49 protein-coding genes and 1 tRNA gene (1 of these 50 running past the window's edge) are annotated in these 57,671 nt (G+C 39.7%); 25 read left to right on the top strand and 25 right to left on the bottom strand.

What is annotated here, in order from left to right:
- From ACWICE_RS17255 to ACWICE_RS17205, 11 genes are all read left to right on the top strand, one after another.
- On the top strand, positions 1 to 287 hold the end of the coding sequence (locus ACWICE_RS17255; protein WP_185214320.1) for an MlaD family protein. It extends 661 nt beyond the left edge of the window; only the last 287 of its 948 coding nucleotides appear in the window; its start codon lies beyond the left edge, outside the window; its stop codon occupies positions 285 to 287.
- Positions 288 to 578: 291 nt separating this feature from the next.
- The gene (locus ACWICE_RS17250) at positions 579 to 1,145 is read left to right on the top strand and encodes an RNA polymerase sigma-70 factor (protein ID WP_454292252.1); all 567 of its coding nucleotides are present in this window, start codon (positions 579 to 581) and stop codon (positions 1,143 to 1,145) included.
- A gap of 96 nt (positions 1,146 to 1,241) precedes the next feature.
- Positions 1,242 to 2,384, top strand: coding sequence for a FecR family protein (locus tag ACWICE_RS17245; protein ID WP_454298873.1), 1,143 nt, complete (start codon positions 1,242 to 1,244; stop codon positions 2,382 to 2,384).
- A gap of 43 nt (positions 2,385 to 2,427) precedes the next feature.
- The gene (locus ACWICE_RS17240; RefSeq protein ID WP_454298872.1) at positions 2,428 to 6,528 is read left to right on the top strand and encodes a hypothetical protein; all 4,101 of its coding nucleotides are present in this window, start codon (positions 2,428 to 2,430) and stop codon (positions 6,526 to 6,528) included.
- Between the two features lie 10 nt (positions 6,529 to 6,538).
- On the top strand, positions 6,539 to 7,912 hold the full coding sequence (locus tag ACWICE_RS17235) for a RagB/SusD family nutrient uptake outer membrane protein (protein WP_313261134.1): 1,374 nt from the start codon (positions 6,539 to 6,541) through the stop codon (positions 7,910 to 7,912).
- 38 nt (positions 7,913 to 7,950) lie between these two features.
- Positions 7,951 to 9,462 carry a discoidin domain-containing protein gene (locus tag ACWICE_RS17230; RefSeq protein WP_454298871.1) on the top strand — a complete coding sequence of 504 codons (1,512 nt, stop codon included), beginning with the start codon at positions 7,951 to 7,953 and terminating at the stop codon, positions 9,460 to 9,462.
- 11 nt (positions 9,463 to 9,473) lie between these two features.
- Positions 9,474 to 10,586, top strand: coding sequence for a redoxin domain-containing protein (locus tag ACWICE_RS17225; RefSeq protein ID WP_454298870.1), 1,113 nt, complete (start codon positions 9,474 to 9,476; stop codon positions 10,584 to 10,586).
- Between the two features lie 23 nt (positions 10,587 to 10,609).
- On the top strand, positions 10,610 to 11,314 hold the full coding sequence (locus ACWICE_RS17220; protein ID WP_454298869.1) for a DUF4369 domain-containing protein: 705 nt from the start codon (positions 10,610 to 10,612) through the stop codon (positions 11,312 to 11,314).
- Positions 11,315 to 11,344: 30 nt separating this feature from the next.
- A complete protein-coding gene (locus ACWICE_RS17215; RefSeq protein ID WP_454298868.1) occupies positions 11,345 to 12,442 on the top strand; it encodes a redoxin domain-containing protein in 1,098 nt (365 codons plus the stop codon).
- A gap of 2 nt (positions 12,443 to 12,444) precedes the next feature.
- Positions 12,445 to 13,383, top strand: a complete 939-nt coding sequence (locus ACWICE_RS17210; protein ID WP_454298867.1) for a S1 family peptidase — start codon at positions 12,445 to 12,447, stop codon at positions 13,381 to 13,383.
- 3 nt (positions 13,384 to 13,386) lie between these two features.
- On the top strand, positions 13,387 to 14,631 hold the full coding sequence (locus ACWICE_RS17205; protein WP_454298866.1) for a thioredoxin family protein: 1,245 nt from the start codon (positions 13,387 to 13,389) through the stop codon (positions 14,629 to 14,631).
- Positions 14,632 to 14,743: 112 nt separating this feature from the next.
- Here ACWICE_RS17205 and ACWICE_RS17200 read toward each other — a convergent pair whose 3' ends face one another.
- The 5 genes from ACWICE_RS17200 to ACWICE_RS17180 all read right to left on the bottom strand — a co-directional run bounded on the left by ACWICE_RS17200 (position 14,744) and on the right by ACWICE_RS17180 (position 19,961).
- Entirely contained in the window at positions 14,744 to 16,852 is a 2,109-nt protein-coding gene (locus tag ACWICE_RS17200) for a S9 family peptidase (protein ID WP_454298865.1), read from the bottom strand.
- 138 nt (positions 16,853 to 16,990) lie between these two features.
- Positions 16,991 to 18,484, bottom strand: coding sequence for a cell envelope integrity protein CreD (gene creD / locus ACWICE_RS17195; protein ID WP_185214308.1), 1,494 nt, complete (start codon positions 18,482 to 18,484; stop codon positions 16,991 to 16,993).
- On the bottom strand, positions 18,474 to 18,986 hold the full coding sequence (locus tag ACWICE_RS17190; RefSeq protein ID WP_313261126.1) for a Coq4 family protein: 513 nt from the start codon (positions 18,984 to 18,986) through the stop codon (positions 18,474 to 18,476). Before ACWICE_RS17190 ends, creD begins: the two co-directional genes overlap by 11 nt.
- A gap of 52 nt (positions 18,987 to 19,038) precedes the next feature.
- Positions 19,039 to 19,341 carry a winged helix-turn-helix domain-containing protein gene (locus ACWICE_RS17185; protein ID WP_254530191.1) on the bottom strand — a complete coding sequence of 101 codons (303 nt, stop codon included), beginning with the start codon at positions 19,339 to 19,341 and terminating at the stop codon, positions 19,039 to 19,041.
- Positions 19,338 to 19,961: a hypothetical protein gene (locus ACWICE_RS17180; RefSeq protein ID WP_313261125.1), complete on the bottom strand. Its 624-nt coding sequence runs from the start codon at positions 19,959 to 19,961 to the stop codon at positions 19,338 to 19,340. The genes ACWICE_RS17185 and ACWICE_RS17180 overlap by 4 nt, the downstream gene beginning before the upstream one ends.
- Positions 19,962 to 20,532: 571 nt before the next feature.
- Here ACWICE_RS17180 and ACWICE_RS17175 point away from each other — a divergent pair.
- A tRNA-Leu gene (locus ACWICE_RS17175) sits at positions 20,533 to 20,614 on the top strand.
- A gap of 72 nt (positions 20,615 to 20,686) precedes the next feature.
- Entirely contained in the window at positions 20,687 to 22,021 is a 1,335-nt protein-coding gene (locus ACWICE_RS17170) for a trigger factor (protein WP_454298864.1), read from the top strand.
- Positions 22,022 to 22,960: 939 nt separating this feature from the next.
- Here the strand turns inward: ACWICE_RS17170 and ACWICE_RS17165 are convergent.
- From ACWICE_RS17165 to ACWICE_RS17155, 3 genes are all read right to left on the bottom strand, one after another.
- Positions 22,961 to 23,617 carry a hypothetical protein gene (locus ACWICE_RS17165; RefSeq protein ID WP_454298863.1) on the bottom strand — a complete coding sequence of 219 codons (657 nt, stop codon included), beginning with the start codon at positions 23,615 to 23,617 and terminating at the stop codon, positions 22,961 to 22,963.
- 42 nt (positions 23,618 to 23,659) lie between these two features.
- Positions 23,660 to 24,328 (bottom strand): hypothetical protein, encoded by a 669-nt coding sequence (locus ACWICE_RS17160; RefSeq protein ID WP_454298862.1) that lies wholly within the window; start codon positions 24,326 to 24,328, stop codon positions 23,660 to 23,662.
- Between the two features lie 98 nt (positions 24,329 to 24,426).
- Entirely contained in the window at positions 24,427 to 25,896 is a 1,470-nt protein-coding gene (locus ACWICE_RS17155; protein ID WP_454298861.1) for a DUF3943 domain-containing protein, read from the bottom strand.
- Positions 25,897 to 26,062: 166 nt separating this feature from the next.
- Between ACWICE_RS17155 and ACWICE_RS17150 the strand changes: the two genes are divergently transcribed.
- Entirely contained in the window at positions 26,063 to 26,752 is a 690-nt protein-coding gene (locus tag ACWICE_RS17150; protein WP_454298860.1) for a hypothetical protein, read from the top strand.
- A gap of 64 nt (positions 26,753 to 26,816) precedes the next feature.
- On the opposite strand, the gene cysM is transcribed toward ACWICE_RS17150, so the two are convergent.
- From cysM to ACWICE_RS17125, 5 genes are read right to left on the bottom strand one after another with little or no spacing between them, the layout of a single operon-like run.
- On the bottom strand, positions 26,817 to 27,689 hold the full coding sequence (gene cysM, locus ACWICE_RS17145; protein WP_454298859.1) for a cysteine synthase CysM: 873 nt from the start codon (positions 27,687 to 27,689) through the stop codon (positions 26,817 to 26,819).
- Positions 27,689 to 28,504, bottom strand: a complete 816-nt coding sequence (locus tag ACWICE_RS17140; RefSeq protein WP_454298858.1) for a serine O-acetyltransferase — start codon at positions 28,502 to 28,504, stop codon at positions 27,689 to 27,691. Before ACWICE_RS17140 ends, cysM begins: the two co-directional genes overlap by 1 nt.
- A gap of 26 nt (positions 28,505 to 28,530) precedes the next feature.
- On the bottom strand, positions 28,531 to 28,914 hold the full coding sequence (locus ACWICE_RS17135; protein ID WP_454292268.1) for a DUF3037 domain-containing protein: 384 nt from the start codon (positions 28,912 to 28,914) through the stop codon (positions 28,531 to 28,533).
- A complete protein-coding gene (locus ACWICE_RS17130; RefSeq protein ID WP_454298857.1) occupies positions 28,904 to 29,692 on the bottom strand; it encodes a HipA family kinase in 789 nt (262 codons plus the stop codon). Before ACWICE_RS17130 ends, ACWICE_RS17135 begins: the two co-directional genes overlap by 11 nt.
- Complete coding sequence (locus ACWICE_RS17125; protein ID WP_454298856.1) at positions 29,693 to 30,226, bottom strand: DUF4269 domain-containing protein; 534 nt, start codon at positions 30,224 to 30,226, stop codon at positions 29,693 to 29,695.
- Positions 30,227 to 30,353: 127 nt separating this feature from the next.
- Here ACWICE_RS17125 and ACWICE_RS17120 point away from each other — a divergent pair, with 127 nt between their 5' ends.
- The 5 genes from ACWICE_RS17120 (at position 30,354) to ACWICE_RS17100 (ending at position 34,323) form a co-directional block, all read left to right on the top strand.
- Positions 30,354 to 30,893: a DUF1599 domain-containing protein gene (locus ACWICE_RS17120; protein ID WP_185214296.1), complete on the top strand. Its 540-nt coding sequence runs from the start codon at positions 30,354 to 30,356 to the stop codon at positions 30,891 to 30,893.
- 8 nt (positions 30,894 to 30,901) lie between these two features.
- Positions 30,902 to 32,107, top strand: coding sequence for a BT_3928 family protein (locus ACWICE_RS17115; protein ID WP_313261119.1), 1,206 nt, complete (start codon positions 30,902 to 30,904; stop codon positions 32,105 to 32,107).
- Positions 32,104 to 32,634: a shikimate kinase gene (locus ACWICE_RS17110; RefSeq protein WP_254530209.1), complete on the top strand. Its 531-nt coding sequence runs from the start codon at positions 32,104 to 32,106 to the stop codon at positions 32,632 to 32,634. Before ACWICE_RS17115 ends, ACWICE_RS17110 begins: the two co-directional genes overlap by 4 nt.
- Entirely contained in the window at positions 32,624 to 33,577 is a 954-nt protein-coding gene (locus ACWICE_RS17105) for a glycerophosphodiester phosphodiesterase family protein (RefSeq protein WP_454298855.1), read from the top strand. Before ACWICE_RS17110 ends, ACWICE_RS17105 begins: the two co-directional genes overlap by 11 nt.
- Positions 33,578 to 33,735: 158 nt before the next feature.
- Positions 33,736 to 34,323 (top strand): porin family protein, encoded by a 588-nt coding sequence (locus ACWICE_RS17100; protein WP_093098522.1) that lies wholly within the window; start codon positions 33,736 to 33,738, stop codon positions 34,321 to 34,323.
- 121 nt (positions 34,324 to 34,444) lie between these two features.
- On the opposite strand, the gene ACWICE_RS17095 is transcribed toward ACWICE_RS17100, so the two are convergent.
- Positions 34,445 to 35,932, bottom strand: coding sequence for a succinate CoA transferase (locus ACWICE_RS17095; protein WP_185214293.1), 1,488 nt, complete (start codon positions 35,930 to 35,932; stop codon positions 34,445 to 34,447).
- Positions 35,933 to 36,318: 386 nt separating this feature from the next.
- On the opposite strand from ACWICE_RS17095, the gene ACWICE_RS17090 reads away from it, so the two are divergent.
- Positions 36,319 to 37,098: an AraC family transcriptional regulator gene (locus tag ACWICE_RS17090; protein ID WP_237219568.1), complete on the top strand. Its 780-nt coding sequence runs from the start codon at positions 36,319 to 36,321 to the stop codon at positions 37,096 to 37,098.
- Positions 37,099 to 37,108: 10 nt separating this feature from the next.
- Positions 37,109 to 37,966: a 3-keto-disaccharide hydrolase gene (locus ACWICE_RS17085; protein WP_454298854.1), complete on the top strand. Its 858-nt coding sequence runs from the start codon at positions 37,109 to 37,111 to the stop codon at positions 37,964 to 37,966.
- A gap of 169 nt (positions 37,967 to 38,135) precedes the next feature.
- Here the strand turns inward: ACWICE_RS17085 and rpsT are convergent, their stop codons facing one another.
- Positions 38,136 to 38,390 carry a 30S ribosomal protein S20 gene (gene rpsT, locus ACWICE_RS17080; protein ID WP_093098462.1) on the bottom strand — a complete coding sequence of 85 codons (255 nt, stop codon included), beginning with the start codon at positions 38,388 to 38,390 and terminating at the stop codon, positions 38,136 to 38,138.
- Positions 38,391 to 38,508: 118 nt separating this feature from the next.
- On the opposite strand from rpsT, the gene ACWICE_RS17075 reads away from it, so the two are divergent.
- Entirely contained in the window at positions 38,509 to 39,048 is a 540-nt protein-coding gene (locus tag ACWICE_RS17075) for an RNA methyltransferase (protein ID WP_185214291.1), read from the top strand.
- Positions 39,049 to 39,121: 73 nt separating this feature from the next.
- Positions 39,122 to 39,994, top strand: coding sequence for a succinate--CoA ligase subunit alpha (gene sucD, locus ACWICE_RS17070; RefSeq protein ID WP_093098465.1), 873 nt, complete (start codon positions 39,122 to 39,124; stop codon positions 39,992 to 39,994).
- Between the two features lie 73 nt (positions 39,995 to 40,067).
- On the opposite strand, the gene ACWICE_RS17065 is transcribed toward sucD, so the two are convergent.
- From ACWICE_RS17065 to ACWICE_RS17045, 5 genes are all read right to left on the bottom strand, one after another.
- Entirely contained in the window at positions 40,068 to 40,619 is a 552-nt protein-coding gene (locus ACWICE_RS17065; protein ID WP_185214290.1) for a DUF4252 domain-containing protein, read from the bottom strand.
- 19 nt (positions 40,620 to 40,638) lie between these two features.
- Positions 40,639 to 41,115 (bottom strand): DUF4252 domain-containing protein, encoded by a 477-nt coding sequence (locus ACWICE_RS17060; RefSeq protein ID WP_185214289.1) that lies wholly within the window; start codon positions 41,113 to 41,115, stop codon positions 40,639 to 40,641.
- A gap of 13 nt (positions 41,116 to 41,128) precedes the next feature.
- Positions 41,129 to 41,788 carry a hypothetical protein gene (locus ACWICE_RS17055; RefSeq protein ID WP_454298853.1) on the bottom strand — a complete coding sequence of 220 codons (660 nt, stop codon included), beginning with the start codon at positions 41,786 to 41,788 and terminating at the stop codon, positions 41,129 to 41,131.
- Positions 41,766 to 42,272, bottom strand: coding sequence for an RNA polymerase sigma factor (locus ACWICE_RS17050; protein ID WP_454298852.1), 507 nt, complete (start codon positions 42,270 to 42,272; stop codon positions 41,766 to 41,768). The genes ACWICE_RS17055 and ACWICE_RS17050 overlap by 23 nt, the downstream gene beginning before the upstream one ends.
- A gap of 152 nt (positions 42,273 to 42,424) precedes the next feature.
- Positions 42,425 to 42,919 carry a DinB family protein gene (locus ACWICE_RS17045; protein WP_254530219.1) on the bottom strand — a complete coding sequence of 165 codons (495 nt, stop codon included), beginning with the start codon at positions 42,917 to 42,919 and terminating at the stop codon, positions 42,425 to 42,427.
- 84 nt (positions 42,920 to 43,003) lie between these two features.
- On the opposite strand from ACWICE_RS17045, the gene ACWICE_RS17040 reads away from it, so the two are divergent.
- The gene (locus tag ACWICE_RS17040; RefSeq protein ID WP_454298851.1) at positions 43,004 to 44,881 is read left to right on the top strand and encodes a CocE/NonD family hydrolase; all 1,878 of its coding nucleotides are present in this window, start codon (positions 43,004 to 43,006) and stop codon (positions 44,879 to 44,881) included.
- Between the two features lie 140 nt (positions 44,882 to 45,021).
- Positions 45,022 to 45,870, top strand: coding sequence for a TraB/GumN family protein (locus ACWICE_RS17035; protein WP_185218517.1), 849 nt, complete (start codon positions 45,022 to 45,024; stop codon positions 45,868 to 45,870).
- 75 nt (positions 45,871 to 45,945) lie between these two features.
- Here the strand turns inward: ACWICE_RS17035 and putP are convergent, their stop codons facing one another.
- The 5 genes from putP to ACWICE_RS17010 all read right to left on the bottom strand — a co-directional run bounded on the left by putP (position 45,946) and on the right by ACWICE_RS17010 (position 56,685).
- The gene (putP, locus tag ACWICE_RS17030; protein ID WP_313261111.1) at positions 45,946 to 47,442 is read right to left on the bottom strand and encodes a sodium/proline symporter PutP; all 1,497 of its coding nucleotides are present in this window, start codon (positions 47,440 to 47,442) and stop codon (positions 45,946 to 45,948) included.
- A 25-nt stretch (positions 47,443 to 47,467) separates the two neighbouring features.
- A complete protein-coding gene (locus ACWICE_RS17025; RefSeq protein WP_454298850.1) occupies positions 47,468 to 50,341 on the bottom strand; it encodes a tetratricopeptide repeat protein in 2,874 nt (957 codons plus the stop codon).
- A gap of 63 nt (positions 50,342 to 50,404) precedes the next feature.
- Positions 50,405 to 51,877: a S10 family peptidase gene (locus ACWICE_RS17020; RefSeq protein WP_313261109.1), complete on the bottom strand. Its 1,473-nt coding sequence runs from the start codon at positions 51,875 to 51,877 to the stop codon at positions 50,405 to 50,407.
- Positions 51,878 to 51,921: 44 nt separating this feature from the next.
- Positions 51,922 to 53,445, bottom strand: coding sequence for a SusD/RagB family nutrient-binding outer membrane lipoprotein (locus tag ACWICE_RS17015; RefSeq protein WP_254530229.1), 1,524 nt, complete (start codon positions 53,443 to 53,445; stop codon positions 51,922 to 51,924).
- A gap of 12 nt (positions 53,446 to 53,457) precedes the next feature.
- The gene (locus tag ACWICE_RS17010) at positions 53,458 to 56,685 is read right to left on the bottom strand and encodes a SusC/RagA family TonB-linked outer membrane protein (RefSeq protein WP_454298849.1); all 3,228 of its coding nucleotides are present in this window, start codon (positions 56,683 to 56,685) and stop codon (positions 53,458 to 53,460) included.
- Positions 56,686 to 57,671: the final 986 nt, after the last annotated feature.

Here is a 57,671-nt window from a genome sequence, read left to right as displayed (position 1 = left end):
AGATCAATTCCATTTTAGCGAATCTGGATAACCTTTCAGATGATCTATCAAAAACGGAAATCAAGGCGACCGTTGACAATGCCAACCAAGCCATGAAGGACGTGATGGAAATAACCAATAAGATCAATACTGGAGATGGATCACTAAGTCAATTGATCCATGATGAAAAGCTATACAATAACTTAACAAATGCTTCCGAAAATCTGGACCAATTGGTGAAAGACCTGAAAGAAAATCCAGGTAAATACCTGAAGATTTCAATCTTCGGAAAGAAAGACACAAAATAGATTCAACGAATCAATTTTACAAAGAGCTCTAATTTTAACCGATTAGAGCTTTTTTATTGAATTATTTCAAACCACTTAAATTGCTTAAACAACTATCAATTAACTACTTACCTAATCGACTACTAATTATAACCAATAATACATTAAAACAATAAAATATTATTTTAATAATTTTATACTTAAAATAATCAAAGTTTAATTAATTCTATTTGATGTAGCGATAAATATTACTATCCGTTTAAATCATATTGAAGTTATTTTAACACTGAGGATTGATATTTAAGCACTAAAATGTCCCATTTTGATAAATATTCTGATGAAAAGTTATTGGTCCTATTGAAAGACAGCGACCCTAAAGCATTTACAGAGATATATAAAAGGTATTGGGACAAGCTTTTGGTTATAGCCAGCAATAAACTTTCCGACATCCTAGTAGCTGAAGAGATAGTCCAGGATATATTCTTGGATATCTGGAAACGCAGGCAGAGCATCAGACTCAGTGACCAAATAGAAAGATACCTTGCAGCAGCTCTAAAATATAAGATCATTAATTATAGACATAGACTGGCAGTAGAACAAAAGTTTGTTGACTACAGCAAAAGATCTGAGGATGAGAAGTTCTATTCTATGGAAAACTACCTCCAATTTGAAGAACTCAAGACCAAATTGGAAAAATTGGTTACCCAGCTTCCCGAAAAATGCCAACTGGTCTACAAGCTGAGCCGTGAAGAAGGGCTATCCCAAAAAGAAATTGCAAAACGGCTATTAATTGCGGAAAAGACCGTGGAAGCCCATTTAACCCGGGCTCTCAAGAAAATAAAATCAGGCCTCAATTATATCATCTGCTTGTTTTATTAAGACATCATTAAAAAAATATTACTTTTTTTCATTTTCTATATAGGGATATGGGCCCTCACCTTGATTATAGTTATATAGACCTATAATTAAATTACGATGACGGAACAAAATCGCTTAGCCGAACTGGAGCAGAAATGGCTCAATGGTTCGATTTCTGACGATGAGGCAAAGGAATATGCTGCTTGGTACAATAGTGCCCAGAATGACCCTATTAATATCCCTGAGCATATTGCAAGTAGCAAAGAAGAACATAAAACCAGAATCCTAGAAGGTCTATTGGCAAAACTTGAGGTTTCTAATGGCAAAATTCTAGAGCCGAAACCAATGTGGTACAGAAATAAAACCTACCTAGGTATTGCAGCAAGCCTTCTGATGATCCTAGGCATCGCGTCTTATTGGTTTGTTACAGATAATAAAACCCCAGAAAACACTATAACATCTCAAGATAAAAAAGCCGGTACAGAAGGATTGGTCCTTTCTCTAGAAAATGGTGAAACCGTTGAAATCGACTCATTAGCAGACGGACTCATAGCGAGTCAGGATGGCGTTGAGATCTATAAAAAAGATGGGGCCATTTATTATAAAGGCGAGGCCGGAAAGACCTCTTTCAACACCGCCCACACGCCCAAAGGAAGGAAGTTCGAGATCCAACTGCCAGACGGTTCCAATGTCTGGTTGAATGCCGAGTCTACCATTAAATACCCAATTGAATTTGCAGAAAACCAACGCAAGGTCCATGTGACTGGAGAAGCCTATTTTGAGGTCACAAGAAATGAAAATGCACCATTCATCGTTGAAACCGAAGACCAGACCATTCAGGTTTTGGGAACTCAATTCAACATAAATAGTTATTCAAACGAAAATTCTAGCAGAACCACCCTCTTGGAAGGAAGGGTAAAGATCTCCTGTCAAGGTGAAGACCATTTCTTAACACCTAACGAACAAATTACTTATGACCGTCGCGAGGAAAAACTTGCCAAATCGAAGGTGAATGCCAAACAATCCATTAGCTGGGTCCAAGGATATTTCAACTTTCAAGATTCAGACTTAGCAGGAATTATGAAACAAATAGAACGCTGGTACAACATTGAAGTCGAATTCCTAGCAGGGGTAGATCAAAATCAAACCTTCTCCGGCCGCACGAGCATGAACCAAAATCTCTCAGAAGTGCTGAAAGTTTTAGAATTAAGTGGAATCAAAACACAGCTCCAGAACAACAAACTTACCGTAATCCCATGATCTAAAGAAAAGTACCAATAACCCTAATTACCATAACCTTAAAATGAATAGAATCAAATTAGCTATTATCACTTGTTTGATGATGCTTTCCTTACCCTTGTTTGCTCAAAAGGTCACCCTGAATGAAAAAAACAGCAGATTAAAGGACGTACTGGAAAAGATTGTCGAACAGACGAATTATGATCTCTTTTATTCCACTGAAATACTCAAGAAATCAAAAAGAGTACGGATAAAAGTTACGGACCAAGATCTTAGAACCGTATTGGATGAGATCTTCCATCACCAGACCATATCTTATTCCATTGCGAACAATACCATTGTCTTGGTCCCTAAGAGACCTAGGATCGTGGAAACGGTCATTGAGGTCAACATCGATCAACTGACCCGCCCTAACTTGCCCCGAATGGTCGAGGGAGAAATTCGAGATCAAGCCGGAAAACCCATTCGAGGAGTGACCATTGTGAATAGCAAAGACCCCAAAAACTCCAGGACCATATCCGACATCAATGGGCGATTTAACATAGAAACTTCAAGGGGTGACTTGGTTACTTTTACCTGTCAAGGCTATAAAGAGAGTACAATCTTATTTCGTGGGGAAAGAAATATGCTCGTTACGCTCTATAACCAAGTATTGGCAGTAAACGAAGTAACGGTCGAGGCTAGAGTAAAGAAAAATTTGAATTTAAATACCCAGATCGATATGACCAACAGGTCATACATGAACCTTGGGCAATTATTGCAAGGAACTGTTCCAGGCTTGACCTTACAGATCCTTCCATCGAACAAAAGAAAGATTGTCGGGATCACCGAAGTTGGAACCATCCAAACGGGTCAAGGCGGTGGTCTTAGAAAAACATATTATACATTGGATCAATTCCTCCAGAGATTCTACCCGAATGGGCAAAGGATGATCGATGCTATTGAAAATAAAACCAGCCTTCCAGGCGGAGGTGATGCTGGTAGGTTTTTTATTGAGTACTCCAATCAAGCCAGTGTAACGCTAGTTCCCGAACTCCGAGGTTCTGCCAGTTTTGGTAATACCGAAGGGATGATGGTAATTATTGACGGATTCCCTGTTGAGGAATTCCCGGCAGATTATCCAATGGCCAATGTGGAATCCGTAGAAGTTATCAAAGACCCTAAGGAACTCATCAAATGGGGACCACGCGCTACTGCTGGTATTATCTTGATCAAGACCAAGACCGGCAGAAAGAACCAGGTCAACATTACATATAACGCCAATATGTACTTTAAGCCTGCTCCGAAGTACGATATGGCTCAATTGGGATTAGCGAACTCTGAAGATATTATCGACTATCTAAAAAGTGCTGCAGAAATGAATCTTGTACCTGGAGATGGGGATTTTGAAAACCTAAATTTAGCCGAAAGACTTTTCGCTTGGCGTAGGGACAACAAAATTACCGAAGCAGATTTCAATCGTAAGATTGACTCGCTATCGGTTTTATCCAATGAAGCCCAAGTGGCACATCTCCAACAGGATGTCATCTCCCAAAACCATTTGTTGACATTCTCAGGTGGTACAAGGCAATATATGTTCACCTTGACCGGGACCTATAACAATTTCAAATCCCATGGACTCAACAATAATTCCAACACCTTCGGTGTTGACTTGAAAAATAATTTCAACCTCCTGAAAGGAAAATTAATAGCAAACTGGCAAATCAATGCCAACAGAACAAATGCTCAGGGCGGAGCCTCTGAACTATCTATATACAACCTTCCCCCAGCCTATCAGATGTTCTTGGATCGCCAAGGAAATTATATCTATGACCAAAAGGTACTTGGTGATGTCTACAATAACCTTATCATGAAAAATGGTTATTTCAACCATGGTAGCAATATTTTGGAAGACAACCGCTTGATGAATAGCCTATCCAAGAACACCTTAGTTCAAAGTCGTCTGGAAATGAAATGGGATCTGTTTAAAGGATTGCGTTGGGACAACTCAGTGTTCTATCGCATGACTCGCAACAATAATGACCGAATTACAGATCGCCAAAGCAGCGAAGGCAGACAACTCTTTAATAATTATGGGTCTCCAAATGACGGTTCGGTAGATTTCTATGTACCACCGGGAGACATCTTAAACAATAGCCGTGATAAGTATCTACAATGGAACATCCGTTCTGGTCTAAGTTACTCCTTAAAGATTGATGAGCATACCGTTACAGCAAATATAGGTGGAGGTGGAGCAAACGAGACCAGGGAAAGACCGGGAAATGTAACTCGATATGGGTACAATAAAAACACTGGTAAAGGTTCTGCAATCTTCCTGCCTGGCGGTGATCCCACTGGCGGTGTTGAAAACTTCAGAAGGCTATATAGCAATACGGCAGCTTTGATTTATCCTTTTGCCCTATTGACTCCTTCCTCCGGTGACACTTCGATCTTTAGGAACCTAAACTGGAATGCTGGAATCAATTACGATTATAAAGAGAAGACCATAAATTTCAATGCCAACTATAGCGAGGCTTTCAGTCCTAATTATGGTATGGAGAAATATGCAACAACTAGGACATTTAATTCCATCGTAGGTTACCAGTTCAAACATAAAAACCTTCCAGATTGGCTTACTGGGGTTATGGCATCTGCTGGTTTGACGGGAAATAAAATGCCTGACCTCCCTACTACGATTGGAAGTAACCGCTATAGGCAAACAGAATGGAATAATTATGCCATCTGGGTAAATAATTTTATTCCAGTACCACAGGCAGGCCAATCCTCCTTCAATATTTTTGAAGAATTAAGGTTTAACCTATTCGGCGATGCACTATCCGTTTATGGCCGCTACAATACCATGAAATTGACTGGTATATCCCCTAGCGGAAGCTTGACTGACTCCGCTTCTTTTAACCAACGTAGGACACTCAAGTATTTTAGTGCGGGATTGGAAGGGTCTTTAAGAGATGGAACCCTGATGTTCAACGGTACCTTTGACCGTTCCCCAGAAGGTCAGAAACAATTCAATGGAAATATTTCCTATGATATCAAGAAGGAATCCTATTTCACTTCTGAGGGGATCAGTACCTTAATGATTGGAGCAACTTATCAAGACCTTTCTTCCATTCAAGGTTTGGGATTGATGATGGGAACCAATAGCAGTGCGGGCGGTGGTTTTGGATTGGCGACCAATAGCTCATTCTCAGTTTTGCCACCAAGGAACAAAAACATTGAGATTTATTTCCAATTTGGTCTGAACAACGACCGACACCGAATCGATTTAAGGTATTATAATCGTTCTGACCAAGGGATTACCAATAACATCCCGATCCCTACCGATCCCTCAACAGGGTTGGACAATCAGATTACCTTTAGCAATATTGTAAACAAAGGGGTTGAGTTTTTCTATAAATCAGATATTGTCAGAAAACCAAAATTCAGCTATAGTTTCGCTATCAACGGAGCTTATAACGTGAATATGGCAAAGTCAATTCCAAAAACTCCATATTCTGCCAGCAGGCAATATCTTACGGCCTTCCGAGAGGGCTATAGCACAACCAATGTTTGGGGATACCGCTGGGCAGGGCTAAACGCAGAAGGTGCACCACAAATCTATGATGCTAAAGGCAATATCACTGCTAACCCAGATTCTACCGTTTTGGCAAATGACATCATCTATATGGGAGCTACGCGAGCACCATGGACAGGTGGTTTCATGCATGATATTACCTACGGCAAATTCTTCGCCCGTGTATCCTTTATGGGTAGCTTCGGTGGTATTATGCGCAGGTTTATTCCTTCCAATTCAGGGGCTCAATACGAAAACTCCAATTTGATTAGCCAGCGCTGGAAAAAACCAGGCGATGAAGCATTCACCGATGTCCCTGCGCTGACTAATGATACAGGTTTATCCATCCGTAGTTTCTTAGCTCAGAACTCCAGCAATAGCTTTATGTCAGCCAATTTTATCCGACTCCAAGAAGTGATGGTCGGATGGGAAATTCCGAAGAGCTATCTAAACGAAAAATATGTAAAAAGCCTTCGCATCTCAGCTCACATGCAAAATGTAGCCGTTTGGGCGAAAAACAGATATAAATACGACCCTAATAATGTGGACACGGGCGGTAGACTTGGTTTACCTACTCCTATCCAGTATGGGGCAACACTAAACGTTATTTTCTAATCATAAAAACATGAAGACAAAACATTATTTTTTCATTCTGAGTCTTGTGATTTTATATACAATTTCCTCATGTCAGAAATTCTTGGACATTACGCCAAGCACCGGAAATGTAAACCCCTCTACCCTCAAGGACTTTCAGGAAATGCTTAACAGCGACTCTATAGCACGTTGTAATTTTATTTTAGCAGACCTCATGGCGGATGACATCAGCTTTCCAGCCTTCGCCCGAAATGAATTTTACGGCAACAGTTATATGTATACCCAACACATTTGGGGACCTGGCGAAATGGACTTCATGTACAAAAGCGCCTATGAGCGTATCCTACAAATGAATATCCTGATCCTAAAAGCCTCGGAAGTAAAAACAAAAAGTGAAGAAGAGAAAAAAGGCCTTGCCATTGCAATTGCACAGGCAAAGGTAAACCGAGCTTGGTATTTTTTACAATTGGCCAATATTTATGGTCAAGACTTTACCAATGGCAAAGCTGCTACCGAATTGGCCATCCCAATTTCACTTATCCCAGATGCTAGCGTTAAACCAAAAAGAGCAACGGTTCAAGAAGTATACAAATTAATCATAACGGAGTTAACCGATGCCATCGCTACCCCAGACTTTCCAGTTATGGGGAATACGATCATTCATCCTGGTAAAGCATCGGCCTTGGCCTTACTGAGCAGGACACATTTGCTTATGGGAAATTATGCTGAAGCTTTGAAATCAGCTGATGAATGCTTGGCTCTAAAATCTTCTTTATTGGATTATAAAACCCTTACCGCAGCCCCATTAAAACTGTTGGACCAAAGCCGAAATCCAGAAGTATTACTAGGAAAAACTGGTGTAGACTATGATTTAAACCTAACCTATGCCTTTAAAATTCAAATCAGCAAAAGTTTGGATTCGCTTTTCACATCCTCAGATTTCCGAAAGAAAATCAACTTCGACTACTATGATATTTTTGCTAATGAAGATGGCAAATACCATTTCAACTATAGCATTGCTGTACCAGAAGTTATGCTGATCAAAGCCGAAAGTTTAGCTAGAACAGGCAAACCTAGGGAAGCTTTACCTATTCTAAATCTTCTGCGAAAAAACCGAATTGAAAATTCAACTGATCTGCAGGTAAGTGATAACGATATCCTAAAGACGGTATTGGAGGAGAGAAGAAGAGAACTCTTCTGTCATGGCGGTTTAAGATTGTTCGACTTAAAAAGACTCAATCGGGAGGAAAAGTTCTTAAAGAATATTGTTCGGAGCTTTTATGATTCTGAAAACTATCAAGATACAATCGTTGCCATTATCAAGCCCAATTCACCACGCTATTTAATGGAGATAGCTCCACTGATCAGCAATAACAATAAAGATATCAAACCAAATCCTAGATAAGGAGTGATTCAGATCAAGGAATACAACGCATTAATATCATGAATAGATTAATAAATATACTTTTTCGATATGGCCTTTCTGCCCTGATCATCCTCGTTGTGCTGAACAACATCGTGGGTTGTAAAAAGGATAATCTCGATTTATACCAAGAGGTGGCTAATGAGTTCAGCAATTACCTGAGCAGCAATATCGGAAATGCAACGGCCATGAAACTTGGCGACTCTGCAGTAAATAACCGAACCCTTGCTCCTGCTGGTTTACCCGTGTTATTGGAAAGCGCAGCATCAGAAGACATCCATGTTCAAGGAAAAATAGATCTTTCTCTATTAAGCATTTATGACAGTCTGCAGCATACCAAATCTCCGACTTTCCCAGGCGATGCCTTTAAGTTGGCTGATGAAGGGAAGATAACGGTAGAATCAGGTCTTTCTGAGTCAACCGATACCCTCAAGGTTGAATTGAATAACGCGACTCACTTAAAGCATAATGAAATCTACTTGATTCCCATCAAGCTAAAGGTGCTTTCAGGAAACAGCAAATTGAAAAGCAGTTACATGTTTGTCAAGATGAAAGTAACGATCACTCCATCACTAGTAAGGTTAGGTGTATTTAAATTTGAAAATGGATTCCAAGACAGTAAACCAAGAGGCTATTACTTCTTAAATGGAAATCAATCCATCACTCGAATCAATGGCAAGGATAATGGAAATGAAAAATATATGTTTTCAGCAAGAATCAACCATCCTCTTGACATTGAATCGCAAGCAAAGATTCGTGTCAATACCTCCGATACCTTACAAACCTGGTTTGAGGCAATAAAAAGGGAAAAATATATTCGAATTCCTGAAAGTGCCATTAAGATCTTAAAACCTACGGTCAAGTTTGTCGTAGGTGAAACAGACTCGCGGGATAGTTTTCAGGTGCATATTGATTTCCAACAAATCAAACCATCCACCCAGACCCAAGTGGCTATCATTGAATTGGAAAACACATCCGATAAAAATATGGTACAACCAGAAAATGACCTAGGGTCCATGTATGCATTCATCACCATAAACATTCAGGATTTTCAGACCGAAAATATTGCTTACCCGCTTCAAACAGTGAAGGGTAATAAAATGGACCGCAGCTTATGGAAAGTCCAGGCTGAAGTAAATGACAGCAATAAGGATTTCCCAGCGAGCAATCTCTTTGACGGAAAAACATCCACAATCTGGAAAGCCGCAGGATACACCCCACAGGATTTGACAATCGACTTAGGTAAAACCGAAACACTTAAAGGTTTTGTCTTCACCCCTTCATACCAAAGTTCATACGATATCTATTACAACTTCTCCAAAGTGGAAGCCTATTCCAGCAATGATGGCAAGACTTGGAAAAAAGAAGGTGTCTTTATAGCAGGTGATGTGAATTATCAAAGTTCAGCAGATAACCCTGATAAGAAACACTTAAAATTCATCAATCCAGTTACTGCGAAGTACATGAAGTTTACCATTATCGAAAGCTCTTTTGGCACCCCATATATTTCAGAAATAGAAGGTATAAATTAAAAATTACGTATATGACAGTTTTATTAAATATTAGAAAAATCACCCCCCTGCTTCTATTAGTTGGTTCATTGTTTAGCCAAGAAGCATTTAGCCAAAGTGAATTTGTGGTCAAAGGAAAAATTGATGGCTGGCCATCTAAGTATATCCGTTTTGAACGCAAAGGCAATTTCCCGGGTAAGGACTCCGTAGAAAACAAGGATGGTTCTTTTGAGTTCCGTGGAAAGATCGAAGGCCCAACCAATGCATTCTTGGTTTCCTTAGATGGAGAGGAACCTAAATATAAATTTCTATTCTTAGAACCTGGAAATATCGAGATCCATGGCCAATACGCTAATCTGGAAGAAGCCAAAGTAACTGGTTCCAAATCCACTGATGAGTATTATGAAATCAAGAACATCCATAAAACTCTTGGCGACCAAATCGACAGCCTATACCAAGTCTTAGGTAATGAAAAGGATGAAACCAAACAGGCAAACATTAGTAAAGAAATAAAAAGCTTGACCGCAAAAAACATTGAGATTTCGAAAACCTTCATAAAGGAACATCCATCAAGCCCAGCAACCGTCTATGAACTTGCAGGCTTAAGCCAAGATCTGAGCTATACCGAACTCAAGAAACTTTATGATCTATTAGACCCTAAATTAATCGCAAGTGTACAGGCTGAAGATATCAATGCCTACATGAAAAACTTGTCGAATATTGAAATTGGAAAGATCGCCCCAGATATTGCACAAAAAGATACAGCCGGAAACACCATCAAACTCCAAGATTTCCGCGGAAAGTATGTACTCGTTGACTTTTGGGCAAGCTGGTGCATCCCTTGTCGTAGAGAGAACCCAAATCTACTTGCTGCCTATAAATCCTATAAGGATAAAGGTTTCGAAATCCTAGGGGTTTCCATTGACTCCAAAGCTGAGGAGTGGCGTTGGAAACGCGCCATCGAAAACGACGGGGTCATCTGGCCTCAGATTTCTGATCTTCAAGGCAATAAAAACGAAGCCGCAGTAACCTATGCAGTTCAAGTTATCCCATCCAACTTTCTGATTGGACCTGACGGAAAGATCATTGCCAAAAACCTTGTTGGAGAAAAACTACAGGAAAAACTGAAAGAAATATTTAAATAACCATACACTATAAGCTTAATTACATGAAAATTCAAACAATTCTATTTGCACTATTCATTCCATTATTAGCCATTCCCCAACTTGGTTTTTCCCAAGATAATTTTACCGTAAAAGGTAAAATTGAGGGATGGCCAACAGAAACAGTTTATTTGGTTCGTCAAGGTAATTACCCTGGAGTGGACTCGGTAAGCACCACAGATGGCAGCTTCCAATTCAGCGGAAGCATACCTGGTGCAACTGCAGCATATCTGATTACACAGAAAAAAAGCGGAGTCGCTAAACTTCTATACGTGGAGCCTGGCAACATCACTGTCAATGGCAATTTCGAGGATTTTAAAAATGTTGAAGTAAAAGGATCAGCTACCTACAATGACTTTATTGAGCTCAGGGAAGGTCATGAAAAATACGACCAAGAAATGAGCAAATATGTCCAACTTCAGTTCACTACGGAAGATAGCACGGTATTAAAACAATACTATAAAAGCCTAGATAGCCTAAGTCTACTGGACATCGAATACTCTAAGGCATTCATCAAAAAACACCCAAACAGCATCGTTAGCTTATCGGAAATCCAGACCCTAAACAACAGCCTGCTGAACAGCGAATTGGTTGCTCTATTCAATTCCCTAAGCCTTTATATCAAGGAAAGTCCAGAGGGCGTTTTACTATCCGAAAACCTTCCATTGATGGGCAAGGATAAACAAGAAGAAGAGATAGAAGGACAATGATAAAAAGACAAAAAACAGAACAACACAATCATGAAAATATACATCCAGACGATAACAGCTTTATTTTTAACTGCAGCAGTCAGCTCTCCTCTTTTTGCGCAAGAGCCCTTTAGCATCAAGGGCGAGATCAAGAATTGGCCTAGCAAATATATCCACCTTGAACAGCGCGGCGACTATCCTGGCCAAGATTCCGCAGAGGTGGTCGACGGAAAGTTTGAATTTAAAGGAACCATTCCAGGACCAACCAATTCATTCTTGGTCAATAAGTCCAATGATAAAAGCACCGCTTTCTTTTTATTCGTGGAACCCGGCAATATTCAAGTCAATGGAGACTTCAACAAGATTAATGAAGTACAAATTACAGGTTCTAAGACCTATTCAGATTACCTAGAAATCAAAGACTTTGAAACTAAATTAGCTGCGAAGATCAAGGAATTGGATGATCAATATAATAATCCTCAGCCCAACATTTCTCAAGAAGAATATGACAAGCTGATGGACGAATTATATGTCAGCCGTAATGAATTTGCAGTTTCCTTTATCAAAAACCATGGCAGCAGTGCCGTTTCGATAACCGAATTATACAATCTTGTGGGAAGCTTGGAAAACAGTCAAATGAAAGAGCTTTTCCAAGGACTGTCCGACGAGCTAAAGCAATCTCCAGGTGGTGAAATGATCAATTCACTGATCATGCAATCTGCTATCGTTGATATTGGCATGCCGGCACCCGATTTCTCCATTCCAGATACAGAAGGTAAAACGGTCAACCTTTCAGATTACAAAGGCAAATATGTACTGATCGATTTCTGGGCAAGTTGGTGTGCACCATGCCGCGCCGAGAACCCGAATTTAGTTGCTGCCTATAATCAGTTCAACAAAAAGGGTTTCGAAATCTTAGGTATTTCCCTAGACAAAAAAGAAGCGGAAAAAATGTGGCGACAAGCAATCGTTGCGGATAAACTGACCTGGAAACAAACTTCCGACCTTACAGGGGTGGATAGTGATGTGGCTAAAATGTACCATGTGGTACAGATCCCGACCAATTTCTTGGTTGATGCGGATGGCCAAATCATCGCCAAAAACTTAAGAGGCGAAGCTTTAATCAAAAAACTCGAAGAACTGCTTTAACCATGAAATTGTTTCAAAAACCTCTTTTTTTGGCTTTGACCTTGGCTCTCGCACTCTCCTTTTTTCAATCGGAAGTCAATGCGCAAGACCAATCAGATAGCATTTTCACGAATGATGCTCTTTACCACAAGGACTTGGAGGAAAAAGTACTGGCTGCATTTAACGCACAGCAAGGTAAAACTGTTCCTCAACTTCAGTTAGAAGCCAGATCTTTAAAAAATGAACAAGCTTTTTCATGGAAAATAGAAGGTAATCCTTCAACAGAACCCTTGAAACCCAAAGATCTTTTTCAAGCAAAAAAATCAACAGTCTTTTTGATGGGGCGTTTGAACCAAAAGGATAGAAACGATTATCCATATGCAGATCTATTTGCATCCGCTTTTGCTATCAGTTCAGATGGAATCTGCGTAACGAATTATCATGTGCTCGCCGAATTGATCCATACAGATAAGCCAACTGACTCTTTGCAATTGAGCTCAGATCTCAGCACCTATTTTATCGAAACAATAGACGGCGAGATTTATGTGATGGATAAGCTATTGGCTTTTTCTTCCAGTAATGATGTGGCGATTTTTAAAGTAAAAACAAATGGAAAGAAATTACCTTTTATTCCATTAGGACCTGTCCTATTACCTGGTGAACCCGTTTATATCATTTCCCATCCTGATCATATCTATTACTATCTGAGTGAAGGCATCGTCAACAAGAACAGCTTGATGTTGAACCCTAGGACCCCTGGAATCCGTCAATATAGAATGACCATCAGTGCAGACTATGCGGTCGGTTCAAGCGGTGCTCCTATCCTATCAGAGGCTGGCAACCTGGCTGGTGTGGTTTCTTCTACCCAGACCATCCCCTCGGCAGCCGCTGAAGGCAACAAACAACAGATGGTCATGAAAAATGCTATTTCCGTACGTGCTCTAAAGCTATTAATCCAATAAATCATGAAAAGATTCATCCTTATACTATTCTTGCTACCAACCGTTCTCTTTGCTCAGGAAAAAGGAATAAAATTCAGTAATAACCTGAATTGGGCAGAGGTTAAAGAAAAAGCCAAGGCAGAGAACAAATACATCATGATGGATTGCTATACCTCTTGGTGTGTTCCATGCAAGATCATGGAACAACAGGTTTTTACAGACAGTAAAATTGGAGAGTACAGCAACCAAAACTATGTGTCTGTCCAGGTTCAATTTGATGATGATCCCAAGGCCAATGCAATCAAAAAAGAATGGATGAAATTAAGCAAGGAATTTGACAAGAATTATCAGGTGGATGGTTACCCTTGCTACCTCTTCTTTAATCCCAATGGCGAAATAGTACATAAAGCCTATGGCAAGAGAGAGATCAGCAACTTCCTAAACCTATTGCAAAACGTCCCGAATCCAGATTTCCAATACTATACCTTAAGAGAGAAGTATGAGGAAAACAAGCAGGACAAAACCATATTAAAAAAGCTTTTAAATGCTTCCATGGAAGCTGAGCCCGAGGACAAACAAGATTTGATCAAGGCTTATCTTTCCCAGAAACCAGCTATTGAAACAAAAGCCGAAGCACAGGTCATCATGGATGTAACCCGCTCATCCCATGACATCGGCTTCCCCATACTTTTGAATCAAGCCAAAAAAATTGACTCTTTGTTAGGAGAAACAGCGGCCGAGGATCTATACCGAGGAATAATAAATTTTGAAGATGCCGCCAACAAGCTCGGCCGTAAATCTCCTATGGGCTATTATATCTTGACAAACAATCCAGATTGGTCTGTTTTCCAAGATACCCTAGTTGCAAAATACCCTAACCATAGCACGGAACTACTGGATTTCATAAAATTAAACTTCTATAAAAATGGCCTCCTAATGCAGGATTATGTCCCTGCCCTGAAAGCCTATATCCAAAAATATGACCATAGCATCAGTGATAGAATGAAAATGGAATATGTGGGTGTTTTTGCGAAAAAATCCAAGGAGACTGAACTCATCAAAGAACTGTTGACCTGGTCGAGAGATGCCTTTGAAAAGTCTGAAGATGTCGAAAATCTTTCCAACTACGCTTTGTTGAACTATAAAGTGGGAGAAAAAGAAAAAGGGATCTCCTTGATGGAAAAGGCAATCACAAGGGCTGAAGAAAATCAACTCTATGATTTGAATGAAAATTTAGACCTGATGAAGAAAGGTGAAAATATTCTTTAAATGTTGTTTATTAAGTAATGAATGAAAAAGCAAGTTATAGATCCTATACTGTCTCTTGTTTCTGTGCATTCAAAAAGCCGATTCAAATTGAATCGGCTTCTTTATTTAGTTATTATTTTTTCAAGGTTTCATCCAACCATCCGAAAAACTCACGTTGCCATACCTGTGCGTTATGACCTGAAAGCACCCAGTGGTTTTCATCTGGTAAATAGACCAATCTACTTTTAACCCCTCTAAGTTGAGCTGCTTGGAAAGCTTCCAGACCTTGTCCGATTGGAACCCTGTAATCTTTACCGCCTTGGAAAATCAAGATCGGAGTAGTCCATTTCGAAACCAATGTGCTTGGGTTGAATTCGGTATAGGTTTTATCATTACCTTGTTCCCAATAAGGTCCGCCTAATTCATAGTTTGCAAAAAAAAGTTCTTCCGTTGTACCATACCATGATTTCATATCAAACAATCCACAATGTGAAATAAAGGATTTGAATCGACCTTCATGCACACCTGCCAATTGAAATACAGAATAACCACCATAACTAGCACCTACTGCACCTATCCTATCTTTATCTACATAGACTTCCTTGGAAAGGTCATCGATTGCTGATAGGTAATCTGCTATCGCTTGACCACCCCAATCCTTCGAAATCTGTTCATTCCATTTCACTCCCCATCCTGGCATGCCACGACGGTTAGGTGCGATGACAATATATCCCTGACTGGCCAGTAATTGGAAGTTCCAACGGAAGGAATACGATTGGGTAACCGCACCTTGGGGACCTCCCTGGCAGAATAATAAGGTCGGGTATTTTTTGCTTGGGTCAAAGTTCGGCGGATAGATCACCCATGAAAATAGGTCTAAACCATCCGATGCCTTTGTCACCCTTGCTTCCACCTTGGTATCTGCAACCTTACTGTACAATTGATCATTGACGGTCGTTATTGGATTTAGTTTTTTGGATTTGAAAGCATAATGGTATACTTCATTGGCCCGTGTCATTTTTGACAGGGTAACTACCAGACCCTCCTTGGTTTCTCCCACGATACCGTTGATGTCAAATTCTCCATCTGAAATCTTATTGATAATTGGCAATGCCCTATTCTTCAGGTTGCCCGGAATCAATAGTTCAAAGATCTGAACAGTCCCTTCGGTTGGTGCCAAGAAATAGATTTTTTTATTGTCCTTGCTCCAAGTATAGGAATTGATTGTTCCATCCCAATGAGCCGTCATGTTCAGTTTGATTCCGCTGGCAGGCTCGCTAATGTAGATATCATTTTTATCCGATTCATAGCCATCTGTTTTCATGCTCATCCAGCTCATCAGTTTTCCATCCGGGCTGAAATTTGGATTGTTATCATATCCATTCATCCCTTCGGTCAGATTACTGGTCTGTCCTGAAGCCAGGTCATATTTGTAGATATCTGTATTGGTACTCTGTGCGTACTCCGTTCCAAATTTCTTCTTACAGACATAAAGTACGGATTTACTATCTGGAGTCCATGCAAAATCTTCCGCTCCCCCAAATGGCATGGTAGGCGAATAGAAAGGCTCATCAGCTAAGATATCCTTAGCCTCCCCAATTTTTCCGTTATCATAACTAGCGATAAATGGATGGTTGAATTTCCCATCGTTCCAAGTATCCCAGTGTCTGTAATCTAGATTATCATAGATATACACATTGGATTTTGGTAGGTCCTTATACTTATCGGTGCTATGGTAATCTTTTAAGAGAACCTGTTTGCTGAACAAGATATGCTTCCCATCAGGTGAAATCTTCACATTTTCCAAGCCACCTTCATGATTGGTCACTTGAACGGCATTTCCGTCTTTCAGGCTTTTTTTCCAGATCTGTCCTTTGAACATATAAAGGACATCGTCACCTTCCACTTTGAGTACAGACTCACCACCTGCCTCGGAGGTGAATTGCTTGGCAACTCCTCCTTTTACCGGAATAACAAAAAGATCCTTCTCGGATTTGTTTTCATCAAACTGATAATTCGATACACCGTAAATCAATTGGGTGCCATCTGCTGAAAGTCCTTCTCCGGAAACCCGGCCCAATTCCCATAGCTTTTGGGGACTAAGGGGTTCCACATTGCCTGAACGTCTGACGTGATCTTCTACTTTTGGTCGCTCCACCTTTTGGGGAACTTCTTTTCCTTCTTGTGCAATAACCATATTATTGATCAATAAGAGTGCTCCAATCCATGATATCTTATGCATATAAAAAACGATTTGCCTGCCAATTTACTAAAGTTGACAGGCAAACCGAAATCATTACCTAATTTACACGACTGGCTTTCCAAAATAAGAGCCAAATGCTCGTGAGGTACATTCGTATGGATGTTCTACTTAACCTTATCATTGCTTTTCAAATTGATACCAGTTAATTTTTGTTGAAATACGCATTAATACCGCCAAGATGATGAATAGTCCAATGGTTCCAACGATTAATGAGTAGTCACGTAATTGAAGAAGTACGAAGATGAAACTATAGAATAGAGCTAATATGGCGGCGAAATTCATGGCCGATTTCATGTCCTTGGTTATTGCTTTGATAAACGATGAAATCAGGATAATTGTTGCAATTGCTGCAATTAAATATGCGAAATTAAATCCAATATGTTCCGAAATCGCCAGTAATAAAGCATAGAACAACACCATGGCAAAACCGATCAATACATACTGAATGATATGCACGCGCTGTTTCTTGATGATTTCCATGAAGACCAAGGAAACAAAAGTCAATGCGATCACCAAAGCACCATACTTGGTTACGCGGGTTGCTTTTTGATAGTTATCGACCTGTGGCAAGAAGTTGACCTGAACCATGTCATAATCATTTGCAGTCAACTGATTGTCTGTGCTAGCGCTCTGTGGTTCTGGAAAGGTGCGTGCAGCATATTCATTGGGATGTGCGTCTTCGTCAGAAAGATCGATACCTTGGAAGTTATAGACCTTATAAGGCTCTCCGGTCCATTGTTGGGCCTGTTTTCTGCTGAAATCCGGAATGGTCCAGTTAGCTTTAAAGCTTTCTCCAACTTCACGGTCATCCGGTAAAAAGTTACCATTGAAACTAGGATTTGCCCAATTACCATTTACATTGATCTTCGTGTTTTTTGCCAGCGGCAAGAAATTCAAGGACTTGGATCCTTTCAGGTCAAAATTGATCTCGAAAGGTTTATTCAAGGACTCATTGTTTTCTAATGGAAGGTCAACCGTTAAATTCTGCTTGAACAGATCGATATCCAGATCATATTTCCCCATTTCCATGGCTTTACCATCCCATTTAAACGTTGGATTTTCTGATAGTCCTTTCACATCCTGTATACCGAAAATCAGTTTGGCGTCCTGCCATTTCAGATCAGCAGGCAGTACCTTTAATTTACTGAAATCAAAGGCTTCGAAATTCCCCTTAATATTGATCTTTGAGGTATAGACGATGGCTTGATAGATACCACGCTTTAAAGGTTCAGGTTCTACAGTAGCTGTAATCTGGGTCTGATCTGCCATCATAAAGGCATATTCTGTAACTACCGTTGTCACCAACGTACTGGTTCCCGTACCTTCCCCATCACTTTTCATCCTTTCTCTGACCACCTCGTAAGGAACAGCTAAGATAGGGCTTGTGATCACTTGGTCCATCCCCCATTTCCGAGCGATCTCCGTAGATACATTCGTCTCCCTATTGTTGCGTTCTGAAATCAGGTCTCCGATCAAGCCCAATGGAATGAGCAAGATTAACATCAGGAAGAAAATGACAAAAATCTTAACGATCAATGAAGAGGTGATTTTTTCGATCAGGGATTTCTGAGAACTGTTCTCCAATCCCTCGTTAGTTGAATTATTTTCCATGTTGAATAGGATTTACTTGTAGTTGTAGTTTTAAGTGTTTTTTATCTAGTGATTGTTGTAATGTGCTCAGTGATTCTGTGAGGAAGCCCTTAAATTCTATATGGTGAAATTTATGCATGGCCTTCCCTTTTCTGTAAGCTGACCAATAATGTGCGCTATGCTCCGGAAATATAAAGGTCCCGATAAAGATCATGGCCAGCAGGTACAAACTCAGCTTGCCATTTCCGAACAGCAGATATTGCATGGCAATTTCATCGTTAATCTCTGTTCCAGTTTCTGTAATCAGGTGAAAGACATCGTGATTCTCCAATTTCGGCATGACGTCAAAACCTTTTTCTTTGTAGAACATTCCTAAGGCATAGCCTAAACTCCCCTCTTGATATTCCAAAAACTCTTCTTTCCTGATTCCCCAAGCTGCCTTATATCCCTTAAACAGCTCTGCATACAATTTGGATGACCAATTGTACAGGAATAGCATAAATTTCAATCTTAATCCTCTCATATTTTTATCTATAAAGCACTTTGTCTTTCAAAGTAGATGAACAAAAAAAATTCTATTTGTACTGCTGTTTGATGAGGCTCTCCAAGGCAATGATATGATTTTCAAATGCTTTAGCGCCTTGATCCGTCTTACTATAACTTGTATTCGGCTTACGATCGATGAATGTTTTGGTCACCAAAATATAGCCTTCTTTTTCAAGGTTCTTCAGGTTTGATGCCAGGTTACCATCGGTTACCTCCAACAATTCCTTTAACGAATTGAAATCATAGGAATCATTGGCCATCAGGATACTCATGATTTGCAGCCTGACCCTATTTTCAAAAACCTTGTCATATAATGTTAAATCCAAGCTCACTTTCTTTCGTACTTTTTATGGACAATTAACCCGTAAACGATATGTAGAACACCAAATCCTAAGGCCCAAAACACGACGCCATATCCAGGGAAGGCCAAAGCTAACAAGCCTAATACAATCTCCAAAATTCCAAGTACCCTGACTTCCCGAAAAGTGAATACACTAGCTGCCGCTAGTGATAGTCCATAAAAAATCAGCAAGGTGGAAGCTACCAAACCGACCACACCCTTACTGATCAGGATGATCGAAAACAGACCGCCAGTCACCAATGGGATAGCCATCGCTTTCAATAACGCTTTACTGGTCGGGTTCCAGATGCTCTGTCCCGCTTTCTTGGCTTTTGCCCTTGCCATGATCACCCCTACCGTTACGGAAATGACCAGGACCAAAATGGCAATGATGATCAATTTATATAGCACCTGTTCATCCAACACATAATAGTCACGGTAACCAAACACACTCTTGGTTCCATAAACCACAAAATATGCAGCTGCTGCCCCCAATAAAGCTAAACAACCGATCAATACGCCCGAAAGCCCACTGATGGACATAAATTTCGATGATTTCTCCATCATGGAGCGGATCTGGCCTATTTCTTTTAAGATATCTTTCTGGTCCATAAAAGTACTTTGTGTTTCAAAGTAAAGGAGAAAAAAGTACTTGCGCAAATATTTTTTCAATTTTTTTATAAAGCCTCCCCCATTCCAACAATAAAACCAAGTTCTGGAAAGTCGTTTTTTTATCCAATTATTGATCATAGGCCTTCGACCATCACTTTACCCTTGTTCGAGACATTTTCGGAAAATTCGGAATGTGTCTCGAATGAGGTCAAAATATGCTCCATATTCCTGGTCAGGATTCTTGAAGGAATCCTTATTTCTATTGAATAGTGTTTATTGATTTATTATATAAAAGGAACATGAGCCTCCCCACCTTCGAGTTTTTTTGGAGGATGTACTTTTTGTTTTCCATAATTATAAAGACCAAAAGAGGATGTTTACCTGTCGAATCCGCTCCAAAAGCAGCATGATCTTCCCGTATTTTGAGCTTAGCCTAGGCTATTTTCAATATTTTTTGAAAAATTAGGCTTTAAGAAACAAAGAGTTACAAAAAAACATAGAAAAAAGAGAAGAAAAAGCTTGACATATATAGGTTTGGTTTCTATCTTTGTGGCTCAATAAAATCCTAACTGCGGAAGTGGCGTAATTGGTAGCCGCACCAGACTTAGGATCTGGCGCCGCGAGGCGTGGGGGTTCGAGTCCCTTCTTCCGCACTTGATGTCCTCCTGAAAACAAAATATCAGGAGGACTTTTTTTTATTAATTGCGAAAAGCTAAAACAAGAGTATGAATATTTCACACCAGAACATTGATGACATCAACGCTAGTATCCAAGTGGAAATAGCGCCTGAGGACTATAACCCACAGGTTGATAAAGCAATTAAAGACCAAGCAAAACAAGCTAAATTACCAGGATTCCGCCCAGGAATGGTTCCTACTGGACATATCAAACGTATGTACGGTAAAGCGATCTTATTTGATGAGATCAATAAAATTATCAATGATAAAATTGCTGAATACATCGGTGAGCAAAAACTGGAAGTATTAGGCCAACCTCTTCCTAAAGAAGAAGATACTGATGGTCAATACAACTGGGATTTCAAAGATACTTTTAAATTCGATTACGAGATCGGTTTAGCTCCTCAGTTTGACATTCCTTTCTCAGCAGAGACGGAATTCACTGAATACGACATTAAAGCTGATGAAGCAACGCTTACTGAGCGTATCAAAAACTTACGTCGTAGCTATGGTAAAATGACCAACCCTGAAGTTTCTGAGGAAGGTGACGTTCTTTACGCTGAATTGAAACAAGATAAAGAAGACGGTATCGAAAAAACAACTTCAATCCGTACGGACATCATTGAAGATGCCAAAATCAAAAAATCATTGGTTGGCTTGAAAAAAGATGATACTGCAAAGCTTGACGTAAAGAAAGCATTCAAAGTTGCTGACCTTGCTCGTATCTTAGGTATCACTGAAGATGAGGCTGAAAACCTAGACGTTACTAAATTCGAATTGACGGTAAAAAACATCAATAGATTAGAAGAGTCTGACTTGAACCAAGAGTTCTTCGACAAATTGTTCCCTCCTGGTGAAGTAACTACCGAAGAGCAATTCAACGAAAAAGTAAAAGAAGAAGTTGAAAACCTATTCAAACAAAACTCAGCTCAAAAATTACGCAACGATATGTATACTTTCGGTATGGATAAAGTTGACGCTAAATTCCCTGAGGATTTCTTGAAAAAATGGTTAAAAGCAACTAACCCTAACTTGGATGCTACTGAAATCGAAGAAGGTTTCGAAGATTTCTTGAACAACTTGAAATGGACGATCATCGAAAACCGCATCGTTACAGCAAACAACTTAGAAGTTAAATATGATGAGGTGGTTGATTTGGCTAAAGAACGTATCTACGCGCAAATCAAAATGTACAACATCAACGAAGAGCCAACAGATGAGCAATTGCAACAATTCGCAATGCAATTATTAGGCGACAGAGAACAAGCTAACCGTTTGTTCGAAGAAGTAAAAGCTTTAAAAGTGTTCGATCAATTGAAAGATACAGTGAAAATCAAATCTAAAAAGATCGATTTCGACAAATTCGAAAAGCTTGACAAATAAGCATTACAAGAATTAGTTATAAAATAAAAAAAGGTTAACGGAGCAATTTCGTTAACCTTTTTTTATGGAGTATTTAGTAGTAAGTAATTAGACTCGGGGGTGTCTTTAAGCGAAGGGAATGGGACTGTAGGCTATTTTGAACCCGGATTAGCGGGATGGGAGGATAGACCATGATTTGGATTTGAACCAGGATTTAACAGATTCGAGGATAGACCATGATGATGATCAACAATTCGCTGGAAAGTCCAACATACGGTAGGACTGAATTGCATACGCCCGCCCCCTATGCCCCTGTCTTCCTTAACCTTCGGTGCAGGAATTGTACACCTATACAATCAATATTTGCATACCTCCGAGAACCTTCGTACCTCAGGTTGACACCGGAACGGGAAACCTTTTATCCGCCATACATCCCCTGCGGGGATGAATTATTTTAGCAATGGTATTGAACAAAACAGGAGTAGCAAAAACTGATGTTCGATTAATCGAACATCAGTTTTTGCTACTTACAGGCTAACGTGCCATGCCAGCTAAAATAATGGAACCCCAAAAGGGTTCTATATTAAAAAAATAAAAGAGCTAATTTATTTTCGTTGCCAAAAAGCTGTCATCACCTTCCGATAAATTTAGTCCAAATTTTTTATTCTCAGGTTGACAGTAAAAAAAGAACATTGCCCATGTGCTATTCTGAACGATTAGTGAAGAATCTGTACGCTTCTCCTTTCCCAAGTCCTGTCATCCTTTACCGCAGGTAAAGGAACTGTACGCCAATACAAGCAAGTTCGCATTGCTCCGAGATCCTTCCTTCGTCAGGACGACAGTATGGTGGGTAACCGAAAGTTAAGAAACTGTTCTCTATGTTGAACCAGGATTGGGATTTGCCTCGCTCTCCCAACGAGGATGGGAGGATGGGCCAAGATTTGGATCAATTTATTAATATCAATGTTTAGCAGATAACAATATATTCCACTGAAAGCCTACTTTCAGGTATAGTCCTAAACCCCAGATTCCTTGGGGGGCTTTCATACAAATAGGTCCCATTTCATAATTGAAACTAAAGTCTTTGCCAATATCTCTATTGATTCCCCAAGTTGCAGCGAAACCTGAGGCTACACCTTTATCAAAACTAGGTTTTTCTTTTGCTTCTTTCTCTCCCACCGTTGTATCAAATGTCCAGCCTGCCATTAGGCCTAAATAACGAAGAGCGAGGAAATTTGATGAATTATTTTTAATGGATTTGCCATTTTGTAATCGATTTGAAAAACCATAATATTTCTTGACCGATAAGGACCAGGTCGGCATCAACACAATTGTTCTATTATAATGATTCCAACGCTCCTTATCTCCTATTGGTAAAGCATGAAAGCGTGTTAAACCTCCTAATGTAAGTCCTGCATTCATCTCGAGGACAGCATCTTGAAAAACTGGCTTTTCAAACTGATATGCTAACATGGGTTTTACGATATTCGTACGGATACTATGATTCTCTACAACATATGAACGGATTGAATCATTATCAAGTGCATTGATTTCTTGAGCATGGGTAAATGGTAAAATAAACAGGAATAGCAGAATAAATATTAAAACAGATCTCATGGGTTATAAAAATACTTTAGGATTAAATAATAAACCGATTTTTTAAAAGGTCTTTGAAAAACCTACATGAAGCCAAAAAGAAGGCACTATTTCAGAATCCAAATTATAGACTAAACTTGGTCCCACCTCCAGATTGAAATTGAAATTACTACCGAGGTCTCTATTCATCCCCCAAAAGGCTACCAATCCTACTGCATTCCGGCTGCTGAACTGCATTCTTTTGGACTTCTCTGCATTAATATTTTTAGTATCCCTAATCCATCCAATTATAGGACCGTGCAACCTTCCTCCAAAATAATTTGCACTATTATTCTCAATGGTTTTATTTTTTCGGAGCCTATTTTCAATATTATAAAAATGTTTTACCCCGACAGACATTAGTGGCATTAAAGCAAAATACCTAGCATTAACATCCAAATCTCTATATTGATCTATATCAACCGAAAGTTTACTTACCCAAAAGCTAACTAGAAGCCCTGCATTGACATCAAATACAGTTTTTGGACCTATTGGTTTTTCGTATTGAAAAGTTAAGGTTGGAGCAATTAAGGAAACTCGAATACTAGAGGTTGTTTTTACAAAATCGACAGGATCAACTGTTTTATGTTTGTTAGAGTCCTGTTCTTGGGAATAAGATGAAGAAGAAAATACAGTTAAGATAAATAAAAGAAGAATTCCCCTATTCCAGCTGCTTAGTAAAGATTTAGTCATTGTCTATTTTTAATTTGCAGCAAAAATAAGGGCAACAAAATTAAAAATATAGAACAAAATTATACTTTATTAAAAATAAATGTCTTTTACGTTAACTTCTAGAAGAATATATTATACCCTACGGACAACCTACCATAAGGATATTCACGATTAAAGTCTGGATATTGCTGATCATAGAAATGACCTTGGAGATTGAAATAACCAGAACTCAAGTTGATGGACCAACGTTTATATAATCTCAGGCTGGCTTCGACGTTCAGTCCGTGAAGGACATAGTATGAATCCGTACCCGAAATGGTAAAAAACACCCCACCATTATAGTCAGCACTTAAAATAAAGCGATCTAAGAGCATCAAATCTCCACGGAACCTATATGATGCACCTGGCCCATAATTGTAGTTTCTACTGGCTCCATATAGCAAATATGGATCAGGCACTGCTGCCAATATCACCGCTCCCGCTCCCACAGACAGGTTCAAGCGATTGCCTTTTTTATATCTGAATTCAGACAGCCAATTATAGTTCAAACTTTGTCCTCCGTAAAAAAAGGCATCGTTGTTATAGAAGTCATAATGGGCATTCAGGGTACCATAATGATCCCCCTTTTTAGACTTAAAGAATTTTGCACCATAAAGTAGGGCATGTACATTGACCCCATTAATAAATGAACTGTCCCCATTTCCCAATTCTAGGTTTACAGAGAACTGATCAAAAGGTCTTTTATAGTTATGGTCACCATTGCTATAGATAAATCGCAATCGACCGTAAAAAGCATTCTTTCCTTCATTCAGGAAATCACCTTCCTTGGCATCAAAGCGTCGCACTCCTAAATCCAGTTCCGCCTTGATGACAGAAGAGTCGGCTCCATAATAATCATCGATCGGTTTACCCCATTTACCATCTAAAAAGCGATTCAATCCGTTGATAGGATTAACCAAAGTCGCTACGATCTCGTTTCCGATCCTATTATGGTCCGTACGGTTTCTCGCAAGGATGTTGCGGGAAACCCGATGCATCATCTCCCCCATCAATATCCCTCCAAAGGTGGTATTGACTAAATCGTTGATGGAAGGGTGCTGAGTTTCGCCAGCTGTCTCCCATATATAACTTCCGGCTACCGTGGCCAGGGAGGATTGGTAAAAATTGTAACCATTACTACGAAAGGCATTGAAATAAATCTGTCCATGGAAAGGATGGTCAATCTGATTGGTGGTAAATTGGTTGTCATCCCAATCCCAGGCACTAAATCGCTGATGGTCCAAAAAGTTCTGGAAACTGATATATGAATAAGGATCTTTCGTGATAAAGCGATTGAAGGAAGCCGGTAAAGCTTGAGCCAAAAACCATTGAGCTCCTGCACGCCAAAATTTCTTTTTCCTCTTGGGATTCAGGTTCCATTCTAAGGTATCCTTGATAAACGCAGGTTCATCGGGAAGGACAGCTAAGCTGTCTTTTCTAAATTTTATCGTGTCAGTAACAGATTTGGTCTCTATCTGACCTAGTGACTTTAAAGTGGATAAAATTAAGATCCACGTGAAAAGAAATAGTGTCCTGTGATTTAGTTGCAATGCTATAGAAGTTAAATTTGGCGTAAAATTAATGTATTAGCCTGAAAGCGAAAACTCAAATTTCGATTCCTACCCATTCGTGACAAAGCGTTTTTGTCAGGTTCAAAACAGTTTGCGCTTTAAATGGTTTTAATTATATTTAAGGGATAACCAACAGAATCACAACATGAAAAGACTATTTTTAAGTTTGGCCATTCTGCTGATGGGCTTTGCAGTCATTGCTCAATCCAAGCAGCCCCTACATGGAGCTTACCTCGCAAAAGATGGAAATGTCAATCACCTATGGCTATTTGTAGATGGCTACAGTTCATATATCCAATATGAAGACAACAAGTATATTTCTACCTGGGGAGGTCCATTTAGCACATCAAACAATGGTATACAGGTACACGTGGAATATAATGATGCCAATCCAGCAGAGATAGGCACTGAAAAGGCCAAGAATGCCCAATTGGATGGTAAAGGCATCAAAATGGGAACCCTGAACTTCGCGAAACAAACTGCCAATAAACAGGAATTGGATGGTCTGTGGCGGATAACCGGTCGAAAAGAAAAAGATAAAATGTCCAACATCCCGCGTGGTGATAGAAAGACTATCAAAATATTGGTTGATGGCTATTTCCAATGGATTGCCATCAATCCTGCTGAAAAGGGATTTTATGGTACCGGCGGAGGAAAATACAGTTTTAAGGATAAGAAATATACCGAAAACATCCTATTCTTCTCCAGAGACAATAGCCGTGTCGGTGCTTCCTTGTCCTTTGATGGCGAAATCAAAGATGGCGCTTGGAACCACAGTGGCTTGAGCTCAAAAGGTGACCCTATCTTTGAGATCTGGTCTAGGGACAATAAATAGAAATTTATCATAAAAAGAATCGGGGCATTCAAATGAAGGCCCCGATTCTTTTTATGATAATCTCTTAACCAAAGAGGTCTGAACTGAGGTATCGATCGCCTCTATCACAAACGATAAATACAATAACGCCCTCTTCGATTTCATTAGCCACGGTCAAGGCTGCTTGAAAAGCTCCACCAGAGCTCATCCCTGCAAATACCCCTTCTTTTCTGGCTAATTCCCTAGCTCTCTGGGTTGCATCTTTTTGGTCGATGTCTATAACTCTATCCACTCTACTTGGATCAAAAATCTTTGGAAGGTATTCCTCTGGCCATCTTCTGATGCCGGGAATAGAGGACTCTTCAGTAGGTTGACAACCTACGATCTGTACCTCTGGATTCTGGCCTTTCAAATAGATTGAACAGCCCATAATGGTTCCTGTAGTTCCCATTGCACTGACAAAGTGGGTAATCTTTCCATCGGTATCATGCCAGATCTCGGGCCCCGTAGTTTTTACATGGGCTTCGTAATTATCAGGATTGGAGAATTGATTGAGAATAAAGTATTCACCGCTTGCGGCTTTTTCTTCGGCATAGTCCCGGCTCACCTCCATATTGTCCAACAACGTCACCTTACCCCCGAAAGCTTCCATGGTCAAGGTCCTCTCCCTTGTTGAAGTAGATGGCATCACCAGTTCAATCTCTAAGCCATACATACTCGCGATCATGGCCAAGGCAATACCGGTATTGCCACTTGTGGCTTCAATCAACTTGCTATCCTTATTGATCTCGCCACGTTCCATGGCAGAACGGATCATATTTAAAGCGGCACGGTCCTTTACCGAACCTCCGGGATTATTCCCTTCAAGTTTTGCATATATTTTAACCTTAGGGTTGTCATGAAATCCTTTGATTTCCACCATCGGTGTATTTCCAATTAAGTCTATGATATTCGCCATTATGCTAAAGGTTTAGAGTCAATAAATTTTGAATTGGGTTGATGATATACGGTCGTATAAGGGTCAACGCTGCTGGTCAACCACACATTTCCTCCTATCACAGAATGATGGCCCACTACGGTTTCACCTCCCAAGATGGTCGCTCCAGCATAGATAATGACATGGTCTTCAATAATGGGATGCCGCTGGGTATTGGCCATGTTCTTTTCCACGCTCAAGGCACCCAAGGTTACCCCTTGGTACAGCTTGACATGCTTGCCGATCCTACAGGTTTCTCCAATCACGATACCAGTACCATGGTCAATAAGTAGGTACTCATCGATGAAAGCTCCTGGATGGATGTCAATGCCTGTTTTTGAATGTGCATGCTCCGTCAGTATCCGTGGAATCAAAGGGATTCCTTGGATCCACAGTTCATTGGCCAATCGATAGATACTGATAGCCAAAAAACCGGGATAGGTCCGTATCACTTCATTCAGACTCTGTGCTGCCGGATCGCCTTCCATGATGGCTTCTGCATCGGTCAGCATGCGCTGATAGATGGAAGGCAGGTTAGCAAAGAACTTTTCGGATACTTTCTTGATATTGCAGCTGGAGCATGCTTTTGTTTTGAAAAGCAAAAGATAGAGATCTGCCTCAGCCTGCTTGAATGCAGCTTCAATTTCCTGAACCGTATTGAAGGTTCTTGAATTCCGTTCAGGGAACAACAGATGCAGCAATTCAACTGCCCAATGAGCAATGGCTTTATTGCTGGGCATATCTTGGACAGCCTGTTGTTTTTCGTATATATGTTGATAAAAATCCTCCATTATCATGGGTAGGTTGAATTATTTTAAAAATTTTAAAGCACTAGTTTTTCAAAGAGTTCTTGATGTGTTTTTTCTGCATCTAAGCATAAGCCTGGATGTACGGCAGAGCATTGGATCAAGGTGCTCCGTTTAGCGGTTAGCCAACGAAAACGTTCGGTTTGATCCAATTGGGCAAGTGCTCCACCCTCTTTGCTCCCTAAACAGACTTGCTTCATGGATTCCAAATGAGCCCGGATCTGGTCAAAGTCGATATCCTTATATAACAATTCGCAGCGGCCTTCATCCACATGGTACAGGATATTGGCATATCGTTGCTTCCTGCAATATAACAGCACGCCTACATTGACAAATTCCTCTCTTTCAACACGCGGAACCAGTCTTACCACAGCATATTCGTATAAAGTCCTATCCTGCATGTTGAATTTGATTTACAAAAACTTCAGAATGGCTCGCTCTTCTGGAAATAAACTCCACATACACTTCACGCACTTCATCCGCACTAAGATCGCGAACCTCATCAATTAACCATTCATCGGGTATTACATCGAGGATTTTCCTGATATTTTCTTTGTTGAACAGCTCTTTATAGGTTGAATCGATAAGGGGAACATCCTTGGCCTTGGATAAGAGGACATGGTCCTTGATCTGAACGAAAGGTTTATCAACGGTTTCTTCCCAATTGTCCCAGTTATGGTGGAAATACAGTGCTGCCCCATGGTCTATAAGCCATAATTCCTTATGCCAGATCAGCATATTGGTGTTTTTCACGGTCCGATCTACATTCATCAAAAGGGCATCCAGCCAAACGATCTTGGAAGCTTCCTCGGAGGAAATTTCATCGACATTGGCATCAAAGGTGATAGCTCCATTCAGATAACTTACACCGAGGTTCTTGCCTACAGAAAACTTGAGCAGGTCTTGGATCTCTTCATCCGGTTCGGTCCTGCCGAAGCCTACATCCAGATCGGCATACACCATTTCAGGAACCCGAAGTCCTAAGAACCTTGCCAGTTCGCCACCGATAAATTCAGCGACCAAGGCTTTTTTCCCCTGTCCAGCTCCTCGGAACTTGATCACATAGCTAAATCCATCATCCGCATCAACCAATCCGGGCAGCGAACCACCTTCGCGAAAAGGTTGGACATATCGGATGATATTCACCTCTCTAATTTCAGGACTCTTTATTTCCAGCATCTATTCTATGTTATAGTTTAGGAGACCCTCATAAGGATCTCCTTGGATTTTCAATAATTTGGCAAAAGCCGGTTCAGTCTTTATTCCTTGCGACTTCAGCTTGATGATCTGTTGTTTAAATTCCTCGCCGAAGGTCTCCAAAAGTTTGGCTTCAATCAACAGATGTCGAAAACCATACTGTTCAGCCACCGGTCTCCCCTCTCCATAGACTTCCAGCAACATATCGTCAATTTTAAAGTTAGCAATTCCAACTTCTATTCCACGCACAGTTTCTACTTTAAAGCTGTATCCATTGTGTTTTTCGAAATTTTCATGACATTTTCTTTTAAATATGTCGAGGTCATAGACCTCACAGGCGATATCCAAATCGCTGTTCCACACGGCTATGTCAATGGGAATGGTTCCAATAAGGACGGGTTTGAAATCCTGCAAAGCTTCCATTATCCTATGATTCCGGATCAAATCATAAGATTTCCTTTGCAGTGCAGTGCCCATTTTGAGATAGGAAAGATCATAAAACCTAGCAGATTCCATCCTTCAAAGTTAATCTAAAGTGCTCATAAATATTGAAAATCGAGGAAATTGTACTGTAAAGTGACTTAAAGGTTAAGGATATTCTAGCTATATTTGTGAGACTCATACTATAATGCAAAATCAATTTATGGATACAAATACAGAATACAATCGTATTATCAACATATGCCAAGAGCTATTTATTAAAAAGACCAAAGACTATGGTACAGCTTGGCGAATTTTACGATTAAGTTCTTTGACTGATCAGATTTATATCAAGGCCGCCCGTATCCGTTCATTGGAAGAAAAAAAGGAATCGAAAGTTGGCGAAGGAGTAGTCGATGAATTCATTGGAATCATCAATTATTGTGTGATTGCTTTGATTCAACTGGAAATTGGCAATACGGAAAACGAGAACTTGGACCCCAAAATCGTAGCGGAGAAATATACCGAAAAGGTGAATGAGACCCGCGACCTGATGTTTGCCAAAAACCATGATTATGGCGAGGCTTGGCGGGACATGCGTGTTTCATCGATGACCGATCTGATCTTGATGAAATTGCATCGTGTAAAACAGATTGAGGACAATGATGGCCAAACTTTGGTATCGGAAGGATTACAAGCAAACTATCAAGATATGCTGAACTATGCAGTCTTTGCACTGATCAAATTAGGTTTGGCAAAATAACGAACAACATGACTTATACACAGAGCTATTCCCAAACAAAACAACCCAAACCTAATGTTTTATTATGGATTGCTAGAATTCTGGTTGGATTATTATTTATCTTCTCCGGATTGATAAAGGCCAATGATCCGATGGGATTTGGCTATAAGCTGCAAGAATACTTCCATGTCCTCAACCTTGGATTCCTAAGTGATTATGCCACTTGGATCGCTATTTTCCTTTGCGCTGTCGAGATCATCCTCGGTGGTCTGTTGATCCTGGGTGTAGCTGGCAAGAAGGTCGCGTGGGGCTTATTGCTCTTGATTATATTTTTTACCTTTTTGACCTTTTACTCTGCATTTTTTGAGGTAGTCAAATCTTGCGGCTGTTTTGGTGATGCCATTCCATTGACCCCTTGGCAATCTTTCTTTAAGGACCTCATTTTATTGATCCTGATCGTTTTTATCTTTATTAAAAGAGATCAGATCAAACCTTTCATTAGAAGTCTATTTACCAGAAACCTGTTGACTGCACTCATCATATTGGGTTCATTTGGTATTGGGATCTATACCTATTATTTCCTTCCATTTATAGATTTCCTTCCATACAAAGAAGGAAACAATGTCCCAGAACTGATGAAAGCGCCAGAAGGTGCTGAGCCTGATGTATTTGAACATATCTACGAGTTGAAGAATAAAACCACGAATGAGACGAAAAAGGTAACTGACAAAGAATACATGGGTCAGAAGCTGTGGGAGGATGAAAACTGGGAAGTTGTGGGTGATCCGCAGACTAGGTTGATCAAAAAAGGATATGAAGTAAAAATCCCTGATTTGATCATTACGGATATGGACGGTACGGATCGTACAGAGGAAGTGATCCAAAACCCATATTACAATTTTATTGTGGTAAGTACAGACCTTAAGAAGATGTCTCCTTTTGACTTAGCTGCATTAGACCGCATCAACACGACGATCAGGGACCTTTCTGAAGACTATAATATCAGGGCCGTTTTGGCGACTGCTTCATCTTCTGATGAAGTAAACTACCTGAATGACCAAATGGACCTTGTGCTGGAGACATTCTATGTGGATGCCGTTCCATTGAAAAGTATGGTCCGCGCAAACCCTGGGGTTATGCTGATGCTGAATGGTACCGTTGTAAAAAAATGGTCGCAGTACAATTTTCCTAGCAAACATGAGTTAATAACTAAATATCTAGACAAAGTAGAATGATTCAGCGACCAGTTTTCCTGATTGGCTTTATGGGAAGTGGGAAGACCACATGGGGAAAGAAATTGGCAAATGCCTTAGAGGCTCCTTTCGTGGACCTGGACCATGAAATTGTTGAGCATATCGGCATGAGCATCCCTGAATATTTTGCTTTACATGGCGAAAATAAGTTCAGGGAAATCGAAAGAGAAATATTGCATGCGCAAAAGGACAAATCTGGCATTATTTCTACGGGCGGTGGTACGCCATGTTACTTCGACAATATGGATTGGTTATTGGAAAATGGAACCGTCCTCTATCTGAAGCACAGCCCAAAATCCTTATGGAGCAGGTTAAGCCAATCTGATGTCAAAAAGAGACCGGCCTTGAAAGGCTTTACTGGGGATGAACTCTTGAACTTTATAGAGAGCAAACTGGAAGAAAGAAACCCATTCTATGATCGCGCACATATCTTGGTCGATCAAATCAATACACCTTTGGAGGACCTAGTCTCCTTGGTAAAAGCAAACATTGAATTACATGAGCAATAGATTCTACTCATCTATTTTTATCGCTGGAATGCTTGCACTGCTGTCCTCATCTTGTTTTAGGACAAATAGCTCGAGCAGTATAAGCAATATGCCACAGGTGGATCAGGTTTTCAACCTGAAGACAGTGGATGACCTTTACCATTTCCTGACTTACAATGAGAACTCCTACCCTTTGGTCAGTGCCCATCGTGGTGGTCCAAGTGATGGTTTTCCTGAGAATGCAATTCCGACATTTGCAGAGGTGGCCAGCAAGATGCCAGCCATCATTGAATGCGACATTGCCATGACCAAGGATTCTGTTCTGGTCCTGATGCACGATGAAACTTTAGACCGTACCACAACTGGAAAAGGACGGGTTTCCAATAAAACATATGAGGAACTGAAAGACCTCAAGCTAAAGGATAACAATGGCGAGCTGACAAACTACAGGATCCCTACCTTAGAAGATGCCTTGCAATGGGGTATCGGAAGGGTTATCTATACATTGGATGTCAAGAGATCGGTTCCTTATGAGAAGGTTATTGAATTGATCCGAAAGACAAAAGCAGAAGCGAACAGCATTATCATCACCTACTCGGCTAACCAAGCCGAGGTTGTGAACAGGTTGGCTCCAGATCTCATGATCTCGGCTACGATCAAAAACAGGGATGATCTGAACCGCCTAAGTGAACTGAGTATTCCAGACACCCGATTAATCGCTTTTGTGGGCACTCGCGAGCCAGATACTGCTCTATATACGATGTTGAGACAGCATGGGATTAAATCCATTTTAGGGACAATCGGCAACTTAGACCGATCGGCTGAAAAAGCGGGATACCAGCTATATGCTGATTTTATCGTTAGAGGAGCAGATGTGCTATCGACTGACAGACCCTTTGAAGCTTGGAAAGCATTGGATTTCTATATCAAAAAAAGAAACATAGAATCGCCTTTCATTAATTAATCTATTTTTCAGAGAAAATATAGCGTAAGCCTTGTTAATATAGATTAACAAGGCTTTTTATATGTTGTAACCCATATCCTACAAAAGATAAAATTTTATCAATACGAAAACATTATTAATTGCATCTTGTTGATTAGTTAAAAGAAAACAAGATTATTATGAAAAATTTACTACTAACATTAGCCTTATCAGTAGGCTGCTTATCCTATAGCACAGCACAGGTAGAAGTAAAAACCGTACCTCAATCTTCAGCGGATGTTGGTATGGCTCCGATCAGACAAGGAAATTGGATGATTGGTGGATCTGTAGGAAGTTTAGGATATAGCTTTGAAGGAGAATCCTTCAATATCCAGTTGAATCCACGTGCTGGATACTTTATTTCAGATGGTATTGCAATAGGTGCACAGGCAAATCTGGGTTTTACTTCGGGAAAAGATGACAACCCTAATAATTGGGGATATGGTATTTCACCATTTGTCCGTTATTACTTCCCTGGAGGCGCTAGCGCAACAGGTCGTTTCTTTGGACAGGGTGATGTCGGAATCGGCGGAAGCTCTGCAGGTGATGATGTATCGCTTAACCTGGGAGCAAATGTAGGTTATGCCCATTTCATAACACAAACTGTGGCATTGGAAGTTATGGCTGGTTACAATTATTCAAAAGCCAATATTAATGCTTCTGGAACTCAGAATGGCCTTGGATTATCAGTTGGTTTCCAGATTTATTTGCCAGGAAGAAACAGATAGTAGAATTAATACCTTTTCTGGTTTGACCAGATAAGATTTCAATCAAAAATTAAATTCCAAAAAAAAGCTTAGCGAAATTTCGCTAAGCTTTTTTTGCAATAAATAAAACAATAGTCTATTATTATTTTTTCATACTTCCTGTTTCGTTGAAGCGAATGTGCCAACTGAAGGCTTCTTCCAATAGATGTGGAGTATGTCCACCGCGCTGACAAGCACGGTCGAAGTAAGATTGTAATTCTTCTCTATAGTCTGGATGTACACAGTTGTCAATGATCTTCTGCGCCCTCTCCCTTGGTGCGAGACCGCGTAAATCTGCCAAACCGATATCTGTTACCAAGATGTCAACATCGTGCTCTGTATGGTCCGTATGGGACACCATAGGCAAGATATGCGAAATCTTGTTGTCCTTGGAAGCGGCTTGGGTCACGAAAATACTTAGATAGGCATTTCTCGCGAAATCTCCCGAACCTCCGATTCCATTCATGATCTTGGTCCCACCGATATGGGTAGAGTTCACATTTCCATAAATATCAAATTCAATAGCGGTATTGATGGCTATGATTCCCAAACGACGGATCAAACCTGGCGTATTGGAAATGTTCTGTGGACGAAGCACAAACTTGTCGCGGTATTTCTGAAGGTTATCAAATACCCTGTCATAGCATTCTTTGGAAACGGTAACCGATGATGCCGAAGCAAAGCTCAATTTTCCAGCATCCATTAAGTCAAATGCGGAATCCTGCAATACTTCAGAGAACATGGTCAGATCATAGAAATTACTATGTAAGAAACCGGTCAAAACGGCATTGGCTACTTTTCCGATTCCAGCCTGGATTGGAAGCAAACGATCTGATAAGTGTCCTAGGTTTACCTCCTCTTCGAAAAACTCCAGGATATGCTCAGCGATCTTGGTGGTTTTCTCATCAGGTGGAGCGATGTCCGCAGGGCTATCATGTTGACTGGTAAAGACAATGGCCGCTACTTTATCCGGATTTAAGGGAATGGTTTTCCTTCCGATCTTATTCCATGGTGCGACAATCGGGATTACATTTCTATGTGGGTAATCTTCCGCTTGGTAGATATCGTGGATTCCATAAACATTCTCATGGACCGAGGTATTGATTTCCAGGATTACTTTCTTGGCCAAGGCAGCGAATGTAACTGAATTTCCTACGGAAGTCGTTGGTACTACGCTTCCATCTCTGTCAATATAGGCTACTTCCAAAACGGCGATATCTACATCTGGAAGGTTTTTATTATGTAAGAGTTCGGCGCTTTCGCTCAAGTGCTGATCGATGAAAAGCACTTCACCATTATTGATTTTGCTTCTCAGGACAGGGTCTACCTGAAAGGGCATACGCTTTTTCAAGGCACCAGCTTCAGCAAGTTTCCCGTCGGTACCATGACCTAGGGATGCTCCTGTCATTAAAGTGATCTTAATATTTTCTTTTTTGGCGCGTTCTGCTAATGCGGGTAAGATGACCTTACTGTCTCCAGCCTTGGTGAATCCACTGGAGCCTACAACCATACCGTCTTCGATTAATTTGACAGCTTCTTCGGCAGTAGTAACTTTTTCTTTAAGTCTTTCAAGACGTATTCTGTCCAACATATCAATACATTTGTGTTCCCTCTAAAAGAGTGAGGCAATATTAGTCAATATTTTATTTATTAAATTATTCATAATAGCCAGTTACTTTTTTTGTACAAATAAAAAGTAACTGATTACTTACTAGACACATTTACTATAGATTCCTTGTGGATAGGATAAGAAATCGCCATAGATTGATGTTAGATGCTGTTAATTTAGAGCAAATGCGATAATATTCAAAAGATGTGGATATCTTTTTTTTAAAATATTTCAAAAATGTAAGGCAAACACTTGTGGCATGTGGTCCTCAAAACGCCCTTGTTTTGCTTTTCTCAAATAAAAACAGGAAATTTATGCCACATTAACGCCTCATCTGGATGCAAAAGGAATATATTGATAAATATTATATGACAGAAGTAGATACTTATGACAACAGTATCTATTGTCATCATGCAGTAATGGGTGACTCGGTTACTGAGCACTCACACAAAAAAGGTCAATTCCTTTATACGGAAGGTGGGGTTGTCTTTTTGAAGACAGCAGAGAAATCTTACTTTCTCCCTGCGCGCCACTATATCTGGATTCCCCCACATGTAAAACATAGCATTCACCCGAGTAGCTCCGAGGTGGTGATGAGAAACCTGTACTTTCCTAAGTACGAGACCGACACAGAATTTTTTGATAAGGTCAATATCTATCCGGTCAACGATCTATTGATCGAATTGATCATGTTTACAAACCGCTGGAACGGAAACATCTTTCCTGAGGAAGAACCTCGCTATTCTATTGCGAAAGCCTTCAAGCTTATCCTGCCTGAGCTTTCCCAAACGGAGTTGCCTTTGGCCCTTCCCTATCCTAAAAATGACAAGCTAAAGCAGATCATTAATTATCTGGAACAGAATATTGCCGAGAACATCAGTTTTAAGAGCCTGGCAGAGCATTTTGATATCTCCGAGAGGACATTGGCAAGATTGTTCCAGAAAGAACTGGCCATGTCGTATATTCAATACTTCACGATCTTAAGGATGCTGACCTCCTTGAAGCTCCTACTGGACGACAAACTTAGCGTGAATGAAGTGGCATTGCGAGTAGGATACAATAGCCTGCCTACCTTTAGCAATACCTTTAACAAGGTTATTGGCGTGCGTCCTAGTGAATATGTAAAAAACCGTAATTTACTTTTATAATCCTTAATAAATGAATTTCAAGACCATTATCGCCGGTTTGCTGCTGGGAACTATGTTTTCTTGCTCAGCAACCTCACAAGTCAACCAAAAAACAACCGTAAAAACCCCTAAACCTATTCAGTTATTTAATGGCAAGGATATCAAAGATTGGACTCCTAAGATTAGATTGCATGAAGTAGGCGACAACTATGCGAATACCTTCCGAGTTGAAGATGGGCTTTTGAAAGTCCGTTATGATGGATATGATGATTTTAACCAACAGTATGGACACTTAGCCTTCAATAAACCATATGGTTATTATGTGCTAAGGCTAGAATACAGGTTTGTAGGCGAACAGACCAAAGGTGGCGAAGGCTGGGCATGGGCCAATAGCGGCGCCATGTTGCATGGACAAGATCCTAAAACCATGTTGAAAGACCAAGACTTCCCGATCTCTATCGAAGGACAGCTCTTGGGCGGAAACGGTAAGGACGAACGCACGACTTCCAACCTATGTACCCCCGGAACCAATGTCGTAATTGACGATAATTTATTCACCCCACATTGTTTGAGCTCCAAATCGAAAACTTACCATGGTGACCAATGGGTAACCGCTGAGTTTGTCGTACTTGGAGATTCATTGATCCAGCACGTTCTGGATGGACAGGTAGTTTTGGAATACAACAAACCGCAAATTGGAGGTGGAAGTGCATCACCAGTGGATCCTAAGGTGAAACAAGATGGTAAATTATTGGACAAAGGCTATATCTATTTACAAAGTGAAAGCCATCCCATTGATTTCCGTAAAGTTGAACTTTATGACCTAGAATCCTACAAGGGTGACAAACAGAAATTAGATCAGGTTGTAAAATCGATCCTGAGCAAATAAGAAATATGCCCATAAAAAAAGCTGCGCTGACCAAAAGGTCAGCGCAGCTTTTTTTATGGTGCTCATGATATTCCACCTAGGAATACGGAACACAGAATCAGAAAAGTATACAAACAAGAAAAGGGATGTTTTAAAACACCCCTAAAATATTTTATAAAAAAAGCTTAGATTACGCTAATTTGTTAACGAATTTAGTCAACTTAGACTTGTTGTTAGAAGCTTTTTTCTTGTGGATAACATTCTTCTTTGCAAGACGATCAAGCATAGATACCACGCGTGGCAATAATTCTTTAGCTTCTTCTGCTGAAGTAGTGTTACGTAATTTCTTGATTGCGTTACGAGTAGTTTTCGCTTGGTAACGGTTTCTTAAACGCTTCGCAGCGTTAGCTCTAATTCTTTTGATTGACGATTTATGATTTGCCATTTCTCTTAGCTATATAATATTTTAAATCTTTTATACTTTATTTCGGACTGCAAAAATAGCACAGAAAATCTAATATTCAAAATCATTTTTAATTTTTCGAAATCATTATCTTTGCAAGATGCAAAAATTATCCATGGATCAGCTCAATCGAGTTGATGTTGAAACCTTTAAATCTCAAGAGAAAACTCCCTTGGTCATTGTTTTGGACAATGTGAGGAGCATGCACAATGTTGGCTCGGCCTTTCGTACTGCAGATGCCTTTGCTATCGATAAGATCGTTTTATGTGGTATTACTGCTACTCCACCGCATCGTGAAATTGAGAAAACAGCCTTGGGAGCAACCCAGTCCGTTACTTGGGAGTACGAAAAGGATAGTGTCGAAGCCATCAAAAAACTAAAAGCAGAAGGTTTTGAAGTTTATGCGATCGAACAAACCAACAATAGTGTCTCTTTAGAGACCTTTGAGCCTGTAACAAGCAAGAAGTATGCGGTAGTATTTGGCAATGAGGTGCATGGCGTGGAAGAGGATATCATTTCATTAGCCAATGGCACCTTAGAAATTCCTCAATTCGGAACAAAACATTCCTTCAATGTTTCTGTTACCATAGGTATAGTACTGTGGGATTTAATCAATAAAACCAAGTTTATTAAAAAATAACAAAATACCTACCTATCTGATTTTTAGAAGTCATATCAAAATAGTAGATTTGCGTTGCAAAAAATAAGACAAAATGAGTGTATTAGTAAATAAAGATTCCAAAGTAATCGTTCAAGGTTTTACCGGAAACGAAGGTACTTATCATGCGTCTCAAATGATTGAGTACGGTACAAACGTAGTAGGTGGTGTTACTCCTGGTAAAGGTGGCCAAACACACTTAGACCGCCCAGTATTCAACACAGTTCAAGATGCTGTTGATGCTACAGGTGCAAATGTTTCTATTATTTTTGTTCCACCTGCATTTGCTGCTGACGCTATCATGGAAGCTGCTGCTGCTGGTATTGCTTTAATTGTTTGTATTACCGAAGGTATTCCAACAAAAGACATGATTCAAGTAAAATCTTACTTGAGCGACAAAAACTCACGTTTAATCGGTCCTAACTGTCCTGGTATCATCACTGCTGAAGAAGCTAAGATCGGTATCATGCCAGGTTTCATCTTCAAAAAAGGTTCTGTAGGTGTTGTATCTAAATCAGGTACTTTAACTTACGAAGCAGTAGACCAAACTGTGAAAGCAGGATTAGGTATCACTACAGCAATCGGTATCGGTGGTGACCCTATCATTGGAACTACTACGAAAGAAGCTGTTGAATTGTTGATGAACGACCCTGAAACTAAAGGTATCATCATGATCGGTGAGATCGGTGGTGGTATGGAAGCTGAAGCTGCTCGTTGGATCAAGGAAAACGGAACTAAACCTGTTGTTGGTTTCATCGCTGGACAAACAGCGCCTCCAGGACGCCGTATGGGTCACGCTGGTGCTATCGTTGGTGGTGCAGATGATACTGCTGCTGCTAAGATGAAAATCATGGAAGAGTGCGGTATCCGTGTGGTTGAATCACCTGCTGAAATTGGAAAAGCAATTGCTGAAGAATTAGCTAAATAATTCTAACAGCGAAAATCATAAAGAAAGCCTGACTCAAATGAGCCAGGCTTTTTTATTAACTAAACAACGAAACTTAAGATTGTTCTGAAGGATCTTCTTCCTTTTCCTTTTTATCTTGCTGTGTACTTTCATAATGCTCAATCAATTGATTGAGTTCATTGAGATTGATATCCGATTTCAGATCAACAAACACTTGATCCTCATCGTCAGTGATGCCAAGCATTACACTTTTTATCCTATCCCCTTTTGTTTTTGTGTTGATGGAGATTTTTGAGCCGTCACTATAGATACTCATCAGCTCCTCGAAATCATTTTTCACCAGATAACTGTTGAATTTATCGTAAAGGTTGGAATTCCTTCCACCGCCTGAAACTGCCATCAATTTAATTTTCTTGATCTTTTTCAATGCCAGGGCTAGTGCAGGATCATCTTCACGCAATTCCCTGATCTTTCCACGGATAAATGTTTTCATCAGGATACCTGGAACATTGATTGATACAATTTCAGCATCAGCTGAGAGTTTAGTACCTTTTGCGAAATCCATGTTAGCACCCCTTTTGATCATGCAGCTCTGCATGCTGAAGAAAATAATAGCGGCACAAATAATTCCAATGTAGCGTTTCATAATGTTAGTGTTATTAAGGTTAGTTATCGTTATTGTTTACAAGGGCATTGATATCATCGTATTTTAAGGAACCGTCAAGGATCATAAAGACTGTTTCTTCGTCGGAGTTGATACTTAGCAAAAGGTTGTTCAGGAAATCACCTTCAACATTTTCAGCCAAGAACCGGATTTTGTCTCCATCAGAATTGATCACCAATAATTCTTCATATTTAAGGTTTCCAATGGCAGAACTAACTTCCTTTTGGATGGCAGAACCTGCGTTTTCAAAAACCAACATCTTGATGGAATTGATCTTGCTCAATAAGGGTTTGATGGTTTCCACATCGGCATCATTGATTTTCATTTTGTTCAACATCTTGAACATAGGTTTTCCAATCTTGATCGAAGTAACCCCTTTTTGTTCCTTATATTGCTCAAAGATTTGATCTAGCTTAGAGATCTGAGCCTGTGCCATGCTTGCCACAAATAGGCTGATTATTAACATGAACGTTTTCATAGTTTTCATTTTTTTAGATTTCAATTTTTAGATACTTAATGTTTTCAACACCCTCCATCCCTTTTTTCAGATTCGATGCCGCGAAATGTAGAGCTGTCTCAGTTACTTCAAGGGCTTTCTCTTCGTCATAGATCCTGACACCATTGACCTCCACATACAAATCCTCATCCGGACCGGGGTTTGTTTGCATAGTTTCTGGAACCTGCTCTTTTGACTTCCGTGTAGAGGCCAATTGCACGCTTTTTACAGGCTCCTTGCTTTCAACCTGGACACTCGGCCCCTTCAACTCAACTAGCTCTGCAGGAGTGCTCTTTGGCGACTCCACGTCCAGAGCCTTAGGACTTTCATGTGATACAGCAACTTTATTGATTGCCTGATTATCCTTTTGATCATTGAATTGACGGATCAAGAAAAAACCCAACAGCAATGAAGCCGCGATGCTAGTCAGCATGATGATCCTTCGAGACAATGGAATAATTTTCTTCTCAGCTGGCATTTCTTTTTCGGCCAGATCCATAAAGCTCTCAAAATCCCAGTCCATCTTTTCCTCGGGTTTTCTGAGCATGGAAAAGAATTCTTCATCTTCCAACTCTTTCAGCCTACGTTCTTCCTCCAGGGAAGATTTTCCTTCCCAGTATTTAGCTCTCAGCTTATCCAATTCTTCTCTTTTCATATTCAAAAACCTTAGTTAAGTTTATTCTTATGCTGTTTCTAGCTCTTGATAAATTCACCCTGACTGCATTTTCTTCAAGTCCTGCCATCTCGGCGATGTCTACGATTTCATACTCTTCAATATCCCTTAAGTACATCACCAACCTTTGCTTTTCCGGCAATTCATCGATCATTTTCAAGATTAGCTCTTTGGTCATCGCTGGATACTTTTCTTTTTGAACATCTGCGGACAATTGATTTAGATATTTCGCATGCCTTCCCAGTTTATCAATTTTGTTGTAAGCCATATTCCTGACCATTTGCATGGCAAAAGCTTCAATACTTTTCAACTGTGTCAATTGACCCCTCTGCTCCCACAGTTTCAGCATCACCTCTTGTACCAGATCATAAGCGTCTTCCTGATGTTCCAGAAACCTATTTGCAAACCGGTAAAGCTTATCCTTCAGGACAAATACCGTATTTTTAAAGGTCTCTTGGTTCATCATTATTATTGCTTATTTATTAACAAGACAGACTACGCTGCCCTTCTATTACATCAAAAAATAAAAAAACTGAAAAATAACCATAAATCACTTATTTTCAGCAACAAAAAATGCCAGAAGAAATTCTCCTGGCATTTAATTCTTTTGAAATCTACCTATTTCTTTTCATCTGCCGAAGGTCCATACAAACCTGGTACAGGAATATCTAACAACCTTAGGTAAACACTTAACTGACCTCTATGATGGATCAAATGATTATTGATGACAAAGCGAAGAGCGCCTAGTTTTGGCATTTCGCCTACCACATAGGTATCCACCCTCATCGTCCATTTGCTGAACCAATCCTCCTCAGGAAATTCATCTAAAGTTTTTTCATTCCTTTTATAGCCTTCATCCAATGATTTCTTAAGTTCCTCCACACTGCTCGGGTGAAATGGTTTATAGTCTGTTGCTAGGTTAAAATCGTTCTTCGTCAAAGCATCAGAAACCCAGTTATGGAGCTCAACAATATGCCCTGCTAAATTGCCTAATGACATGGATTTTTCATGAGGTTTAAAAGACAAGTCCTCATCTTTCAATCGATCTAAGATCCTTCTTGTGTTATTGGTTTCGCGCTCCAATTCTACCAAAAATCCTTCTTTAATGCTCATATAAATAATGTATTAATGTTAACCTAAGTTATCAAAAAAAGTATAACTTTAACCTTATTAAACTAAATTAAAAAACCTATCCAAATGAAGAAATTATTAATTCTTTGTATCCTTTTCCTCCTATTGGGTATACAAAGCAAAGGTCAGGATGCCAATGCCGATTATGTAAAAACGCATTATGACAAAACCGAACAGTACATCACCATGAGAGATGGTACACGGCTGTTCACCTCAATCTACAGCCCTAAAGACAAGTCGAAGAAATATCCTATCATGCTGAACCGAACTCCTTATACCGTTGCCCCCTATGGCGAAGGGAAATTCAAGGCCAGTTTAGGGAATTTTCCAGAGATGATGAAGAATGGCTATATCTTCGTCTATCAAGATGTACGTGGTAAATGGATGAGTGAAGGTACTTTTGAAGACATTCGCCCAACTAAAACCAAAGAAAACAAACATACAATTGATGAAAGTACGGATACTTATGACACCATAGATTGGTTGGTCAAGAATTTAAAAGGCAACAATGGTAAAGTTGGGATATATGGTATCTCCTACCCTGGCTTTTATTCTACGGTTAGTTTGGTCGGCAGTCACCCTGCCTTAAAGGCGGTTTCTCCACAAGCTCCAGTTACAGACTGGTTCATAGGCGACGATTTTCATCATGGAGGAGCCCTGTTCTTGGCTGATGCATTCCGATTCATGTATTCCTTTGATGCCCCAAGACCAAAACCTATTACCAATGAAAATGGACCAAAAGGATTCCAATTACCATCAAAAGACCTTTACAAATTCTTCTTGGACAACCCAACCCTATCTGGATTAAAGAATGAATATTTAAGCCATACCGTTAAGTTCTGGGACAATTTGGCTAAGCACAGCACCCTAGACACATTCTGGGTAGCAAGAACTATCACCAATCACCTAAACGACGTTAAACCTGCTGTAATGGTGGTTGGCGGGCTTTATGATGCAGAGGATACCTATGGCGCCTTTGAAACCTATAAGCAAATCGAAAAACGCAACAAAAAGAACAATTCCATTTTGGTCATGGGACCTTGGTTCCATGGCGGATGGGTTCGTGGAGAAGGTGATCATTTTGGTGACATCCGCTTTGGACAAAAAACAAGCTTGGACTACCAAAAGAAATTTGAAGCACCTTTCTTCGAATACTATCTAAAAGGTGAAGGTTCCTTCAATCCTGCGGAAGCCAATATCTTTTTCACAGGAGCCAATGAATGGAAGAATTTTGACCAATGGCCACCAAAGGATGCTCATACAAGTGAACTTTTCCTGAATGCAAACGGAAAGATTTCAAAGGCAGCAGACGATCAAGCTGAATCCTTCGTGGAATATGTGAGTGATCCAAAAAAACCTGTTCCATTTCAAGAAGGACTGATTGAAAACAGAACCAGGGAATATATGATCGCAGATCAACGTTTCGTGGCAAATCGCCCAGATGTAATTGTATTTGAGACTGAAACATTAACATCAGCTATCACCATGGCAGGTCCGGTTGTTGCAGACCTCAATGTATCCATGACGGGTACCGATGCAGACTTTATCGTTAAGATCATCGATGTATATCCAGACACTACTTCTGCAACATCTGCAGTGAACGAAAAGGTCGTAATGCCTAATTACCAAATGTTGGTAAGAGGAGAAATCTTACGCGGCAAGTTCCGTAATAGCTTCAGTAATCCAGAGGCATTCAAACCTAATGAAATCACGCCTGTGCGTGTTGTGCTTCCAGATGTAGCCCACACTTTCAAACCAGGCCACAAAATCATGGTGCAGATCCAACATACCTGGTTCCCATTAGCGGACAGAAATCCCAACCAATTTATGGATATCTACAAGGCTAAGGCTGAAGATTATATCAAGAACACCCATAAGTTATACTTTGACAAAAACCATCCAAGTAAAATCAAATTTGAAACTCTTGGAGATTTCAAGTTGTAAACTGGAAAACAATAGAAAGGGACGATTTAATTTCGTCCTTTTTTTTATGTCTTTGAAATACCATTCACAATTATTTGCACATTTATTGTAACGATTAATCTTGGTCATATACTTACTATTTGAATTTACACTAAAACAATATGAAAAAACTCATTCTTACTGCAATGGCATTTATGATGACTATTGCCTTATTTGCCCAGAACAAAGAGACATTCCTTTGGAAAATTTCCGGAAACGGGTTAAAAAAGGATTCGTATGTCCTTGGAACCATTCACATGGCATGTGGTCCTGATTTCAAAATGGAAGACAAAATAAAAGAAGCCGTAAAAACAACTGACCGTATTGCCCTAGAACTAAATGCTAGCAATCCAGAAACTGTAAAATCATTACAGGCCCATATCGGACCAGTACCAGGTTTCTTTGACGGCTTGGCTCCAGAAAAGAAACAACTGATCGATAGCGTACTAACCGCCAAGAACCTATCTCCAGCGATGTTGGATCAGGTAGGCCCAGCGGTCCTTATTTCACTTTTATCCATGCAGGCATTCGATTGTCAAGATCCTAGGGATATAAAATCCATGGAATTGGAATTGTTGAAATTGGATGGAGCTGCTGGCAAACCAGTTGACGAATTGGAAACAGCAGAATTTCAGATCAATCTCATGAACGAATTCTTCAAGGCGGAAGACCTTTATACCTATTTGAGGGATTTAGATAAAATGAAGGAACAAACTAAACAATTGGTTTCAAAATACTTCAATAATGAAGTTGGGCAAGTGGAAGAGTTGTTATTTAAGACATCTTCAATGAGCCCTGAAAAAGAGGAAATGATGTTGACCAAAAGAAACCAAGAATGGATAAACAAAATGCCTGAAATGATGAACAACAACTCAACTTTCTTTGCAGTTGGTGCAGGTCATTTATTAGGCAAAAATGGTGTCATTCAATTATTGAAGGACAAAGGATATAAAGTGACCCCTGTTCTTTAATCCAACGAAATAACCCTAAAAAAGCAAAGCGCTGATCGAATTCGATCAGCGCTTAATAATCAATCTGTTGTTTATCTATGATTTGACGATGCGTTTTACTTCATCGAACTCATCCTGAATTTCCTGACTCACAGGTTTTGATAATAAGGAAACAATGACAATGGTCAAAAAGCTCAAAATAAAGCCAGGGATCATTTCATAAACCTCCTTATAGTTGTGCGGAACATATACCCACAATAAAACTACGGCACCTCCAACTAACATTCCAAGCAATCCTGCCATAGCTGTGGTCCTTTTCCACAACAGGGATAATAATACTATCGGTCCAAAAGCTGCTCCGAATCCTGCCCATGCATTTCCAACCAAATTCAAAATACTATCTTTCGGATTTAGGGATAATAAAAGAGCAATTACTGCAACGATCAAAACAGACAGCCTGCTGACTTGCAACATGGTCTTTGCGGATGCTTGCTTATTGAAAAAGGTCCTATAGATATCTTCCGTCATGGAACTTGAAGTCACCAATAATTGAGAAGAAATGGTACTCATAACTGCAGCCAAGATAGCAGACAGCAAGAATCCACCGATCAATGGATGGAACAACACTCTGGAGGTATAGATAAAGATGGTTTCAGCCATCTCTTTTGAACCATCAAATTTAGTCATGGTAGCCGTATCAAATTTGGCTAAATAGGCAATACCAAATAGACCTACCAACATAGCTCCTCCCACGGTAAAGATCATCCAGGTAATCCCGATATTTCTTGCTTTTGGAATGTCCTTAACGTTATCAATAGCCATAAAACGAACCAAGATATGCGGTTGACCAAAATAGCCTAAGCCCCAAGCAAGTAAGGAAACTATGGAAATTGTGGTTGTCCCTTTAAACAAATCAAGGTAATCTGAATTTTTAGTATCGATAATATTAAAGGTTTCACCCAATCCACCGATCTGGGTAACCATCACGATAGGCAATATCACAAGAGCCGTAACCATAATGGTACCTTGCACGAAGTCTGTTAAGCTCACAGCTAAGAAACCGCCCAAGAAGGTATATAGAACCACGACAAAGGTCGTTACATACAAACCAGTATAATAATCCATATTAAAGGCCGATTCAAATAAACGTCCTCCTGAAACCATACCTGCAGAGGTATAAAGTGTAAAGAACACTAGAATAAATACAGAAGATGCGATTTTTAGCAATTGGGTCTTATCATGAAACCTGTTTTCAAAGAAGACAGGGATGGTAATGGAATTCTTGGCAACCTCCGTGTAAACCCTCAACCTTGGCGCTACTAAAACATAATTTAGAAATGCTCCCGTTGTCAATCCAATGGCTATCCAAGAACTGGATAATCCAGCGGCATACATGGCGCCGGGCAATCCCATCAATAACCAACCACTCATATCCGCAGCACCAGCTGACAATGCTGTTACTGCAGCGCCCATTTTACGACCTCCAATTAAAAACTCTTCTGAGTTACTCGTTGATTTCTTCCAGGAATAAAGCCCTATCAGAACCATTAATAGCATATAAAGGCCAATGGAAATTAATTCGTATGTATTCATGTAATAATTTTAATTTGTAAAGATGCTATAAAATTGCTGGAATTTCCATTCCTTTTAAACGATTAGTTAAAATATTATCCGCTTTAGCATTAGATTTCCCTAACTCCTTCAACAATTTGATGCCGTCAACCTCGTAAGGATATATTCCAAGTGCTTCGTCCAGAAGACTTAATGCTTCGTCCGATTTGTTTTCTTTTAAATTGATCAAGGCCCGGCTAACTAAATCGGATGATTTATAAAACAAAGTGGTATTCGCTTTTAATTTCTGATGAAATACCTTAGCGTCCTCCAATCTATTGTTATCAGCCAATAACCTGACTAACCTTTGGTTATATAGAGGCTCCAATCTGATCGGGTCACCACCTCTGACCATCAATTTGTCCAAGAACTCATTCAATTCCTTAGTTTTTCCCTGTTTGGCATAAACCTCAGCAAAAAGCAATTCAAACTCTGGTCTGTTTACTTGAGAAGCTTGCAAGGTACGATAGATCTGTTGTAGGTTTTTCAAGGCTTCATCATATTTTCCATTCGCAGTCAAAGCCTCAATATGTTGCGTACGGATCAAATAATTCTGTGGTTTCTGGGCCGCCAAATGTGATAGGACAGCAATCTCCTCCTCATATCCCAGCAATGATTTCTGCCAGGCTTTGAAAGTCTTGGAATCATCTTTTCTATCTCTTAAATAGGTGGATATTTCCGAACCATTTTTCACATATTCATCCGCTACATCCATGGCTTGCTTCAACATTCCGCGTTGGAAATAGAAATTCCTCAAGATTCCGGAGTTTTTAGCTTTCTCCATATAATCAACCTCGATATCATAGGCCTTTTTGAGCAAGGCTGCTTGGGCAGCTAAGTTATTAGGTTGAGTGGCCATAAGGATATTTCCCTCTACCGAATAAATAGGAGCATAATTGGCATCGATCGCCTTTGCCGCTTTCAATCGATTTGAAGCTTCATCATATTTACCTTCCGACAACAAATAATCTGCATAATCAACAAAAGCGGGTAAATATTGCTGATCATATTGTAGAGCCGTATCCAAGTAAGCATAAGCCTCCTTCAAGTCATTCTTCGCAGAATTTCTTGCCAGATTCACATAAACTTCTGACCAATTTGATGCCATGGCCTGTTTATCACCTGCCAAATATGCTTTTTCCTTGCTGATCATATCATCCAAAAAAGCATACATCTTGGGATCCTTGGTTTTCAGGTCGTTCAAGGTATTCATCGATTTAAAATCCAAGGGATGAACTTTAACCTTTTCAAAATAGGCTGGATAGGTCTGAGCTAAATATTCAGATTCATTGTTCTGCGAATAATAATCAAGGGTAAGGCCATTTTCCATGGCATTATAATAAAGCTCACGGATCTTTCTGTTCTGTTTATCCGTCAATACCTGTCCATGGAAAAGATGTACATATTCATGTAGGATTACGTTTCTTTCCTGAAAGGCACCACGTTCCACGTATTCAATGGCTGCTGCTCCAGAACCTACCCCACGGATATCCATCCACTGACGGTTGTCAAAGGTTGAATTAAACCTGAAATAAGGGGCTTTCATAGCTAAGGCCAAGTCGATGTGCAAGGGCGGTACAACAAATACACGATGCTGTTTTACCAGAAAAGGAAAATATACCGTAGAGGTATATAATTGATTCCAAGCCATACCTTTCGCAACATGACCAGGGTAATAGGCGAGATCAGGAAATACTTCCAGGAAATCGTCCATGTTGCTAATCTTAGGATTCTTTATTGCCGCACTTATACTTGGATAAGTATTTAGGTAAGGAATTCTCTTTGATTTGATTACTGCTGCCAAACCATTGTGCGCCGGTCCATAATGATGCTTTTCTTTTAAGATATTTAAGAAAATCTGCTCCGCTTTATCTAACCTCTGTTCTCGATCAGTAGCATCAAAATCACCATACAGCAGGGATGCTTTATGCATCTCCGGTAATACAGAATTTGGATGCGCTTTTACTATTTGATCCACCTTTTCAAGTGCCGCCTCAATTTTATTAGCAGTAAACAATTCATCAGCAGTTTCCAGCTCTTGTCTGATTGTTTTTTCATTTTCATCTACATAATCGGCATAGGTCAAATTGGTATGACCATTTCCCAGATGCCAATGCGACTGAAAATGCAATGGATTGAGCGCTAATGCAATTTCCCATTGGGCAACCATATCTCCTAATTGAGTGGCATCAATTCTCCTCCAAATAGCATATCCATAATAAAATCTGGCATCAGCGTTCAGCGGGTTTAACTTGAGGCCTTTTACCAAAACCTCTTCCGCATCCTTTGGTTTTTGATCCCAGAAGAAAACATCAGCTTTCAAAAAATACCCAGCCGCAAGGTTAGGCATTTTTTCAATAAGGCTATTGGCTAACGCTAAAGCTTCAGGGTACTTTTTCTGCAGCATCAAAGCTCTACCCAAAACCAGGTTTGTTTCGATGTCATTAGGATGCTTTTGCAATAGCGCTTTACTCATATGCTCAGCAGTTTCCAGTTCCCAAGCTTCAATTTTTAGAATGGCAAAGGCACGTTGTACTTTCAGGTCCGCCTGATCCTTTTTACTTAATTTTAAAAGATCCTTTTCTGCAGACTTGAAATCATTGTTAAGCCAATGGTATTTAAATTTTAAAACAGCTGCTTCTTGCGCATTGATATTTTTTCCAACTATTAATTCTTGATTCACCAAGTTCCATTCTCCGAGATCCAAGAGCTGATTTAAGGTAGCATATTTAGTTTTAGAACTTGAATGGAGTTCCTTAATGTACCTTGCTTTCTCTTGGTCAAGGAAGGTCCTGACCGCTTTCGTGTCATTGATGTAGTCTTGGGCATGTACAGAATTTACACTGACAAATAGAATAAGAATTAACCGTTTTAATAGCATAGTATGAGTGAAATAAATAGAAGCCAGCCCGAAGGGAAAGGCTGGCTCCGTTTAAAAAAAACACTAGTATTTAGCTGGTTGATCAGCTGCTGGTAAAGATTTTTTAATGAATTGACGAATATCTTCGTTCGCTTTGATTAGATCTTCTTTACGTAAGTACATCATGTGACCGCTTCTGTATCCAATCCAACTCATTCTTGATTTTAATTTACCGGAAGGATCCATTTGCCACATATTATATTTAGCATTGAAATAATCACATGCAGCATCATAGTAACCTGACTGCACCATTAAATGCAAGTAAGGGTTAGCTGCCATCGCTTGTCTTAAGTTATAACCTGTTTTGTCATTGCTACTATCCCAAGGATGAACAGGACCAAACATATTATATTTAACATCTGCTTTATAGTTCAGCTCATTAGTATAATAATAATTAATGGCCGGAGTAAATGAATGTAACCATGATGTAATTTCCGAGTTATAATCTGGGCGTTCCCCACCGTCACGGAAGTCAATTCCAATATATCTGGAATCCAAGCGACCTACAGTTTTACCTTGATCACGTAATAACTCTTTCCAGTATAATGCAGTTGGGATATCCAAATTATTCTGTGTAATTACAGTTTCAGACAATCCAGAATATTTGGAATACTGCTTGATAATTTCGGATTTTTCTGCTGCACTAATGCTAGATCCTTTCGCTATCGCTGGTAAAAGCTTTTCAATAGTGAACTTCTCTACCTCTGGAAGAAACTCTTCTAAATCTCTGTTTTGCAATTCCGGACCTAGTTTTTTATGATACCAAGCTGTAGCAGAGTAATAAGGTAAAAAGTTAGCTTTTTCAACAGCACCTTCTCTCTTAATACCTAATTCAGTAGGAGAAACCAAGATTACTCCATTCAAGTACATCCATTGTGCATTTTGTAATTCTAGGGCTAATCCAGAAACACGGGTAGTACCATAACTTTCACCAATTAAATATTTAGGGGATGCCCAACGGTTGTTTCTAGTCACAAAGGTATTGATCCATTCCGCTAGATATTTGATATCAGCATTCACTCCAAAGAAAAGAGAACGATCAGCTTTTTCATCTAAAATACGGGAATAACCGGTATTGATTGGATCAATGTACACGATGTCAGCCACATCCAAGATTGAATATGGGTTTTCCTTAACACCATATGGCTGTAATGGATAACCTTCATCATCTATGTTTAAAATTCTTGGACCTGTGTATGCCAAATGCATCCAAACTGAACCAGAACCAGGACCACCGTTGAAGGAAATTACCAAAGGTCTCTTTGCGCGGTTACTGATATCATCACGGGTGTAATAGGTGAAGTGTACAGTCGCTAAAACATTGCCTTTTTGATCCCAAACGGGTTGTGTTCCGGTCTTTGCTGTATAGCCAAATTTCTGTCCATTTGCAGTAACACTGTGTTTTGTAACAATTGTGCTATCTGCTAATGGCATTCGTTGAGCCTGCACAGCAATCGCCATAATTAGTGCTGATAAAATTAAAATGTATCTTTTCATTGTGTTTATATTGTTGATAATTGATTACAATCGAAATTTATAAATTATTGTCTTGTATCCCAAAATACTCTTTCCAGCATACTTGCTTTCTGCTTGATATTTGGGTTATTGTTTGCTTCAGATTGCGCGTACAATAATGACCTCGGAACTTCATCATAAATTGCAGTTGGTTTTTTCAAAGGTGTCAATGCAGGGTATCCAGTTCTTCTATAATCTGCCCATGGCTCACCTACTACTCCAAAATTGGCAATGTACTTTTCGGTAATGATCTGCTCCAGTTTTTGCTGATTGGTTCCTGCCAAAGTTCCCTTGCTAGCCATATAGGTAGCCAAACTTGCCGCTGGTAATTTACTGTCGTCAAATGAAGCTTTGATCCCTGCGGCATAAAAGGTTTGCGCCTGTGCTGCTGCTCCGTTCATCAATGCTGCCTCAGCACGGATAAAATTATACTCCGCAAAGGTCAACAATCGAGCTGGGGCTTCACCACCATATGCAATAGCTCCTGTTTGCAATGCACCTTTGGAATCTACCATGCTAGAATTGAAGGAGGTTACATTTCCATATAAATACTCATGTAATCTGGAATACTCACTGGAAATATTCGCATCCATTACACTGGAACCTTTATAGGTTTTTGGATTCGAAAAATAAGGGAACGGCGTAAAATACTTCTCGCGACGCGGATCTTGATTGCTGTTCATCAGATCGACGATATAGCGATTAGGCAAGAACTGATTCCGGAACTGACCCGATTCGATACTGTAAATCGGATTCTGACGTTGGGGAGAATTTAAGAAGTTCATAATGAAACCATCCTCATTGCTAGCAAAGAATTTTGCGCCTGAATTGATCAGCTCATTCATCTTGGTTTTGGAGAAGTTAGGATCTTTTGCTGAATAATGCAGGTAAATTCTCAATTTTAAGGTGTTTCCAAATTTCTCCCATTTTTCCTTGGATGCTGCCCAGCTGTTTGAAGCATAAATGGAAGTAAACGAATTTGGAGAAAGAACAGATGTCCCGGCATTGATATCTGCAATTCCTTCGTCGATTAAACGGATCAAATCTTTATAGATCAATTCATCATCGTCTACCTCTGGTTTTAAGTTCTCTTCAAACATTGAAGCATTAAAATAAGGAACATCTCCCCAGGCATCTACTGTTACTTGATATACATAAGCTTTCAAAAGTTTGGCTACGCCCGCATAATGTGGACTTCCCTCTTCGGTAGCCTGTTTGATCAAAACAGATATATCACTTAATGTCGTTCCGAAAATGGTTACCCATTCTCCATTCATATCTGAATCGTTAATATTATATCTTTCTGACTCCTTAAAGGCCACGTGGCCTTGAACTGGTCCTTGACCACTAAACTGTTGAACAAATAAATTTCCAACGCGCATTACATCACTAGCTCCAAAGAAACCGACATTTACGGTAACTGAAGGCAGTAGTTGATTAATCCCAACTTTTGTTACGTTATTAGGATCGTCATTTACATCTAAAAATGAACTACATGAGCTTACTCCTAATAATGTTGCGACTGTTAATAAACTAAATATCTTTTTCATGTTGTTTCAATTTTACAAGCTAAACCTTACACTTCCACCAATCGTTCTAGGTGTAGGACTGAATCCAAACTCCAATCCCCTCGCATTACTGATACCTAACAAGTTTTGTTCTGGATCTAGGTGTGGGAAATTTGGAGCATAGGTAAACAAGTTCCGACCATAAACCGAAATATTTACTCCTTTAATAAAGTTCTGTCCTTCCAACCATTTTGTTGGCAACTTATAGGAAAGATTAGCCTCTCTTAATTTTACAAAGGTTGCATCCAATACATACCCTTCCCAGGCTACATATTTACCTTGTAAGCTATAGTATTGTTGAGCCGAAACGTGAGTGGTATTTGCTGAACCATCTTCATAAACACCTTCGAATAGATATGGCTTATTCACATTACCGGAAGCATCAATACGTTCAAATTCCGCTGTTTCTTCTGCCACACCTTGGATTCTTAAATCTCCAATGGTTCTTGACATCACATCGCCTTTATATTTGAAATCAACCAAGAAGGATAAGGTCAAGTCTTTATAATTAAAGTCATTGGTCCATCCCAAATTGAATTTAGGGTTAGGATTTCCTACTTTTTGAACATTGGTTGTTGGCTTAGGCAATCCATTGGCATTGATGATCATTCTACCTTGGTCATCCCTTTGATAGCCATTTGACCAGATCTGTCCATATTCCTGTCCTGCTACCAATCTAATATTTGGAGAGGTAAATCCACCAATGGAGATATTGCTTACTCCCGGTGCCAATTCCTCAACAATGGATTTGAATTTTGTAAAGTTTAGACCTGATCTCCAAGTGAAGTTCTCCTTTTGCACAGGCACTAAGTTCAACATCAATTCTACACCTTTGGTCGATAAACTACCAGCATTGGTTACCATCGAGGTATAACCCGATGAAGACGGAGCAGGTACGGCAAAGATTAAGTTACGGGTATCTCTTTCGTATACTGACCCCTCAAAACTAACCCTACCGTTGTAAAATGATAAATCTAATCCCAATTCATACTCTCTCGTAAATTCTGGTCTTAATTCTTTATTCCCAGCACTATTATTCAAGGTATAACCAGCTAAGCCATTAAATGGAAAGCTTACCAAGGTTGAAACGAAACCATCAGAAGCACTTGCTCTACCAAAATAGGTATTGGTAGCATACGGTTCTGTTCCTTTACCCACTTCACCTACGTTTGCACGTACTTTAGCCATGGTCAGAACATTCGATTTCAAACTTGGGAATGCCTCTGTCAACACTAAACTCACTGCTGCTGCTGGATAAAAGATGGAACGATTTCCTTTTGATAGGGTAGATGAAAAGTCATTCCTAGCCTTCACGTTCAAGGATAAATAGGATTTATAATCCATCACCACATCCGCAAATACCCCTACTTGTCTGTTCTGATTGATGTTTCCTGAAGTATTATAGGTCAAGAAGTTACTTTGGTTATCAAAATCTGGCAATACAATACCTAAACCCGTAGACTGTAAAGTATTTCTATTGTTTGCAATCATTTCATTACCCACCGTAGCGATCAAATTCCAGTTATCAAAAACCTTCTTATTTGCCGTTAAGGTAAAATAGGAGTTGATATTTTTCATTGACACATTACGGTCTTGAACACCACCGGCTCCAGCTGAGCTCGTATTACCATTACTGCGGATACCTTTATTATCAAAGCCTTTGGATACCATACTGAAAACATCGGCACCCACTTTTAAATCGGCTGTTAACCATTCAAGAAAATCATATTTCAGGTTGATGTTACCATAGAAACGATTAACCTCATTGTTATTTCTAACATTTTCGATCGACCAGTATGGATGATCCTCTGGCGCAAACCATAATTGGTTTCCTTCCGCATTTTTAAATGGTAAATTGGTCAAATCATAACTTCTTGGTGTATAGATACCTCTCCAAAGCGGATTGGCACCTTGGTTACCAGCCTGAGTTCGATCGGATACGTTATTTACATAAGAAAATGAAGTACCTACTTTAAATTTCTCGGTAAGATCCGTTGAAGCATTGACAGAAATGTTATTTCTGGTTAGCTTATTACTAGGTATTAGACCAGTTTCAACAGTATAACCGTAGGATACGCGATAATCATATTTTTCTCCAGAACCCGTAAAGCTTAAATCGTTTACAGAACTTACAGAATTTTGTAAGATATCACTGATATTATCAGGATAGGCCTGTAGATTTTCTTTCTCACCAAACCAGTTGGTTACCTCTTGTCCAGCTATTTTTGGTCCCCAAGAACCCGTTACAGAGTTATTATAAATTCCGTTACTACCTTGCGCATATTCATTTTGAAAGGCTGGCATTCTGGAAACAATCCCAACACCTGTGTTGGTACCAACAGAAATTTGATTCTTAACTCCTTTCTTAGCCTTCTTGGTAGTAATCAAGATTACTCCGGAAGCAGCTCTCGAACCATAAAGAACGGTAGCGGCAGCACCCTTCAGAACACTCATGGATTCGATATCCTGAGGGTTGATATCCGAAATACGACTAGAATTGATAACACCGGAGTTACCTGAGTTACCACCACCAGAATTATCCAAAGGAATACCATCTACCACATATAAGGGTTGGTTACTTCCTGTGAAAGTAGAGAAACCTCTAATCGTAATATTAGAACCTCCAAATCCACCACCTGCACCGCTAACTTGTACACCTGATAATCTACCAGCAAGTGCATTGGTCACATCTGGAGTAGGAGCTTTGGAAAGCTCATCAGCTTTAACTTCTGCTACCCCATATCCCAATGTCTTACGATCACGTTTAATACCAAATGAGGTAACCACAACCTCTTCAATATTGGTGGATGAATTTTCTATCAATACAATCTTCATCTGTGAAGCTGTGTTGATTGGCACTTCCTTCGTTTCATAACTCATATGACTGATGACCAAGATCCCTTTTGCTTTCCCCGTTTGAAAAGAGAATTTACCTTCCTCATCAGACTTTGCACCTTCATTGGTGCCTTTAACCAAAATAGAAGCATTTGAAACTGGAGCACCTTGCTCATCCACTAACTGTCCCCTAACGGTAACCTGTTGCGCCAATTCAAAAGAATAATCCAGATTCGATTCTATTTTATCTGTTTTCCAAAGATAGTGAGGCGTGGCCTCAGCTTGCGCCATGAACAATATTGAACTCGAACAAAGTACAAGTTTTAAGAATTTCATAGGCTTTAGGTAATTTATGTTTGGAACGTCATTAGGTTTATTCCATCTCATAATTTAAGTTTTTATATAAATTGTTATTAGTAAATTATTGTTTTAATTATTATGCAACTAAAAGCAGCTAAGGTGGCAATGATTTGTTTTCCATAAACATCATAAAATAGGTTAATTCAAAAAAAGCTTAATATTATATAATAGGTCTCCACACCTATCTGATTAATTAAATTGAAATGTCGGCAAAGTGAAATTTTGGCTTATCGGCTAATTATTGAATCCAAGATATAAAAAAAAATAATCCATAAAATAGTCGAGATAAAGATATTTTGGAAGTTGAATAGATAAGTAAACGAATGGACAAAATAGGTTTATATCCAAAATTAAATTACGTCACAAACTTGCTATAATCTATCAAAAACGTAGATTTATTATCCATATCCAGTAAAAGCAAGGAGGTATATGGCCAAAACCATACATTTATTGAAAAATGTTAAATATTGGACAACCCTTGAAAATTAAAATTATATAACTAATATTAACCTTAGGATTTATTAAATTCTAAAAAGCATTCAGTAAAAGTTCCTGTGATTCATTTTCCTAATAGAATAATATAAAAGTAGCGGAAAGATAGAAGGTATTTGGAAGGAAGGATAGGTTTGCATCAGGATGGAAGGGATGGTTTTGAACCAGGATGCAAAGGATGAGAGGATGGACCAAGAACTGGAAACGGACCAGGATTTATGGGATTAGAGGATATTCCAGGATCATGATTACAATATCCCACGTGGAAGGCCCTAATACCGTATTTTCGCAACACAATGCGCCCTAAGCTGACCTTGACCGTGATGGACAATATCCCGCCCTGAACGGCTCCGGTACCTTATTGGCGTATGGGCATACCCACCGGCATGCCCTTCCCTGCTGCACGGATATATACATATAGAATACCCCCTAAAAACAGAAAGCCCGCTGTCTGTTGACAGCGGGCTCCCGTATAAAATTAGGCACCGACCTACTCTCCCACCTGTTACGGCAATACCATC

Source organism: Sphingobacterium sp. NPDC055346 (assembly GCF_053645235.1).
Note: the sequence above shows the minus strand (reverse complement) of the source record. Positions and strands in the feature narration are given on the sequence as shown.

What these genes read in the sequence shown, in the direction of transcription:
- ACWICE_RS17205 (WP_454298866.1), top strand. Translation starts at nt 13,387, where the DNA reads ATGAAAAGATTCATCCTTATACTATTCTTGCTACCAACCGTTCTCTTT.
- ACWICE_RS17060 (WP_185214289.1), bottom strand. Translation starts at nt 41,115, where the DNA reads ATGAAAACGTTCATGTTAATAATCAGCCTATTTGTGGCAAGCATGGCA.
- ACWICE_RS17250 (WP_454292252.1), top strand. Translation starts at nt 579, where the DNA reads ATGTCCCATTTTGATAAATATTCTGATGAAAAGTTATTGGTCCTATTG.
- ACWICE_RS17050 (WP_454298852.1), bottom strand. Translation starts at nt 42,272, where the DNA reads ATGATGAACCAAGAGACCTTTAAAAATACGGTATTTGTCCTGAAGGAT.
- ACWICE_RS17025 (WP_454298850.1), bottom strand. Translation starts at nt 50,341, where the DNA reads ATGCTATTAAAACGGTTAATTCTTATTCTATTTGTCAGTGTAAATTCT.
- sucD (WP_093098465.1), top strand. Translation starts at nt 39,122, where the DNA reads ATGAGTGTATTAGTAAATAAAGATTCCAAAGTAATCGTTCAAGGTTTT.
- ACWICE_RS17235 (WP_313261134.1), top strand. Translation starts at nt 6,539, where the DNA reads ATGAAGACAAAACATTATTTTTTCATTCTGAGTCTTGTGATTTTATAT.
- ACWICE_RS17020 (WP_313261109.1), bottom strand. Translation starts at nt 51,877, where the DNA reads ATGAAAAGATACATTTTAATTTTATCAGCACTAATTATGGCGATTGCT.
- ACWICE_RS17075 (WP_185214291.1), top strand. Translation starts at nt 38,509, where the DNA reads ATGCAAAAATTATCCATGGATCAGCTCAATCGAGTTGATGTTGAAACC.
- ACWICE_RS17220 (WP_454298869.1), top strand. Translation starts at nt 10,610, where the DNA reads ATGAAAATTCAAACAATTCTATTTGCACTATTCATTCCATTATTAGCC.
- cysM (WP_454298859.1), bottom strand. Translation starts at nt 27,689, where the DNA reads ATGGCGAATATCATAGACTTAATTGGAAATACACCGATGGTGGAAATC.
- ACWICE_RS17225 (WP_454298870.1), top strand. Translation starts at nt 9,474, where the DNA reads ATGACAGTTTTATTAAATATTAGAAAAATCACCCCCCTGCTTCTATTA.
- ACWICE_RS17210 (WP_454298867.1), top strand. Translation starts at nt 12,445, where the DNA reads ATGAAATTGTTTCAAAAACCTCTTTTTTTGGCTTTGACCTTGGCTCTC.
- ACWICE_RS17055 (WP_454298853.1), bottom strand. Translation starts at nt 41,788, where the DNA reads ATGAAAAGAGAAGAATTGGATAAGCTGAGAGCTAAATACTGGGAAGGA.
- ACWICE_RS17245 (WP_454298873.1), top strand. Translation starts at nt 1,242, where the DNA reads ATGACGGAACAAAATCGCTTAGCCGAACTGGAGCAGAAATGGCTCAAT.
- ACWICE_RS17035 (WP_185218517.1), top strand. Translation starts at nt 45,022, where the DNA reads ATGAAAAAACTCATTCTTACTGCAATGGCATTTATGATGACTATTGCC.
- ACWICE_RS17105 (WP_454298855.1), top strand. Translation starts at nt 32,624, where the DNA reads ATGAGCAATAGATTCTACTCATCTATTTTTATCGCTGGAATGCTTGCA.
- ACWICE_RS17240 (WP_454298872.1), top strand. Translation starts at nt 2,428, where the DNA reads ATGAATAGAATCAAATTAGCTATTATCACTTGTTTGATGATGCTTTCC.
- ACWICE_RS17215 (WP_454298868.1), top strand. Translation starts at nt 11,345, where the DNA reads ATGAAAATATACATCCAGACGATAACAGCTTTATTTTTAACTGCAGCA.
- ACWICE_RS17130 (WP_454298857.1), bottom strand. Translation starts at nt 29,692, where the DNA reads ATGCTGGAAATAAAGAGTCCTGAAATTAGAGAGGTGAATATCATCCGA.
- putP (WP_313261111.1), bottom strand. Translation starts at nt 47,442, where the DNA reads ATGAATACATACGAATTAATTTCCATTGGCCTTTATATGCTATTAATG.
- ACWICE_RS17085 (WP_454298854.1), top strand. Translation starts at nt 37,109, where the DNA reads ATGAATTTCAAGACCATTATCGCCGGTTTGCTGCTGGGAACTATGTTT.
- ACWICE_RS17170 (WP_454298864.1), top strand. Translation starts at nt 20,687, where the DNA reads ATGAATATTTCACACCAGAACATTGATGACATCAACGCTAGTATCCAA.
- ACWICE_RS17180 (WP_313261125.1), bottom strand. Translation starts at nt 19,961, where the DNA reads ATGGACCAGAAAGATATCTTAAAAGAAATAGGCCAGATCCGCTCCATG.
- ACWICE_RS17040 (WP_454298851.1), top strand. Translation starts at nt 43,004, where the DNA reads ATGAAGAAATTATTAATTCTTTGTATCCTTTTCCTCCTATTGGGTATA.
- ACWICE_RS17110 (WP_254530209.1), top strand. Translation starts at nt 32,104, where the DNA reads ATGATTCAGCGACCAGTTTTCCTGATTGGCTTTATGGGAAGTGGGAAG.
- ACWICE_RS17095 (WP_185214293.1), bottom strand. Translation starts at nt 35,932, where the DNA reads ATGTTGGACAGAATACGTCTTGAAAGACTTAAAGAAAAAGTTACTACT.
- ACWICE_RS17065 (WP_185214290.1), bottom strand. Translation starts at nt 40,619, where the DNA reads ATGAAACGCTACATTGGAATTATTTGTGCCGCTATTATTTTCTTCAGC.
- ACWICE_RS17045 (WP_254530219.1), bottom strand. Translation starts at nt 42,919, where the DNA reads ATGAGCATTAAAGAAGGATTTTTGGTAGAATTGGAGCGCGAAACCAAT.
- ACWICE_RS17165 (WP_454298863.1), bottom strand. Translation starts at nt 23,617, where the DNA reads ATGAGATCTGTTTTAATATTTATTCTGCTATTCCTGTTTATTTTACCA.
- ACWICE_RS17135 (WP_454292268.1), bottom strand. Translation starts at nt 28,914, where the DNA reads ATGCAGGATAGGACTTTATACGAATATGCTGTGGTAAGACTGGTTCCG.
- ACWICE_RS17230 (WP_454298871.1), top strand. Translation starts at nt 7,951, where the DNA reads ATGAATAGATTAATAAATATACTTTTTCGATATGGCCTTTCTGCCCTG.
- ACWICE_RS17120 (WP_185214296.1), top strand. Translation starts at nt 30,354, where the DNA reads ATGGATACAAATACAGAATACAATCGTATTATCAACATATGCCAAGAG.
- ACWICE_RS17150 (WP_454298860.1), top strand. Translation starts at nt 26,063, where the DNA reads ATGAAAAGACTATTTTTAAGTTTGGCCATTCTGCTGATGGGCTTTGCA.
- ACWICE_RS17115 (WP_313261119.1), top strand. Translation starts at nt 30,902, where the DNA reads ATGACTTATACACAGAGCTATTCCCAAACAAAACAACCCAAACCTAAT.
- creD (WP_185214308.1), bottom strand. Translation starts at nt 18,484, where the DNA reads ATGGAAAATAATTCAACTAACGAGGGATTGGAGAACAGTTCTCAGAAA.
- rpsT (WP_093098462.1), bottom strand. Translation starts at nt 38,390, where the DNA reads ATGGCAAATCATAAATCGTCAATCAAAAGAATTAGAGCTAACGCTGCG.
- ACWICE_RS17190 (WP_313261126.1), bottom strand. Translation starts at nt 18,986, where the DNA reads ATGAGAGGATTAAGATTGAAATTTATGCTATTCCTGTACAATTGGTCA.
- ACWICE_RS17100 (WP_093098522.1), top strand. Translation starts at nt 33,736, where the DNA reads ATGAAAAATTTACTACTAACATTAGCCTTATCAGTAGGCTGCTTATCC.
- ACWICE_RS17160 (WP_454298862.1), bottom strand. Translation starts at nt 24,328, where the DNA reads ATGACTAAATCTTTACTAAGCAGCTGGAATAGGGGAATTCTTCTTTTA.
- ACWICE_RS17125 (WP_454298856.1), bottom strand. Translation starts at nt 30,226, where the DNA reads ATGGAATCTGCTAGGTTTTATGATCTTTCCTATCTCAAAATGGGCACT.
- ACWICE_RS17090 (WP_237219568.1), top strand. Translation starts at nt 36,319, where the DNA reads ATGACAGAAGTAGATACTTATGACAACAGTATCTATTGTCATCATGCA.
- ACWICE_RS17010 (WP_454298849.1), bottom strand. Translation starts at nt 56,685, where the DNA reads ATGAGATGGAATAAACCTAATGACGTTCCAAACATAAATTACCTAAAG.
- ACWICE_RS17140 (WP_454298858.1), bottom strand. Translation starts at nt 28,504, where the DNA reads ATGATAATGGAGGATTTTTATCAACATATATACGAAAAACAACAGGCT.
- ACWICE_RS17015 (WP_254530229.1), bottom strand. Translation starts at nt 53,445, where the DNA reads ATGAAAAAGATATTTAGTTTATTAACAGTCGCAACATTATTAGGAGTA.
- ACWICE_RS17200 (WP_454298865.1), bottom strand. Translation starts at nt 16,852, where the DNA reads ATGCATAAGATATCATGGATTGGAGCACTCTTATTGATCAATAATATG.